Raw genomic sequence first — 57,671 nt, forward strand, 5'->3', positions numbered from 1 at the left:
AACTAACCTAGTAGTATAGATTGAAATTTAATCTATATGAAGTAGTTAGAAGCTCCATCTAAATCTTATTTTTGATTTAGATGGAGAGGTTCACAACTGGAGCTCAATATGTGATCGATGGAGGTATGACAGTCTAATAGATATAAAGGCACTTCTCTAATTAGGGAAGTGTCTTATTGTAGTATATTAACCCGGCATGATCGTCTGTTCTATGGTGAAAATTTGAAAGGTGAATAAAACTATGCGTGCAGTTTGATAAATAATTACAGATAAAGTATAATAAAAAATAAAGTATTTGTTTTGAAAGGAAGATACGGAGATGTCAGAAGTTAAAGTAAGTATCTTAGATGGATATTTAGATGAGCCATCTTGTTTAGGAGTGCCTCCATATATCGCTCCACATATTAGATATACTTATGGAGCATTAAAAGATGCTGGGTTAAAAAATAAAGACATTAATTATTTAACAATTGATCAATTTCGTGATAATGAGGAGCGATTAATTAGTCAATTACATAATTCGGAGTTTGTAATTATAATTGCAGGAACGACAGTACCAGGTAGGTATTTAGGTGGACAACCTATTTCCTTACAAGAAATAGAGGAGATTGCTAAAAGATTAGACCAAGCTCAAGTTATTTTGAGTGGACCAATAATCAACTGCAGTTTGGAAGTGAAGTTTATTGACCAGTTAGCAAAAGAGGTTCCCGGTTTAACTATATATCAAGAATTAACTAATACTAATCTACATAATAAATTAGAGTCATCAGAATTAATAGATAGATGGGCAGTATTAGGCGCAGAAGTGACCAATGAACATCCCAATTTTCCTCATTTAGTCTGTGAATTAGAGACATTTAGAGGTTGTCCTAGGGAGAGCCATTGTTCTTTTTGTAGTGAAGGATTTAAGGAAGTTATATATCAACGGAGTGTCGAGGGGGTCATTAAAGAAGTAAAGAATTTAGCTAAGTTAGGTAATCAATACTTTAGATTAGGTTGTCAGACTGATTTATTACTCTATCAGGCTAAGCAAGTGGGTGATAAGCTAGTTCCTAATCCGACAGCAATTGAAAAACTTTATTCGGGAATTAGAGAGGTAGCTCCTAATTTAAAAGTCTTACATATGGACAACGTTAATCCAGCTACGATTGCTGATTTTACTGATGAAGCTGCTCAGATTTTGGAGACGATTGCTAAATATAATACTGCTGGGGATGTGGCTGCTTTTGGGTTAGAATCAGCTGACCCTAAGGTATTAAAAGCTAATAATATCGGTACTAATAAAAAGAAGACTATGCAAGCAATAAAAATGATGAATGAAGCGAGTGGTTATCGAGAAGACGGAGTACCTAAACTGTTACCAGGAATTAATCTCTTACATGGGTTACAGGGTGAGAGTAAGAAGACTATGGAATTGAACTTTAATTTTTTAAAAAAAATCTTAGATTCAGATCTTTTAGTACGAAGAATTAATATTCGCCAGGTAAACCCTTTAAAAGATTATGAAGCAGTTCATGGATATAGTAAGCATGATTTTAAAGAATATAAAGAGAAAGTTAATGAAGAGATTAATAAACCGATGTTAAAACGATTATTTCCAGTGGAAACTATATTAAAAGAGGTAATTATTGAAGAAGTTAAAGGAAAGCTATCTTTTGGTAGACAGTTAGGAACTTATCCTATCTTAGTAGGAGTTCCTGGTCAGCGGGAGATAGGTGAAATTTTGGATGTGAAGGTTATTGATCATGGATATCGTTCAATAACTGGCTTGCCGTGGCCGTTTAATATTAATCAAGCAGGAGTAGCAGAATTAGAAGCACTGCCGGGAATTGGTAAGAAGCGTGCTATGCGTATCTTTATGAAGAAGGATATTAAGGATTTGGAACATCTTAATGAGATTCTAGATTATAGTTATGATATAGAGAAGTTAAAAGAGTTAGTAGTCTTTGATTAATTATACTTAGTGTTTAATTATTTATTATAACACAGGAGGTAAATAAAATGGCAATTGTAGAAGTGACGGTAGTTCCTTTAGGAACCGGTGATACTAGTCTTAGTCGATATGTAGCTGAATGTCAGAAGGTTTTAAGAAATGAAGATGCAATTGAATATCAGTTAACACCGATGGGAACTATTATTGAAGGGGAATTAGATGTGATTTTTGAAGTGATTAAAAAATTACATGAAGTCCCATTTCAAAATGGTGCTATGCGAGTTTCTACTTCAATTAAGATTGATGACCGGAGAGATAAAGAAGCTAGTATGGGACAGAAATTAGCATCGGTTGACCATAAATTAGATTAGGTAGAGTCATATTCTGCTTTTCTTGCTTAAATTAAGCAGTTGTGGTACAATATTATACTGGATTACTAAAAGAATAGACATATTTTGAAGAAATCTCTTTCATAATAAAATTAAAATGATTACTAATTAAGAAAAGAGGATGATGCTATGAAAGAAGTATATTTAGATAATAGTGCAACTACTAAACCCAGAAAAGAAGTTGTGGAGGCGATGATGGAGCCTTTAACTAATAATTATGGCAACCCTTCATCACTTCATCAAAAGGGCATAGACGCAGAAAAACTGCTTAAGGAAGCAAGAAGAAAAGTGGCAAAGGTTATTAGAGCTAATGAAGAAGAGATTATTTTTACTTCTGGAGGAACGGAATCTAATAATCTAGCTATCAAAGGAACGGTCGATACATTAAAGAGATATGGTAACCATCTGATTACTACTAAGGTTGAACATTCTTCTGTCTTACATCCATTTCAGGATTTAGAGCAAGAAGGTTGGAAGGTTACTTATCTTGATGTAGATGAAAATGGTATCTTAGATTTAGACCATTTACGTGAAGAGATCTCTGAAGATACAATTTTAGTTAGTATTATGTACGTCAATAGTGAAGTAGGAGCGATTCAACCGATTGATGAGGTTGAAAAGATAGTTAGAGAGTATAAGGATAGTAAACTTTATTTACATGTAGATGCCGTTCAGGCTTTAGATAAGATAGAAATTGATCTATCTAACTCTATAATTGATTTACTTTCTATGAGTGGCCACAAAATTCATGGTCCTAAAGGGAGCGGTGGATTATATGTAGCAAAAGATACGAGATTAAAGTCACTAATAACTGGTGGTGGACAAGAGAACGGTTATCGTGCTGGAACAGAGAATGTACCTGGTTTCGTAGGTTTTGGTGAAGCAGTTAAATTAGCTACTGAGGATGTGGAGAAAAATGTGGCACAGATGCAGGAATTAAAGACGCGATTAGCTGATGGTGTTATCTCTAGTTTAGATGAAGTTCAGATTAATGGCCCTGAACTAAAGAATGGTGCCCCTCATATTTTAAACCTTTCATTCCGGGGTTTAAAAGGTGAAGTCTTAGTTCATGCTTTAGAAGAAGAGAATATTTATGTTTCTACTGGTTCAGCCTGTTCTTCAAAAGATTCTGCACCAAGTCATGTTTTAACAGCTATGGGAGTAGACGAAGATGCTATGGAAGGGACATTACGATTTAGTTTATCTACTTTTAATAATGAAGAAGAAATAGATTACACTATTGAAAAGTTAATAAAAAGCGTACCACAGTTACGTAAAATTAGTGGTTAAGTTGTGATTAATAGAAGGTCAGTAGTTGAGTTATGACTAAGGGAGGAACTGTTGGGAGGGAGAATTAATGAAAGATTTAATTTTAGTTCGCTATGGGGAGATTGGAACTAAAGGTGGCAATCGTCACCTTTTTGAAGATAAGTTAATAAGCAATATTGAACAGAGTTTAACAGAGATAGCTAAAGCAGATGTTTATAAGACAGATGGGCGGATCTTCGTTGAAACAGAAATGAATGATGTAGATGTAGTGACTGATAGACTACAGAAAGTTTTTGGGATAGTTGGCGTCTGCCCAGCGAAAGAGACTGCCTTAGATTTTGAGGAGATTAAGGAAGCGGGTTTAGAATTAGTAGAAAAGGAGTTATCTGATAAAGCTAAAACATTTAAAGTCGAAACTAGACGCATTAATAAAGGCTTTGAGTATGACTCTATGGAAATTAATCGTGAATTAGGTGCTCATGTCTTGCGTAACACTGAAGATTTAACAGTAGATGTGCATAATCCAGACTTTAAATTAAATGTAGAGATTAGATATAGACAGGCTTATGTCTATGCAAATGATCTACCGGGGGTAGGTGGATTGCCGGTAGGTAGTAGTGACAAAGCAGGCTTGTTACTTTCGGGAGGAATAGATAGTCCTGTAGCCGGTTGGATGGCTATGAAACGAGGGGTAGAACTGATTCCTATTTATTTTCATAGTCCTCCGTTTACTAGCGAACGAGCTAAGGAGAAAGTGATCGATCTTTGTCGTGTGTTAGCTAGCTATGCTGGTGGGAGTATTAATTTGAGAGTAGTACCATTTACTGAAATCCAAACGGCGATTAAGGATGAATGCCCTAAAAAGTTGTTAACAATCATTATGCGACGGTTAATGATGAAGATTGCAGAAGAGATTACTGAAAATGAAGATGGTAAGGCTTTAATCACTGGAGAAAGTATTGGTCAGGTAGCTAGTCAGACTTTAGATAGTATGTACGTAACCAATGCTATGACTAAGATGCCTGTCTTTAGACCACTGATCGGTTTAGATAAGAATGAAATAAAGAGAAGAGCAAAGGATATAGGTACTTATGAAATATCAATCCAACCGTATGATGATTGTTGTACACTTTTTGTTCCAGATAATCCAGAAACTAAACCTAAATTAAGGTTTGTTGAGTATGCTGAGGAAGATTTAGCAGTTGAAGAATTAGTATCAGAAGCAATTACACAGACAGAGATTATTAAAATCGAAAATGATTAAGTAAGAAGGTGGAGCTAATAGCTCCACCTTTTTAAATATCTATTTATTTGCTGGCTTGAAAGTGACACATTGGGTTTCACCAGATGTATTAGAAGTCACCTGTTCACTGAAAGACCCAACTTCCATTCCTGCTTTTGTATTAGTATTAGCTGAAAAGTTAGTATCACTAACACTAATTTTATCTGCTTCGCAGACATTACCACTTCCATAATAAGCGCAGTTGCTAACATTACATGCTATTTTAGACATTATGCCTTCACCTCCTTATTCCCCGGGAATATAACTTTATAATTCCCAGTTGCAAAATTTATATTCATCAAATGGTTTTTGAAACATAGTATATAAGTGGGAATATTTAATTAGTTAAAATTAATTTACAGAATAAGGAGGAATACTGAGTCTTTTATTTAATAATATAAAAGGCTTTAAATTATCAACAAACAATAAGGAGTGATAATTAAAGTGGAATCATCAGAAAATATCGATGAATCATGGGATTGTACTCCCGAAGAATGGAACGATTGGCAATGGCAATTAGAAAACAGTATTACTAATGTTGAAGAGTTACAGGAACACTTTGACCTTTCAGACCAACAAGCTCAAGAGATTGAGGAAGCAACTAATATCTTTCCTATGTCAATAACCCCTTATTATGCTTCGCTAATTGATTTTGATTCTGAATACTGTCCAATTCGTCTGCAATCAATACCACAGAAATCAGAACTAGAAGAATCTGCTTATGAAATGAGTGACCCTCTACATGAAGAAGAAGATTCACCAGTACCAGGTTTAACACATCGCTATCCTGACCGAGTATTATTATTAGTAACCAATAAGTGTTCGATGTTTTGTCGACACTGCACTCGCAAAAGAAAAGTAGGGGACAGCCAGCAAAAGGTTGATTTAGAACAGATTAAAACTGGGATTGAATATATTAAGGATAATCCTCAAATTAGAGATGTACTCTTATCTGGTGGAGACCCATTATTATTAGATTTAGATGTATTAGAAGAAATTATTGTTGAGTTAAAAGAAATCTCTCATGTAGATGTAGTAAGAATAGGTAGTAGAGTTCCAGTCGTTTTACCACAAAGAATAGATGATGAATTAATTAGTATGCTAAAAAAGTATTCTCCTATTTGGATTAACACCCATTTTAATCATAAAAAAGAGTTAACAACGACTGCTAAAAAAGCTTTAGATAGATTAGCAGATAATGGTTTCCCATTAGGGAATCAGACTGTTTTATTAAGGAATGTTAATGATTGTCCATTAGTAATGAAAGAATTGATGCATGAGCTAGTTAAGAATAGAATTAGACCATATTACTTATATCAATGTGACCTTTCACGAGGAATTGAGCATTTCCGTACTTCGATTTCAGCAGGAATCGAAATTATGGAGTCATTAATTGGTCATACTTCTGGATTTGCAGTACCACGTTATGTAGTCGATGCACCAGGAGGAGGCGGTAAGATTCCAGTTACTCCTAACTATGTAGTTTCTTCATCAAGACAGAAGACAGTGCTTAGAAATTATGAAGGAAATATTGTAGTTTACACTGAACCAGAAATTAAGAGTGATGAATGTCCAGAAGAGTGTAATGTTTGTACGGAGATTGAAGAGAAAGCTGATAATGGCGAAACAGTAGAACCCCAGGGAGTGCAGAAGTTACTTTCTGAGGAGAATGACGAGATAAGTTTGTAGAAGTTAAGACTGAGATAGCTACTGCATCTAGTTTAATAACTTTTTAGTGGGCTTTACTGACACTGATTACTCATTAACAGAATAGGAGGGATTGTCATATGTCAATTTCTCAATTGAAATCTGAAACTAAGTATAAGAAGACAAAGATTATTCGGGGACGTGATTATGAAGCTAAAGCTAAATATTCTGATTTAAATCAACGTATTGTAGTTGAGTCATACAGTGGCACTGGTTTAAATAATTTAGGAAATCGTTTGAAAGGAGAAGCTAAATCAAACGAATATGGTAAGATTTGGGTTAAAGTTAGGTTTAGTGACCATCAACAGTTTTCTAATATTGGATTTATAGCTGAAGGATTAATTGAAGATTACTATTTAGATGAAGCTGCAATTATTATGGCTTTCTATCCTGATTCGGAGCGAAGTCGCCAACAGAATAGAGAGAAGAAAGATCAGATTGTAGCAGACTTGCTGCAAGAAGAAAGTGATCAAGGTCTAGTAGAGTTAGATGATGATTGTGAATTTAAAATAGCAGAGCCTAGCGATATAACAGCAATGACAGAGCTATATAAAGAAGTCTTTACTTCCTATCCAACTCCTATCTTTAAGAAGGAGTATATTGAAGAGAGTATGAATTCTGATGTTATTTATGGTTTGCTTTATGATGGGGAAGACTTAGTAGCTGCTGCGTCTGCGGAGACTAATCCTGAATTTAAGAATGCAGAGATGACTGATTTTGCTACTTTACCTAGCGCACGAGGCAACGGATATGCTAGTTATATTTTAAATAAGCTAGAATCTGAATTGAAAGCTAGAAGATATCATTCTCTTTATAGTATTGCTCGCTCAACTTCTTACGGGATGAATAAGGTATTTAAAGAAGCAGAATATGAGTATAATGGCCGTTTAATACAGAACTGTCATATCGCTGGTGGTTTTGAGGATATGAACCTTTGGTGTAAGGTATTAAATAATAATTAAGATATAATGATTAAGATACTCCTGATCTATTTTATAGGTTAGGAGTATCTTTGTTAAAGAGAATAATTGGGGAAACATCTCCAATAAATATTTCCTGGAAAATAATTGAAAACAATTTAAAAGTTTAATTAAAATATAAAAAGAAGCCAACAATGATCTGCGCTCCGGCTACTGCAGACCCTCAGGAACCCACAGCAATCTTTCGACTACTATAGATCCGTTCCGAGCCTACAATAACCTTTGCTCGAAGATGATAGAACCAATCTCGAAACCAAGAGCAGTCTCTCGACCACAAAACAGGATCCCTCCAGATCCTATCATCTTCTTAGGTCGACCAGCATAGATCCCTGACGAACCCGGAACAATAACCTCTTCGGCTAAATTGCAGGCCCTTTCAGAACCTATACTGATCTTCGCTCTAACCATTATAGACCGAAAATAAATTCGGCCTATAATAATCTTTGCTCGACCAACCTAAATCCCAAATAGAATTTGGAACCTAAATCAATCTTACCTCGACCATTGCTGACCTCTTACACTAATTATCATATCCTTTTCAGTAGTTTTTATACATGAAAATTTAATTTTCACATATTATCAGCACTTGTATTATTATCTTCGTCAATAACAATAATTCCTTCCTTATCTATATTAGAGGAATAATTGGCTGATGGAGAACCAGAATTATCATTAATAATATAGTAGGCATTATTATTTTTGGGTTCAAATTTTAAAAAAATTTCACTCATATTTAATTACCTCCTTCAAATAATTTTATATATGATTAGAACACAAAAAGGTCATATTGACCAAAAAATGTATTCTGCCGCGAAAGGTAACCTTTTTGTGGTTGTACCATATGCTATTATCTAAAAGATGAAACCCATTTTTGTTGAATAATATTGACCTCTGGTTCTTGCATCATTTCATCCTGTTGTACCTTTCCCTTAAACATAAATGAATCTAATGAATTCTGACTCTCAATGTAACCGCCACAAACTTCAAATTCATTACTATGTCTATTTGTATAATCTAAAGGTTGGAATGGTTTCTTTAATTCTAAGTCCTTTTCATATATTTCATAGAGACGCCAAAGTAAGCCTTCTAATTCTGGTTCAGCTAGCTTAACTGGTAATTTAACATCTGATGCTTCTTTACGAGAGATCATGTAATTGTGAGCATAAAGTTTTTCTGTCAAATAATTTATAATATTTTCTACTACTACTTCATCTTCACCTAAAGAGTGTAAAGATAATAATTTTTTGGCTGTGGATCTAATTAGTAAGTAGTTACGACGTACATTTCCTAAAGCTAAAGGGTGTACCTTATTTACTAAATATGAGAATACTTTAATTAGATTCTCTTCACTCTTTAAATTAAATTTCTGCTGAGCTAAATCAAAGTAAGAGCTAACATCCTCAACACTGATAGGAATTTTTGCTTCAGGGTTATTCGGATCTTGTGGATTAAAAGCATTAGCTACAGTAGGGTCAATAGGACCTAACTCCCCCATTTTGCCCATCACAATCTCATTAGCTCCAAGACAGATTAATGTCCCGGCACTATAAGCCCTAAATGGTACTAAAACAGAGAAAAAATTACAATATTCACGGATTAAATTTACTAACCGCCAAGGTGTTAGTACATCTCCTCCGCGGGTATAGATAAATAAATCGACTTTTTCTTTAGGTTCTAACCTTTCTAAATGCTGATAAATAATCTTAATTGCATCGGGTGCAATCCTAGTGCTTATATTCTTTCTATCCCCTGTAAAATAACAGATGACATTTGAATTCCGTCTGTTACTTATTTCATTTATAATCTCTAACCTATTATCTCTACCCACCAAACTCCTCCTTTATTATCTTTTAATTAACTGAATTCATAACAAAATTTCGAGCATAATTATTAATATTATTTAATTTGTAGTTTTTATTATTCATTTAAATTAAAAATTAATTAAAACTTCTAATAATTAATTATTAAAATCTAAATAATATATTAGAAAGCATTTATTAAGGAGGAGATTTTGTGGATAATAATTTTCATGTACAAAATGCCCAAGGAAGTTCTTCTACTGGAAGTTCAAAATATAATAACCAAACATACTTTACACCGCAAGTAGATGTTGTAGAAGATAGTTCTACAATCCATTATATTTATGAACTTCCAGGAGTTAATCCGAAAGAGATGAACGTTGAGCTTTCAGATGAAAGTGTTTATGTTGAAGGGAATATAGGTTCAATTAATCAACAACCGATTAAATTTTTGCACCAAGAGCGCAGGAAAGGTTCCTTTTTCCGTAAACTTAAGCTGCCTGTAAATGTTGATATTGATGCTGCAAAAGCTGATTTTTCACATGGTTTACTAAAAGTTTCTTTTCCTAAAACCAGAAATTACTAGTATTATTTATCTTACAAAAGTCCATTATAAGGTTGGATAAAGAACATAAACTGGTAAAAATTATAGGAGGTTGATGAGAATTTTACAGACACAACAGAGCCCATTTTTAGCGAGAAGTTCGTTTAGTATTCCGCAACAACAAGCATTTACAAATCAAGCACTACAGAGTGGGGTAATGAATACTGGTTATATCCCTCAGCAGCAAGCATTTGCTGGTCAAGGTTTACAGAGTGGAATGATTAATACTGGTTATGCTCCAATTTCTCAAGCTTGGTCTTATCGTCTTCAGCCTGTTTCTAATGCTGCAGCTTCTAATGCAATGAGTACAGGTATATCACAACAACAAATGGGAGGACAGCAGTATACTCAGACTACTGCTACGCCTATGACTTCTACTGCAATGATGCAGCAACAGTCTACAGGAATTGTTGATCCTAGCATCGATATTTCAGAAACTAAGAATGATTTAATTGTTGCTTGCAATATTCCGAATGCAAATCTTAATAATATGAATTTAACTGCAACTGAAAATTCCTTATCGATTTCTGCACAAGCATTTGTTGGTAATCAAGTAAGTAGTGTTCATAGAACAATACCTTTATCAACAACAGTAAGAGCAGAAGCAGTTGATGCTAACTATTCTAATGGTATTTTACAAGTGAGAATGCCAAAGAAAGAAGCAGGTACTAGAAAGCAATTGCAAGTAAACGTTACTGAGTAATTATTAACAGTTAATTGAGTTTTAAAAACCGGTTTATGTTCACTAATAAAATAATAATTAATGAAAACCTCTAATCTCAAGATTAGAGGTTTTCATTTATCTTGCAATTAATAATAAAGAATGTTATATTAATATATAGTTATGCTAATTTTATAGTAAACTAACAATTTTAGCTATATAAGGTGCATAATTAATTGCTGGTGCCAGAAATTCTGTATTAATTATGTTTGAAATTTAATTATGAAATTAGCTTATACAAGAATAGGATTAGTCTAAACAAAACTTATTAAAATCTTAATAATTTATTGTGAATTGGGAAATTTTATTATTAAAGAGGATTATTAAATGTTATCTAGAATTATTTAGTGCAAGGTTGTTAATTGAAAGGATTAAGAAGAGGTGGAGTAATAATGATTAGAAGCATGACCGGTTATGGAAGAGCACAATTAGAAGATGATACTGAACAATTAATAGTGGAGGTTAAGTCTGTTAATTATAAGTATCGAAAGATTTATTTACATATGTCAGAACAATTATCAGGATTAGAGCCTAAGATTAATGAAATTTTAAAAGGCGAGGTAAGTCGAGGACGAATCGATTACTCTTTAAGAATCAAGAGTGATGATGATCAGGATGTGAAGGTTCGAGCTAATAAAAAAGCAGTTAAAGAGTATATTGATTCTTTACAAAAACTTCAGGATGAATTTGGTTTAACAGGAGAAATAGATATTAATTTACTAACTCAATTCTCTGATGTATTAAGTGTAGAAGAAGTAGAGAAGGATATCGAAGAACTATGGCCGAAGGTGAAGGAAGTTACTAAGAAGGCTTTAGGTAATTTAATGGAGATGAGAAGTAAAGAAGGGGAACAGCTTTTTTCTGATTTTATACATAGATTAGAGAGAATTGAACACCTTATTAGTAAAGTAGAAACTAGAGTTCCAGAGATAGTAGAGGAATATCAGTCTAAATTAGAGAATAGAGTCAATGACTTATTAAATAATGTAGAAATAGAAGAAGATAGATTAGCCAGTGAGGTAGCTATAATTGCTGACAAAAGTAACGTTACTGAGGAGATAGTTAGGGTTAAGAGTCACTTAGAGCAGTTTAGAGAGACTTTAGGTGAAGACATAGCAGAACCGGTAGGAAGAAAATTAGACTTTATTGCTCAGGAGATGCATAGAGAAATTAATACTATTGGTTCTAAGGTAAGTGACTCAGAAACTAGTAATTATATTATAGATTTAAAGAGTGAAGTAGATAAAATTAGAGAACAGGTGCAAAATATAGAGTAAAAATATAATAAGTATTTTATTTATAGGTATATAAGGGGGACATTAAAGATGAAAGTAGAACTAATTAATATCGGATTTGGGAATATTGTGGCTGCAAATCGGATTATAGCGATTGTGAGTCCAGAATCTGCACCAATTAAGAGAATAATTCAAGAAGCAAGAGATAGAGGTATGTTAATTGATGCTACATATGGCCGAAGAACAAGAGCAGTAGTAATAACCGATAGTGACCATATTATCTTATCAGCAGTTCAGCCAGAAACAGTCTCGCAGCGATTAGGTGATGATGAATAAAGGGAGCAAAAGGAGAGGAAGCTAATGTCGGAAAAAGGAAAATTGATTATATTATCAGGCCCTTCGGCTGTAGGAAAGGGAACAGTAATTGAAGCACTAATGGCTGAGTACCAAGATATAGCTTATTCTATTTCTGCAACTACTCGCAAACCTCGTTCTGGTGAAAAGGATGGGGTTGATTACTTTTTTCTTTCAGAAAAAGAGTTTAAGCAGAAGATAAAAGAAGATGAATTTATAGAATGGGCTGAGGTTCATGGTAATTATTATGGTACTCCTAAGGACTATGTAGAAGATACTATGGCCAAAGGTCAAGATGTAATCTTAGAAATAGATATTCAAGGAGCTGCTCAAGTTAAAGACAAATATGCAGAAGAAGTATTTATCTTTTTGGCACCTCCTTCTTTGAAAGAATTAGAATCACGAATTCATAAACGAGGAACTGATAGCAAAGAAGCAATCGAAGTTAGAATGGAAAATGCAACGGAAGAGATGGAGAAAGCAGAGAACTATGATTATATGATAGTAAATGATAAAGTAGAAAAGGCTGTAGAGCAATTAAAGGCAATCATTATTGCTGAAAGGTGTAAGATAGACTAAAAATTTAAGGGGGAATGATAAAATGTTAGCATATCCACCAATGGATAAATTATTAGAAAAGACGGGAGACGAGTATACTTTAGTTATTCAAGCTGCTAGACGTGGACGAAAGTTAAATCAAGGTGAAGAGCCAGTAGTAGAATGTAAGACATCAAAGCCAGTTTCAAATGCTTTAGAAGAAATCTTAGCTGGCAAATTACAATATATCCCTGTAGAAAAACAAAAAGAGTAATGGAGCGTTAATATGAAGAATAATAATCTGTTAAGCAGCTTAAAAAAGAAGAATATTTTATTAGGGGTTACCGGAGGTATTGCTGCTTATAAATCATTAGAAATAGTTAGTAGGTTAAAGAAGGCAGGTGCTGAGGTAGATGTAATTATGACTGAGGCTGCCACGAAGTTTGTACAACCGCTTAGCTTCCGCTCTTTAAGTCATAATCCGGTAGTGATTGATATGTTTTCTGAACCTAAACAATGGGATGTTAAACATATTGCCTTGGCAGAAAAAGCTGATCTTTTTCTAGTTGCACCTGCAACCGCTAATATTATTGGTAAGATTACTAATGGAATAGCTGATGATATGTTATCAACAACGATAATGGCTACGACTGCGCCAAAAGTCTTAGCACCAGCTATGAATCATAATATGTATATGAATTCGGTAGTACAGCGTAATCTAAATGACTTAAATGAATTAGGTTATAAAATAATCGAAGCAGATTCTGGATATTTAGCCTGTGGAGTAGAAGGTAAAGGAAGGTTACCTGACCCAGAGGTAATAGTAAATTATATAGCTGAAGAATTAAGGGAAGAGCCAAAAGATGATTTAGTAGGAAAGAATATATTAGTAACTGCTGGAGGAACACAAGAGCCATTAGATCCAGTTCGTTACTTAGGAAATTATTCATCAGGGAAGATGGGCTATGCCATTGCTAGACAAGCAGTTAATCGAGGAGCTAATGTCACATTAATTAGTGCCCCTACCAATTTAAAGGCTCCCACTGAGGTTAAAGTGGTTTCGGTAAAAACAGCAAAAGAGATGTATGAAGCAGTAATGGAGATTCAGAGTGAACAGGATATCATTATAAAAGCAGCTGCAGTAGCCGATTATCGTCCAGAAATTAAAGCTAAGAATAAATTAAAGAAAGATGGTTCTGATTTGCAGATTAAGTTAAAGCGTAATCCGGATATTTTAGCTGAATTAGGAGAAGTAAAAGAAGATAAGGTTTTAGTAGGCTTTGCTGCTGAATCAGAAGAGTTAGTAGCTAATGCTAAAAAAAAGCTAGAGAATAAGAATTTAGATTTAATTATTGCTAATGATATCACGGCAGAAGACGCCGGTTTTGGTACAGACACTAACCGGGTGATTATGATTAGTAAAGATGAAGAGCTAGAAATCCCTAAGACTTCTAAAGATAAAGTGGCACAGAAATTATTAGATAAGGTAAGTAAACTTTTAAAGATCAGTTAAAAAAGTGATGTATTTGAAAAAGGAGTGAAGCGCAGAATGGATATCAAAGTAGAAAGCTTTCAGTTAGACCATACAAAAGTTAATGCTCCGTATGTAAGAAAAGCAGGTAAGATTGAGACTCCAAAAGGAGATATTATCCAAAAGTATGATTTGAGATTACTACAACCTAATGAAGGGGCAGTATCTACCGCAGCCTTACATTCTTTAGAACATCTATTAGCTGGTTATATGCGCGAAAGGATTGAGAATATAGTTGATATTTCGCCGATGGGATGTAGAACTGGATTCTATCTTATTGTAGTAGGGGAGCCTGCAGTTGATGAAGTTAAAGCAGCATTAATTGATTCATTAAAAGTTATATTAGAGACCGATGAAGTAGAAGCAACTACAGCTAAAGAATGTGGCAACTATCGTGATCATTCATTATTTGGTGCTAAAGAATATTCTAAGGAAGTCCTAGCTAACTTTAAAAACAAGTAATTATGATTGACTTTTAATAAAAAATTAGTTATAATTTGTAGTGTAGAGGTTAGGTAGTCTAACATAAGCTAGGATTAGTAGGAAATATTAGTAGGATTAGTAGTTAGATTTAGTAAGTAGTACGTTAATTAAAAAAGGGTAGTTAGGTTTTTACGGTGGGAGATAACTTATATATGCTATCTAAACTTATTATGCTTATTAGGATATTTATACATTAAAAGTATTAGAGTGTTAAATATTCCTAGTAAAGTATTCATAAGGGATAGTATATAATGTAGTTTGCCTATGGATAACTAAGGCACTCCGACTAGGAGTGTCTTTTTTTATTTTAAATTATGAACTTTAAAAGAGGAGTGAGTAGTTAACGATGAACTTAACAAAGAAGAATTTAATTGTAGGACTGTTAGTATTGACTTTGATTTTAACAGTAGTAGGTTGTAGTCAGAAAGCTAGTAATAATGCTGATGGTAAATTGAAAATAGGAGTTGTTCAGATTGTAGAACATCCGGCATTAGATGCTGCGCGGAAAGGTTTTGTTGATTACTTAAATGAAAACGATTATAAAGAAGGTAAAGATGTAGTTTATGACTATCAAAATGCTCAAGGAGATATGTCTAATGCACAAACGATAGCTCAACAGTTTAAGAATGATCAAGTAGATATGATTCTAGCAATAGCAACGCCAACTGCTCAGGCAGCAGCAAATGTTACTTCTGAGATTCCAATTTTAATTACAGCAGTTACTGACCCAAAAGCGGCAGGTTTAGTTAAAGATTTAAAAACGCCAGGAACTAATGTAACAGGAACTAGTGATTTAACTCCAGTTCGGAAGCAGTTAGAACTATTAAAGAAGATTAGCCCAGACGTTAAGGATGTAGGGATTTTATATAATGCAGGAGAAACCAATTCGGTAGTGCAAGCGAAACTTGCTAAGAAAGTAGCTAAGGACTTAGGATTGAACTTAGTAGAAGCAACAGTTAGCACGACTAGCGGGGTTTTGCAGGCAGCCCAGTCATTAGTAGGTAGAGTAGATGCATTCTATGTACCAACAGATAATACGGTAGCATCTTCTATTCAAGCAGTAGCTAAGGTTGCTTACGACGAAGACTTACCTTTAATTGTTGGTGAGAAAGGGATGGTTGAAGGTGGAGCTTTAGCTACTAGAGGAATCGATTATTATAAGTTAGGAAGACAGACAGGAAAGATGGCGACTAAAGTACTTAAAGGTGCTAATCCAGCTAAAATGCCGATTGAGTACTTAGAAAATACTGAATTAATTATTAACCAGGATGCAGCTAAAGAGATGAATATAGATCTACCACAAAAATTAGTAGATGAGGCGGCAGAAATTTTAAAAGTTAATTAAGTTTTATCAGTAAAGAATGGAGTGTTATATATGGCTTTGGATGTAATATTTAGTTCAATGGAACAAGGGTTAGTTTATGGGATTATGGCTTTAGGTGTTTACCTAACTTTTAGAATTTTAGACTTTCCCGACTTAACTGTAGATGGCAGTTTTCCTTTGGGAGCTGCAGTTACGGCTAAATTAATTGTTAGTGGTGTTGACCCAGTTTTAGCAACTCTGGTAGCTATAGTTATCGGAGCTTTAGCAGGAGTAATTACTGGTCTTTTGAATACTAAACTAAAAATCACTGGTCTTTTGTCAGGTATTTTAACAATGACTGCTCTTTATTCTATTAATTTACGGATTATGGGGCGGGCTAATATTCCTTTGCTTAATCAAGAGACGATATTGACAAAGCTAAAAGCAATAGGTCTTAATGGTGAATGGCAGGCTGGTATCTTCTTTTTAGTACTAATCTTAGCCTTAAAGTTTTTAGTTGACTGGTTCTTGCATACAGAATTAGGTTTAGCTTTAAGAGCGACTGGTGACAATAAACAGATGATTAGAAGTTTAGGAGTTAATACTGATTTTATGATTATTTTAGGTTTAGCTTTATCAAATTCGTTAGTAGCTTTATCTGGTTCCTTAGTAGCTCAATATCAAGGATTTGCCGATGTTGGGATGGGAATTGGAATGATTATTATCGGTTTAGCGTCAGTTATTATTGGGGAAGTAGTCTTTAGTGACCGAATTATTACTTTAGCTACTATAAGTGTAATTGGGGGTTCTTTGCTTTATCGATTAGCAATTACTGCTGCTCTAAGACTAGGTTTTGCTCCCACAGATTTAAAGATTGTAACGGCACTTTTAGTAGTGATTGCCTTAGGAGCACCGACTTTAAAGAAAGAGTTAGATTTCAGTTTTTTATCTAAAAGTAGCACGTAATTGAGGAGTGAAGTATAATGTTAAGATTAAAAGGTGTAAGGAAAGTATTTAATCAAGGAACAATTAATGAGAATATTGCATTAAAAGGATTAGATTTAGAATTAGCTACTGGGGATTTTGTGACGATTATTGGCAGCAATGGCGCAGGAAAGTCTACACTTTTAAACTCAATTGCAGGCAGTTTTGGTATAGATGCAGGTAAGATTGTAATAGACGAATTAGATGTGACGGGTAAGCCAGACTATAAGCGAGCCGGCTTAATTGGACGTGTCTTTCAAGACCCGTTACAGGGGACTGCTGCTTCTATGACAATCGAAGAGAATTTAGCCATGGCAGCTGTTAGAGGGAAAAAGCGTGGATTAAAGATAGGAGTCAATAAAGAGCGGCGAGCTGAATTTAAGGAGTATTTAAGTCTGCTAGGACTTGGTTTAGAAGATAGATTAACTGATAAAGTTGGTCTATTATCTGGGGGACAACGTCAGTCTTTAACTTTATTGATGGCTACGATTGCTAAACCCAAAGTCTTATTATTAGATGAGCATACAGCAGCTTTAGACCCTAAAACTGCTGAGCAGGTAATTCAGTTGACTAAGAAGATAGTAGTCAAGAATAATTTAACGGTACTGATGGTAACTCATGATTTAAACCAAGCATTAAATATGGGGAACCGCACGATTATGATGGATAGTGGTGAGATAGTACTTGATATTAAGAATCCGGCTAGAAAGCATATGACTGTAGATGATTTATTAGATAAATTTGCACAGAAAAAAGGAAAAGAGTTAATGAACGATCGGATATTGTTAGCTCAATAAAGTTATATTATTTAATGAAACAGAAGAATATCTCTATTAAGGAAGCTACTTAGCTTCCTTTTTTTTGATTAATTATTTCTAATAATGATAGAATAAGTATAAAGAAGATTATAAGCAAGAAGGTGAAGTAATATGTCTAATAATAATAAAAGTGGCGGGTATGTTCCGATTTACTTTACTCAAGATGAATATGATGCTAAGATAGTAAAATCTTGCTTAGAAGCAGGAGGATTTAAGGCTAGGATTCATCTCGATGCTCGAGTAGGCTATGGGATTATTATTGATCCTTTAGATAATATTAAAGTTTTAGTACCAGTTAATGAAGCGGAAGCTGCAGTAGAGTTTTTGACAGAATCTGAATTAGAAGTCGATTGAGGAGTAGAGATGAAAAAATTAAGATTAAAGGTGAAATTAAGGTTGATTTGGCAAAATATTAATTGACAAGTATTCGTGAATATGTTAATATGTTATTGTGTTTATAAGTACATATGGCATTACATCAAGAGAGGTGGAGGGACAGGCCCTATGAAACCCGGCAACCAGCATGAAAGCGTATGGTGCTAAGTCCTGCAAGGAAGATAACTTGAGGGATGTAGTAATTGTTAGAACATCTCTCCGCTAAGGAGAGAATTTTTTTATTTTAAGAGGTGATAATATGTCTAATAATCGTTATTTATTTACTTCAGAATCAGTAACTGAAGGTCATCCAGATAAAGTTGCTGATCAGATTTCAGATGCAGTTTTAGATGCTATTTTTAGCCAAGATCCAAATTCTAGAGTTGCATGTGAAACATTAGTAACTACGGGGATGATTTTGGTTTCAGGAGAGATATCGACTGATTGTTATGTTGATATTCCAAAGGTTGCTCGGGAAAAAGTTAAAGAGATTGGGTATACGCGAGCAAAGTATGGCTTTGATGCTGAGACTTGTGCAGTTTTAACTTCTATTGATGAACAGTCTCCTGATATTGCTATGGGAGTAGATGAGGCTTTAGAAGCAAAAGAAGGTGAAACAGAAGAAGATGAAGAATTAGGTGCTGGTGATCAAGGGTTAATGTTTGGCTATGCTAGTAATGAAACAAAGGAATTAATGCCTTTGCCGATTACTTTAGCTCATAAGTTGGCACAGAGACTAGCTGAAGTACGTAAGGATGACACATTACCTTACTTACGCCCTGATGGCAAGACTCAGGTTACTGTTGAGTATGAAGATGATAAACCAGTAAGGGTAGATACTGTGGTAGTCTCTACTCAGCATAGAGCGGATGTCTCTTTAGAACAGATTGAACGTGACATTATAGCTAAGGTAATCAAACCAATTGTATCAGAGGATATGTTAGATAAAGAGACTAGATACTTAGTAAATCCAACTGGTCGTTTTGTAATTGGAGGACCAAAAGGTGATGTTGGTTTAACTGGAAGAAAGATTATTGTTGACACTTATGGTGGAACTGCTCGCCATGGAGGAGGAGCTTTTTCCGGCAAAGATCCAACTAAGGTAGATAGGTCAGCAGCTTATGCAAGTCGTTATGTGGCTAAAAATGTAGTAGCAGCCGGTTTAGCAGATAAGTGCGAGGTACAATTGGCTTATGCGATTGGTGTTGCTTCACCAGTATCAATTATGGTAGATACTTTTGGCACAGCTAAGGTTGAAGAAGAAGTTGTTGAAGAACTAATTCGCAAGCATTTTGATTTGCGTCCAGCGAAGATTATTGAAGAATTAGAGTTAAGACAGCCAATTTATCAGCAAGTTGCAGCTTACGGTCATTTTGGACGTGATGAAATAGATTTACCATGGGAACGAACTGACAAAGCTGAGGTTCTGCGTGCCGAGGGACTAGACAATTAACTTTCAAACTAGAAAGCATAGTATAACGTAGGTTCACAGCCAGCTTTGGTTTTTAAGCTGGATGAGGACTAGACAATTAAACTTTCAAACTAGAAAGCATAGTATAACAATAAAAAATTGAGAATAAAAAGCTAGGCATAATATTATGCCTAGCTTTTTGTCATAGTAATTGGCAGTTGACAATTCTTTAATTATACTTGATCAATATTAGGTTTATCAACATATAAATCTTTTTTAAAGGAATATTGGTGTGGGTCTTGAATAATAATATTGGTGAGAATTAATGGTTTAAATAGAAGGTGGGCAATAATATGCAATTTAAATATGCGAAAGTAGTTGTGGATGTACCAGTTAGTGATGTAGATAAACCATTTACATATCTAGTGCCAATGGAGTTGAGGGACCAAATAGAGATTGGCTACGAAGTGGAAGTACCTTTCGGGCATCGTAATTTAACTGGTTATGTAGTGGGTATAAAAGAAGAATTAGACATAGAAATAGATAATTTAAAAGAAATAGTAAAGCTTAAAAGTTCTTTGCCGTTATTTAATAATGAGATACTAGCTTTAGCTAAATGGATATCGGAATATTATCAATCTCATTTAATTACTGTTTTGAAAGCGGTAATTCCGTCAGGACATAGGAATGAGAAGGAGAAACGAATAGTAAGGTTGAGTCATTCATTAGATAAAGTAGAAGAAAAACTAGAAAAACTTAATAATAGAGCTTACAAACAGAAAGAAGTTTTACGTTATTTACTAGAGAATCAGCATCAGAATTTAAATACAACAGCTTTAGCAAAAGCAGTAGACACTAGCTCAGGAACCATAAGGAGATTACATGAGAAAGGATTAATTACATATGAAAGAATGACAGTTAAACGGACTCCGTATTCAGAAGTTGATTTTGAGTCTACAGAACATTTAGAGTTGACCTCTGAACAACAGATTGCTTTAGATAAGATAGAAGGCCTATTAAAGGAATCTAATGCTAATACTATGTTATTAAAAGGAGTAACTGGTAGTGGTAAGACAGAAATTTACCTACAAGCTATTGATAAAACTTTACATTCTGGACAAGAGGCAATAGTTTTAGTGCCGGAGATATCATTAACTCCACAGACTGTAGAACGATTTAAAAGTAGATTTGGGTCTAAAGTAGCAATTTATCATAGTCGGCTTTCTGAAGGGGAGAGATATGATGAATGGTTAAGGATGAAAAAAGGGAAAGCTAGTATAGTAGTGGGAGCTAGATCAGCTATCTTTGCACCATTTAATAATCTAGGTTTAATAATTATTGATGAAGAACATGAGACTTCTTATAAACAAAGTACCCATCCTAAGTACCAAACTCGTGATGTTGCTAATAAAAGAGCAGAATTAAATGATGCACTAACTGTTTTAGGAACAGCAACTCCATCCTTAGAGAGTTACTATCAAGTTCAAGTTGGTAATTATAAGTTTGCTAATTTAGATAAACGAGTTGATGATAAGCCATTACCGCCGGTTGAAGTTATTGATATGCGGGAGGAGTTAAAAGTAGGGAATAAAAGTATGTTTAGTAATAAGTTAGCGGAAGCAATTGAGGATAGATTAGTTAAGAATGAACAGATAATCATATTCTTAAATCGTCGTGGCTTTTCTACTTTTGTTCTTTGTCGTGAATGTGGATTTGTTTTGGAATGTCCTAATTGTGATGTTTCATTAACATACCATGCTGACCAAACATTACTTCGCTGTCATTATTGTGACTATCAACGTGAAGTTCCTGACATATGTCCTGAATGTGAAAGTCGTTATATTAAGTATTTTGGTGTAGGGACGCAAAAAGTAGAAAAAGCAATTAGAGATGAATTTCCTACGGCACGTCTTTTGCGAATGGATGTCGATACTACTACTCGTAAAGGTGCTCACCAAAGAATGATAGATAGATTCAAAAATGAAGAAGTAGATATTCTACTAGGGACACAAATGATTGCTAAAGGTCATGACTTTCCTAAGGTTACGTTGGTAGGAGTAATTACTGCTGATACAGCTTTGAATTTTCCTGATTTTAGAGCAGCAGAGCATACATTTCAATTATTAACGCAGGTTGCTGGTAGAACTGGACGAGGGGAGGTTACTGGAGAAGTAATTATTCAAACTTATACTCCTGAACATTACAGTATTCAGCTAGCAAAAGAACATGATTATGAGGCGTTTTATGAGCTAGAAATAAATTTTAGAAGAGAATTAAGGTATCCTCCACTTTCTCATTTAATTAATTTAATTATTAAAGGTGAAGAAGAGGTGGCAGTTAGTAAGATAGCTAATCAATTAGGAGTGGTTTTAGAACAAAAGATTAAAGAGGATAATTTTAAAATAGATGTTTTAGGGCCAGTACCGGCACCTTTATCTAAGTTAAGAGGAGAATATAGGTGGCAAATTATTTTAAAAGGTGATAATATTAAACAAATGAGAAGGGTAAATCAACGCAGTATAGAAATAATAAATGATAATAGTAATTTAGGAAGTGTGACAATTAACGTTGATGTTGACCCTATAGGAATGTTATAATAAGTAAATAATATAATTTTGAAGAGGATAGTTAAGGAGGAATAGAAATGGCTGTTTTACCAATTAGAAAGGTTGGCGACCCAGTATTAAGAACGGATACTAAGCCTGTAAAAGAGATTACTGATAAGACAAAGAGATTACTTAAGGATATGGCTGATACTATGTATGATGCTGATGGTGTTGGCTTAGCAGCACCACAGATTGGTGTATCAAAAAAGATGTTTGTCGTTGATATAGGAGAGGGTTTAATATCATTAGTTAATCCTGAAATTATAGAAAGCTCAGGGGAAGATATTGATGAAGAAGGTTGTTTAAGCATACCTGGTGAAGCAGGAGATGTACTACGCGCAGAAAAAATAGTAATCAAAGGTTTAAATCCAGAGGGTGAAGAAGTTAAGATTGAGGCTAATGGCTTATTAGCTAGAGCTTTACAACATGAATTTGATCATTTAAACGGGGTTTTATTTATAGATAAGATGAAGTAGTTATTGTAATTTATAAAAGGAGGATTTAACTTTATGAAAGTTATATTTATGGGCACTCCTGATTTTTCGGTACCAACTCTTGATAGTTTAGTGGAAGCAGATTTTACTAATGTATTAGGAGTTGTTACACAACCGGACCGTCCTAGAGGTAGAGGGCAGAAATTACAGCCTTCGCCAGTAAAGAAGAGAGCATTAGAGAATGATATATCTGTATTTCAACCAGAGGATATTAATAAGGTAGAGTCTATTAATAGATTAAAAGAGTTATCACCGGATGTAATAGTGGTTGTTGCTTATGGTCAAATCTTATCTAAAGAAATTCTAGATATGCCACCATTCGGATGTATAAATGTTCATGCTTCATTACTGCCAAAATATCGGGGTTCTGGTCCATTACATCGAGTTATTATTAATGGAGAAGATAAAACAGGAATTACTACGATGTATATGGGAGAAGGACTAGATACAGGAGACATAATCTTAAAAGAAGAGATTGGCATTACAGAGGATGAAACTGTAGGGACTTTACATAATGAGTTAGCAGAATTAGGAGCTGAAGTTTTGATTAAGACTTTAAATTTAATCAATAAAGATAAAGCACCTAGAACTCCTCAAGATGATCGTAAAGCTACTTATGCCCAAAAGATAGAGAAAGCAGAAGGGCTGATTGATTGGACAGCTAGTGCTGAGGAAATCAAAGATTTGATTAGAGGGATGAATCCTTGGCCGGGGGCATATACTTATCATAAAGGAAAACGGTTAAAAGTTTGGATGAGTGAAATCTATGATTCTAAAACTAAGCCGTCAGTAATTCCAGGTACAGTAGTAGATATAGAAACGGAATCTGGTTTTATAGTGCAGAGTGGAGAGGGACAGTTATTGATTACTGAAGTTCAGCCAGAGAATAAACAACGGATGTCAGCTAATGATTACTTAAGAGGATATGAATTAGAAGAAGGTAATCTATTAGCAACTGACAAAAGTGTGAGTGAATAATGCCATTAAGTAACCAAGATAAACAGGATACGAACAAAAGATTATTTTTGATTTTATTAGGATTAACTTTATCATTAATAGGAGTTGTAGTAGTTGGCATCTGGTATTTAAATTTAGTAGGTCTTAATACTATTAGTCAAGCGATTCTATTAGTTCTTGGTTTAATTATTAGTTTGGCATCTATAATTATAATTATAGGTGTTTTAGGAATTATTATTACTATTAAGAGAGATGAACCTATCCCCTTACTCTTTATTCCGATGCGGATAGTAATTTCTTATCTATTTCCGCTAATTATCTATTTAGGTAAGCTATTAGGTTTTGATAAGTTAGAAGTACAGAATTCATTTATTCAAGTCAGCAATCAATTAGTTAAACCAGAAAATCTAGCAGTAAAACCTAAAGATGTACTTATGTTGCTACCACATTGTATACAGCAGGCTGAATGTCAGTATAAGGTTACAAATAATTTAGATAATTGTCGTCGTTGTGGGAGATGTCAGATAGAAGATATTTTAGAAATAAGAGATCAGTATGGAATTAATGTAGCGGTTGCTACTGGAGGAACTTTAGCTCGTAAAATAATTAAGGAATTAAGGCCTAAGGCTATATTGGCGGTAGCCTGTGAACGAGATTTAACTAGTGGGATTCAGGATATCTATCCAATGCCGGTAATAGGTGTAGTCAATATTAGACCTGAAGGACCATGTATTAATACTTTGGTTGATTTAGAAAAGATTGAAACAGCTTTAAATAAAATTATAAGGAGGGATTAAATATGTTTCCATTCTTTTATGATCCAACTTTTATTATTATAATTCCAGTTTTGATATTTAGTGCTTATGCACAATTTAAAGTTAAATCTACATTTAACAAATATTTAGAGGTTGCAGCTAGTCAGGGCTATACCGGTGCTGAAGTAGCTCGAGATATTTTACGGCGTAAAGGTCTTGATGATGTAACAGTTGAACAGACTAGGGGGAAGTTAAGTGATCACTATGATCCTAAGGCTAAGAAATTAAGACTATCATCAGAAGTTTATCAAGGAAGGTCTTTAGCTTCCTTAGGAGTAGCCGCCCATGAAACTGGGCATGCTATACAAGATGCGGTTGATTATGTGCCATTAAATTTTAGGAATAGCCTATTTCCAGTAGCTAGTTTTGGCTCGCAGTTAGGGCTTCCGTTGGCGGTATTTGGTTTTATCTTCTTTAAGTCACAACTTTTAGTTCAAATAGGAATAGTCGTCTTTAGTGCAGCAGTTTTATTTCAAGTTGTAACTTTACCTGTCGAGTTTAATGCTAGTTCTAGAGCAATTGATTTATTAAAAACCGGAGGTTACGTAACTAATGAAGAAGTGAAGCCTGCCAAGAAAGTTTTAAACGCAGCAGCTTTAACTTATGTAGCAGCGGCATTAGTTTCTGTTGCTCATTTAATAAGATTATTAATTATGTCAAGTATGTTGGATGATGAATAATTATGTTCTTTTTAATAGTATTAATTCTAATGTTCTTTCTGTTTCCTCCTCTTATATTACCGTTTCTTTTTTTTATATTTTTGATGATTCTATTTATTCCTTATAAATTTACTTTTGATTTGTTCTCAAAAGTTATTTGTAAAGACTAGTAATTTACAGGTTTACTGATTGGAGGCTATAAGATATTGCAGAAAAATGCTCGTCAATTAGCTGTAGAAGTTATTTATAGAGTTAATGAAGAAGGAGGATATTCAAACTTAACTCTGAATCAATTAATAAGAAAGTATGATATTACTGACCGTGATAAGGCTTTAGCAACTCAATTAGTTTATGGTAGCTTACGGATGCGTAATAGTTTAGATTGGCTAATTAATCAAGTTGCCAATCGCAAGGTAAAGAAGATGGATGGGTGGACTAGAAATATTTTGCGTTTAGGACTGTATCAGATTCAGTTTTTAGACGGGATTCCTGATGCGGTAGCCTGTAATGAGACGGTTGAGTTAGCTAAAGAATATAAACATCCAGGAGTAGCTAAGTTTGTTAATGGTGTCTTAAGAAATATATTACGCAGATTAGATTCATTACAGATGCCTAGTATTGAGGATGATCCTGTTCAACATATTAGGTATAAGTATTCATTTCCGCAGTGGCTGGTAGAAAGATGGGTTAAAAGGTATGGAGTTAAAGCAACAATAGAAATCTGTCAAGCTTTCAACCAGATTCCAAATACTGTGATTAGGAGGAATCAGTTAAAGGTAAGTAAGCCTGATTTAGTAGACAGTTTAAGTAAGAATGATATTGAAGTAGAGGAGATTAATAATATTCCGCAAGCATTTAAGATTGCTAATTATTCTTCATTATCCGATTTAGATACCTTTCAATCTGGATGCTTTCAAATTCAAGGCTTAGCATCAATACTGACTGGACACATTGTAGCGCCTAAGCCTGGGGAAAGAGTATTAGACCTGTGTAGTGCCCCAGGGGGCAAGACTACTCACCTAGCAGAGTTGATGGATAATCAAGGTAAGATAATAGCCAATGAGTTACATGAACATAAGCTTTCGTTAATTGAAGAGAACTGTAAGCGATTAGGTATTGAGATTGTTAATGTTAAAATTGGTGATGGTCGAAAAGTAGAGTTTGCAGATTCTTTTGACCGAATATTAATTGATGCTCCTTGTTCTGGTTTAGGAATGATTGCTAAAAAACCGGAAATTAAGTGGCAGAAGAAACCTCAGGATATTAAGCAATTAAAGGATATACAATTAGAATTATTAACGGCTGGAAGCGGGTTTTTAAAAGAAGGTGGGGAGTTAGTTTATAGTACCTGTACAATTACTGAGGCAGAAAATATAGAAGTCGTCAAAGAATTTGTGAGTAATAACTCAAACTTTGAATTGGTTAATCTAAAATCACAAGTTAAAGAGTTTGGTATTGATTCAGAATTTATTAATGAAGGTACTATTCAGTTATTACCTACTTGGCAAGAGAATGAAGGTTATTTTGTAGCTAAATTAAGAAGAATAAGCTAGATTGTACTTTAATAGTATATCTTATTTATAAGCGTGGAATAATAGTATCTAACTTAGATAAATTATTATTTTAAGGGACTATATGAATATGAGCAATTAATTATGTAAGAGTCTTAATTATATAAATGCTTTGTGTTAAAGAAAGGAAGATAGAATGAGTAACAAGGTCGATATTACATCTTTAAATTTTGATGAACTAGAAGACTTAGTAACTGATTTAGGTGAAGCTTCTTTTAGAGCTAAGCAGATTGCTAATTGGACTTATAAAAAGGGAGCTATCGATTTTGATGGGATGACTAATTTAAATCAAGAGCTACAAGATAAGTTGAACGAGGTGGCTTATATTAGTCAATTAAAGGAAATAACTAGAGCTGAGTCAAAAGATGGCACTATTAAATTTTTATTTGAATTAATAGATGGGAAACGGATTGAGACTGTTTTGATGCCTTATAAAGACGGCAGAAATAGTGTCTGTGTTTCTACCCAAGTTGGCTGTGGAATGGGATGTAATTTTTTTGCTACTGGCCTACAAGGTTTAGAGAGAAATCTAACTACTGGTGAAATAGTAGGTCAGGTTTTAACGGTACAACGCCTAATTAGTAAAGGTGAATTTGGTACTCCGCCGGTAACTAATATTGTTTTTATGGGAATGGGAGAACCTTTAGCAAATTATGATAATCTATTATCAGCAATAAATCTTTTAAATGATGAAAAAGGATTAAATATTTCTATGCGGAGAATGACTATTTCAACCTGTGGATTAGTTCCAAAGATTGAGAAACTAGCTGATGAGCAGTTACAAGTAGTATTAGCAATCTCTTTACATGCTGCCAATGATAGATTAAGAAGTGATATGATGCCGATTAATGAAGAGTATCCACTATCGGAGTTAGTTGGTGCTTGTCAATATTATATTGAAAAGACGAATCGAAGGGTGACCTTCGAATATGCTTTAATAGATGGGGTTAATAATAAGCCAAAGGATGCTAAATCTTTAGCTAATTTATTATCAGGATTACTATGTCATGTTAATCTAATTCCTATTAATCCTGTTGATGAATTAGAATTAGTTCGTCCTGATAGAAGGGATATTAAGAGGTTTAAAGATGTGCTTTCTAAATCTGGAATTGAAGCTACTGTAAGGGTTGAAAGAGGGAAGGATATAGATGCTGCTTGTGGTCAATTAAGAGCTAAGCAAGATAATTAAGCTTATAATTGTTAAGTGTTAAATGAGGTGAACTGTATGGAGTATGGACTTGAATCTAGTTGTGGTCAAGTTAGAGATTCAAATGAAGATAATTATTTACAATTAATAAGACCTTCCTTTGCTCTATTTGCTGTAGCAGATGGAATGGGAGGCCATAATGCTGGGGAAGTAGCCAGTTCAATAGCTGTTGAGGTTTTAAGAGAATATGACTTTGAATTGGATAATATAGTGCCAAGTGTCTATGAAGTAATTGAATCAATTAATAGAAGAATTTTAGAAGAAGCTAAAACTAATGCTGAGTATCAAGGTATGGGAACTACTTTGACTATGACAATCTTAATTGATGATAAATTGTATATTGGACATGTGGGAGATAGTAGGGCTTACTTATTACGTGACAAAGAGTTTAAACAATTAACCGAGGATCATTCATTAGTGAATCAATTAGTAAAAAGAGGAGAGATTACTCGGCAGGAGGCTAGAAATCATCCGCAAAACAATATATTATTGCAGGCTTTAGGTACAGATACAGAAGTGGATATTGATATACTTGAAATTGATATAAGAGAGAATGACCTTTTTTTATTGTGTACTGATGGCTTAAACTGTATGTTAGAAGACCGGAAGATTAAAAGTGTATTATTAGAATCAGGTGAGTTAGAAGAAAAAGCAGAGAAACTAGTACAATTGGCTAATAAATATGGTGGTCATGATAATATAACGGTGGTTCTCTTTAATAGTTAAGAGTTAAATATAGAGGTGACTTTAATGATTGGTGAATATTTAAATAATCGCTATCAAATAAAAAAGAAGATTGGTGAAGGAGGAATGGCCTTAGTTTATGAAGCTAAGGATAAGCTACTTAATAGAAAAGTAGCTATTAAGGTGTTGCGTTCCCAATTTGCTAATGATACAGAATTTGTGGAGCGTTTCAGACAGGAAGCACAGGCGGTAGCTAGCTTCTCACATCCTAATATTGTTAATATCTTTGATATTGGTAAAGATAACGGGACTCATTATATTGTAATGGAGAATGTAAAAGGAGAAACTTTAAAGGAACGAATTGAACAAGAAGATAGATTAGATGTTGTTATGGCTCTAGAGATTACTAAACAGATTTCTGAGGCTTTGGTGGTAGCTCATCGTAAACAGATCGTTCACTGTGATATCAAGCCAGCTAATATCTTATTAACACCAGAAGGTAGAGCAAAATTGACTGATTTTGGGATTGCTAGAGCTTTAACTTCAGCAACTTTAAAGCAAACAGAGACAGTAATCGGTTCTGCTCACTATTTTTCTCCTGAACAGGCTAAAGGAGATAAGATTGATGACCGTTCTGACATTTATTCATTAGGAGTTGTTTTATATGAAATGGTTACAGGAGAGGTGCCTTTTAAAGGTGAAACACCTGTTTCGGTAGCTTTAAAACATATTAAAGACAAACCTACGTTACCCACTAAAATTAATCCAAATTTATCGTTAGAAGTTGAGTCCATCATTTTAAAAGCTCTTAATAAAGAATCACGGAAGCGTTATAGTAGTATAGTAGAAATGTTAGAAGCGATTAAGATAGTTATTAATAATAAGAATTTTACTAGTCAAGCTCTTAATTCAAATGATAAGATGGATTTAAACCAAAAGACAATAGTAGTTGATAAGAATGACTATCCAACAGATATCCTAGATAAAGAAGAGTTACAAGAAGAGATAGAAAAAGATGAGTCCCAAAAAGAATCAACAATAGAGAACAATAAACAAGATGATGGTATGGTAGAAAAAAGAAATAATGCAAAGAAGAAAAGGACAAAAAAGGCTCCTTTTTTGAAAAGGAATTGGAAGAAAGTAATTGGAGCCTTAATCTTAATTTTAATTATCGGCAGTTCAGTATGGGGTTATTATCAAGTTATGGACTTTTTAAATGTACCTATAGTTAAAGTTCCTGATTTAATAGGTAAAGATTTAAAAAGTGCTCGGGAAGAATTAGCAAAAGAAGGATTAAAGTTAGAAATTTATAATCGTAATTATAATAATCAAATTCCTGAGGGCCATATCATATCACAGTATCCTAAGCAAGGTAAAGAAGTAAAAAGCAATCGGGATATCAGTGTGGTTGTTAGTAAAGGGGCTAGACTTACGGAAGTACCAAAAGTAGTTGAGAAGACTTTAAGAGAAGCAAAAATCTCTTTAGATGAGGCCGATTTAAAATTAGGTAAAGTTACTTTTGTCTTTAATGATCAGATAGAAAAAGGTTTAGTTATTAATCAAGATCCTAGTTCACAAGCGAAAGCTAAGATTAATAGCAAAGTAAATCTAATTGTTAGCAAAGGTAAGAAGGCTAAACCGGTAGTAGTACCAAATTTAGTTGGTTTAAATGAAGAGAATGCTAAACAGAGATTGAGGAATTTAAATCTAATTATTGGCGAAGTAAAATATCAAGAAAGCTTAAATTATTTTAAAGGTCAAGTAATGGCACAAGAACCTAAGGCAAGCACAAAGCTTTCGGCAGGTTCTCCGGTTAACCTAACAATTAGTAGTGGCATTAGAAATCTTTATGGTTCTGAAGTGCATCAATTTAGAGTTAGGATTAATATTAATCCTGGACAGGAAGACCAACGGGTAAAGATTGTTGTTAATGATGATAATGGTAGACGAATCATCTATAATAAATTACATCATCCAGGAGACTTAGTAAATAAGAAAGTAATTAGTGTTGGCTCAACAGTAGTTCAAGTCTTTATTAATAATTCATTAGTTAGAGAACAAAGGTTATAATGGAGGATGATTAATGAAAGAAGGAAGGATAATTAAAGCATACGCTGGATTTTACTATGTTCTGGGGTTTAATGATCACAAACTATATGAAACCTCATTACGTGGACGGTTTAAAAAATCAGATGTAGAATTTTATGTGGGAGATAAAGTAAGGTTTTCAGTTCTTAATGAAGAAGAAAGAGTTGGTGTAGTAGAAGAATTAATACCAAGGACAATAAAGCTAGAAAGACCAGCAGTGGCTAATGTAGAACAGGTTGTATTGGTATTTGCTACTAAACATCCAGAATTAGATTATAAGTTATTGGACCGATTCTTGCTATTAGCAGAGGCATATGATTTAGAAGTACTTTTATCTTTGAACAAAGTAGATTTAATCGGTTTAGAAAGAGCCAAAGACTTAATGGCGCATTATGAAGAAATCGGTTATCGAGTAGCCTATACAAATGCCAAGAGTAAAGAAGGTATAGATGATTTAAAACAGATGTTAGCAGGGAAATTATCTGTATTTGCAGGTCCTTCTGGAGTAGGAAAGTCAACTTTATTAAACTTGTTAAATCCAGAGGCCGATTTAAAAACCGGAGAAATTAGCGAGAAGTTGAAGCGAGGGAAGCATACTACTAGACATGTGGAACTAATTAAGCTTGATAATGATGGTTTAGTAGCTGATACCCCAGGGTTTACTGCTTTAGATATTAATTTTATATCTCCTCGACAGTTACCTTATTTATTTAGGGAGATGTGGGACTATATTCCTAATTGCAAATTTAATAACTGTATTCATCAACATGAGCCTAAATGCAGGGTTAAGGAAGCGGTAGAAGAAGGAGATATTTCTCAATTAAGATATGATAATTATTTGAGTTTTTTAACTGAAGTACAAGGAGGAAATTAGTAATGATTAAGATTGCACCATCAATTTTATCAGCGGATTTTAGTAATTTGGAGGAAGAGATTAAGCGAGTTAGTAATGCAGAGTATCTGCATATAGATGTAATGGATGGTCATTTTGTACCTAATATTACGATGGGGCCGATAGTTGTTGATGCTATTAAGGATAAGACAGATAACTTATTAGATGTTCATTTGATGATCGAAAATCCTGATAATTATATTGAAGGCTTTGCTAATGCGGGTGCAGAGTTGATTACAGTCCATGCTGAAGCTTGTCCTCATTTACATCGTACTGTTCAGAATATTAAAGAACAGGGAGTACAAGCAGGAGTAGCTTTAAATCCGGCTACGCCATTGGCTTTATTAGAAGATATACTTCTGGATATCGATTTAGCATTATTAATGACTGTTAATCCTGGTTTTGGAGGGCAGAAGTTTATTCAGAATATGGTTCCAAAGATTAAAAGGTTACGAAGACAGATTGAAGAAGCAGATTTAGCTTTAGATATTCAGGTTGATGGCGGGATTAAACCCCATAATATAAAGCGAGTAGTAGAGGCAGGAGCTAATGTGATTGTAGCCGGCTCGGCGGTCTTTGGTGCTAATAATCCTGGACAAGCTGTTGAAGAATTAAAAGAGAGTGCAAAATAATAACAGCTATTAAATAAAAAAAGATGGAGAAAAGAAGGATTTATGCGTTAATTATAGAATAATTAGAGTGATAGTTATAATTAAATATTAAATATTTCGGGATTAGGTGCAATTCCTAACCGGCGGTGATGTCTTTTATTGATTAAGTCCGCGAGCCATTAAGTGGTTGATTTGGTGAGAATCCAAAACCGACAGTAGAGTCTGGATGTGAGAGGTATATTTATAGGTGTGTTATGCCTGTGTAATTTTTTTAATTCCCGGAATTATTTCGGGAATTTTTAATTTTTACAGAAGAAATTAGGTATAGATTAAAATAATATAGAAACTTTGCAAGAAATGAGGTGTTAAAGTGAAAGAGCGTGATTATATGGAGTTAGCATTAGAATTAGCAGCAAAAGCTAAAGGACGAACTACACCGAATCCTATGGTAGGAGCGGTAATAGTGAAGGATGGTCAGATAATAGGTCAGGGCTATCATAAGCAAGCTGGAAGTCCCCATGCAGAAGTTAATGCTTTGCAAGATGCTGGAGATATGGCAGAAGGGGCTACAGTTTATGTTACTTTAGAGCCTTGCTCTCATTATGGTAAGACTCCTCCGTGTACTAAGGCTTTGATTGAAGCGGGAGTAGGTAGAGTAGTAACTGCTATGGAAGACCCTAACCCTTTAGTAGCTGGCAGTGGTTTAGAAGAGTTAGCAGCAGCAGGGATAGAAGTGGAAAGTGGATTATTAGAAACGGAAGCCCAAAAATTAAATGAGGCCTTTATTAAGTATATTACTGAGGAGAAACCATTTGTGATTTTAAAGAATGCTATGACTCTTGATGGTAAGATTGCTACTAGAACAGGTGATGCTAAATGGATTAGTAGTCCTGATTCACGACAGTATGTACATCGGTTAAGGGATGAAGTAGATGGTATCTTAGTTGGGATTGGTACTGTATTAGCTGATAATCCAAGATTAACAACAAGGCTACCTAATAAAGAGGGTGAAGACCCAATTAGGATAGTATTAGATAGCAGATTAAGAATTCCTTTGAACTATAACCTTATAACTCAAGAATCTGAAGCGGAAACGATAATAGCTACTACTGAATTAGCAGATAAAGAGAAGATTAAGCAATTAAAAGAGCTAGGTGTTAGAGTTTTAATCTTACCGTCTGAAGATAATAGAGTGGATCTTGATTCATTATTGTTAGAACTGGGTAAATTAGAAATAGTTAGTCTGTTAGTAGAAGGGGGAAGTCAGATTAGTGCTTCTTTCTTATTTTCTGGATTAGTAGATAAGATTCTTTACTTTATTGCACCAAAGATCATTGGTGGTGAAAAAGCAGCTAGTGTAGTAGGTGGGAAAGGTGTTGCTAAGGTAGCAGATGGAATTGTGATTAAAGAACGTCAGATTTCAAATGTTGGAGATGATCTATTAATAACTGGTTATCCTGTCAATAGGAGGTGACTTAGTTTTGTTTACTGGTATTGTTGAAGAGTTAGGAGAAGTAAATTCGATTCAAAGAGGGAGTCAATCGGTTGTTTTGGAAATTAAAGCTACGGAAGTATTAAGTGATGTTCAGGTTGGTGATAGTATTGCTACTAATGGTGTCTGTCTGACTGTTACTAGTTTTAGTGAGGATAGATTTACAGTTGATGTTATGCCTGAGACTATGCGAAAATCGAGCTTAGGTGAATTAAAGATAGGCGATATAGTTAACTTAGAGCGAGCATTACGATTACAGGATAGATTAGGAGGTCACTTAGTTTCTGGACATATAGATAGTATAGGAACAATTAAGAAGAAAGAGAGAGAGGATAATGCTGTTTTAATTACTATTTCTTTACCACAGGAATTAAAAAGACTGTTGGTTCCTAAGGGTTCGATTGCAATTGATGGAATTAGTCTAACTATTGCTGAATTAACTGATGATGCATTTACTGTTTCTTTAATTCCTCACACAGCAGAAGTAACTACTTTAGGCGCAAAAGGAGTAGGAGATATAGTTAATTTAGAAGCAGATTTAATTGGGAAGTATGTAGAACGAATGTTAAACTTTAAAGATGATGATAATAATTCTAAGTCTGAGGTCGATTTTGATTTACTGCAGCAGAATGGATTCTTATAGAAATTCAGATTTAGGTTAAGGTTGAGTTTAATAATAGTTGACAATTGACAGTTGATAGTTAAGACCAGTGAAGCTTGATATAAAGTCTTTGAATTGAAATTAGAAAGTGAAGGAGTTAGCAGATTTTAAGTGATAATACTTTCAACTAATAAAGGAGTGGGAAAGATGGAGTTTGAATTTAATGATATTGATGAAGCAATAGAAGATATCAAAGAAGGTAAGATGGTTATTGTAGTTGATGATGAGGATAGAGAGAATGAAGGTGATATAATTATAGCAGCTGAAAAGGCTACTCCGGAGAATATTAATTTTATGGCTGTTCATGCGCGGGGATTAATCTGTATGCCAATAATTGGTGAGAGGTTAGATGAATTAGAATTGCCACAGATGGTGAGTCGCAATTCTGATTCTCATGAAACAGCTTTTACTGTTTCTATTGACCATAAGAGTACAACAACCGGTATTTCTGCTTATGAAAGGTGCAAGACGATTCTAGAAGTATTGAATGAAGATGCGCAGCCGGAAGATTTTTCGCGACCAGGACATATCTTTCCTTTACGAGCTAAAGAAGGTGGAGTCCTGAGAAGAGCGGGACATACAGAAGCGGCAGTAGATTTAGCTAAGTTAGCTGGGTTATATCCAGCCGGAGTCATCTGTGAGATTATGCATGAAGATGGTACTATGGCTCGGGTGCCGGAATTAATGGATTTTGCTGAAGAGCATGATTTGAAGATAATTACTATTGAAGACTTAATTAAATATCGAGTAAGAAGAGATAAACTGATTAAAAGAGTAGCAGAGGTAGATATGCCTACTAAGTATGGAGAGTTTAAAGCATATGGCTATGAAGCAGAGAATAGTGATGACTGTCATATGGCGTTAGTTAAAGGTGATGTTACTAATAAAGAAGATGTTTTGGTGAGGGTACATTCAGAATGTTTAACTGGTGATGTTTTAGGTTCATTGCGTTGTGATTGTGGAGATCAGTTAGGAAGAGCACTTTCTCAAATAGAAGAAGAGGGAGAAGGTGTCTTATTATATATGCGTCAAGAAGGAAGAGGAATTGGTTTGAGTAATAAATTACGGGCATATGAATTACAAGACCAAGGTAAAGATACAGTAGAAGCCAACGAGTTGTTAGGTTTTGATGCTGATTTACGTGATTATGGAATTGGCGCTCAGATTTTAACTGATTTAGAATTGAGTAGTATTCGTTTAATGACTAATAATCCGCGAAAGATAGTTGGGCTTGAAGGTTATGGTCTTGAAATCAGTAAAAGAGTACCATTAGAGATAGAGCCTAATTGTAATAATGAAAGATATTTAAAGACTAAGAAAGAAAAATTAGGTCATATGTTAGTTAATGGTCATAAGTCTTAAGTTAAATTGATATTTATCTTCAAAATATACTTATTAATATATTTACGAGAGGGGAATTATAATGAACAAAGTATTTGAAGGAAAGTTAGTTGGTAAAGGGCTTAAGTTTGGAATCATAGTTGGGAGATTTAATGAGTTTATTTCAAATAAGTTATTATCTGGAGCTTTAGATGCCTTGAAGCGACATGATGTAGCAGAGGAAGACGTTGAAGTAGCATGGGTTCCTGGTGCTTTTGAAATTCCTCTAATAGCTAAAAAGATGGCTAAGAGTAATAAATATGATGCAGTAATCTGTTTAGGAGCTGTAATTAGAGGTGCAACACCCCATTTTGATTATGTATGTAATGAGGTTTCAAAAGGGATTGGGAAAGTTGGTTTACAAGAAGAGGTTCCGGTTATGTTTGGAGTAATTACTACGGATACTATTGAACAAGCTATAGAAAGAGCAGGTACAAAAGCAGGGAATAAAGGTTGGGAAGCAGCTGTTGGTGCTTTAGAGATGGCTAATTTAATAAAAGATATTGAAGAATAAGTATTAACCCCTAGAGATATGAGTAATTCTCTAGGGGTTATTTTTCATATCCTCTTAAATTAAAGAATATAAATTTAATAACTTTAAGTTAGGAGGAATAGTTTATGTCTAAACTAGAAACAAGGAGTAAACGATTTCAAATTGGTGATTTAGTAGTGAAACTATCAGAAACTAAAGAACTATATTTTCGTGTAGTTGATATAAAGGAAGACATAATTAAAATTAATGCTATTAACTTACCAATAAGTACATATGTGAAGTCTAATCAGATTAGTAAAGCTAATCAGAATAGAGTTAAATAGTTAATAATCACCTAAAAAGTTACAAAAAATTGTGAAATAATTATTTAACTTAGAAAAAGAAGGGATTTTACATATAGAATAGAAAATAATATATATAGCGAGTTATCTAGCATACAGAATATACATTACAGTACAAAAGTACAGCAAAAAACGAGATAAAATTTAAAATTTTTATAATAATCATAAGGGGGCTGACCTGTGAAAAAAACTCTTTTCATTGCTGGTTATGCTAAATTGCCTTCAAACATAACAGCCAATAATTTATATGATGTGTTAGCATGTGCAGTCGAGGTAGAAAAAGAGACAGGGGTAATAGTTGATGCCGATTGTACTTTAGCAACAGAGCTATCTAGAGATTTTATTAAAAGGTTACTTAAAGGTTATGATTTGCTTAATGACTTTGATACTATTATTTCTCAAATAGAAGAAAGATACCATGGAAATGCTAATAAAGCATTAATTACTGCTATAAAAAAGATTAAGGATAAGTATCATTCACATACTAATAATTAAACTATTTATGAAATGAACACAAATTAGAGTGTTAGATTAAATTTATTTTAATTGAATATTATGGAACATCGTGTAAAATTACCAAAAAATATGTGAAATAATTATTTAATTTAGAAAAAGAAGGACTTTTGATTTTAAAGTAGAATAATATATTATAGATAATAAATAATACAGCATATTTAGCATATTTCCTAATATTAAAAACGACAGATTAAAGGATTTTGTTGAATTATGATGTACTAATCATTCCAGGAGGACTAACTATATGAAGAGGACAATTTTCTTTACTAGTTATGCTAAACTACCTTCAAATACTACTGCTAATAATTTATATGATGTATTAGCATGTGTAGTAGAGGTAGAAAAAGAGACAGGAGTAATAGTTGATGCTGATTGCACTTTAGCAACAGAGCTATCTAGGGATTTTGTTAAAAGATTACTTAAGGGGTATAATTTATTAAATGATTTTCCCGAAGTAATTAATGAGATAGAGGAAAGATACTGTGGTAACGCAGATAAAGCGTTAATTACAGCTGTTAAAAAGATTAGTGCTCAATATCAATCTTATATTAGTAATTGAGATTGATATTATTCATAAGATTCAGAAAATTTAAAACAGATTGCCATTTTATCTGTGGTGAAGCGGTTTCCAGCCAATTCACATTCAGCAGATAAAGTCTGGTCAGTGTATCCGATTAAATCTTATTTAATCATAGTAAGGATTACTATGTTAAATAGGAAGGGTATGTTGACCAGTTTTTATTTTGAAATAGGATAAATAATGATAGTCGAATTCTTGCACAATTGTTTAAAAAGTCCGAATGTTGCATCAAATATTATTTACCTATAATTTATTAAAATTTTCTGAATATTATTGTTTTCACAATCTTACAAGTTTTATGTGTTTATATTATAGGGAGGTGATAAATGGTTTGATCGGCAATAATTAAAAGTGGTATAGTTCTGAGTAAGATTATAAAGTTTTGTATAATAGTATTGGGTAGCTATTATAAAATTTTATAATTAAAAATTAAAAGGGGGAGTATTATGAGTAGTATAGCAGATAAGTTAAAGACATTTTGGGATTATTTATGGCATTTAAACAAGCAAACAAAGAGTTTGTTGAAGATGGACACATCAGCAATGATGGCTGCAGTTTCAGAATCAGATGCTGCTGATCAGCAGGAAGCTGAAGAGTTATTAGATAAGCAGTCAAATAATGGCGGAGATGGTGGAGATGATCAGTCGCCATTTGATGTTGATGAAAACTATGGAATGAGACAAAAAGTAGGGCTAGTATTAGGACCATTATTCTTCTTAGTAATTATGATGTTACCAACTCCGGAGGGATTATCACCAGAAGGCCAGGCAGTGGCAGGTGTTGCAGCTTGGATGGCATCTTGGTGGATTAGTGAAGCAATACCGATTCCGGCAACTTCATTGTTACCATTAGTGCTTTTCCCATTTGCAGGAGTTATGGATGATTCGCCAGCGGCAGCACCGTATGCTAATCATTTGATCTTCTTATTTATGGGTGGATTCTTACTTGCTGTTGCTATGCAGAGATGGAACTTACACCGTAGAATTGCATTAAAAATTATTAAAATAGTAGGAACTAATGCAAGCAAAATGATCTTAGGGTTTATGATAGCCACTGGCTTCTTGTCAATGTGGATTTCTAATACTGCAACAACTATGATGATGACTCCTATTGCATTGTCAGTAGTAATGCAGGTAGCAGATTTAGCTAAGCGAAAAGGCATAGATGTTGAGCAAGGTAAGTTTAAGTTTGGTACGGCGTTGATGCTCTGTATTGCTTATTCAGCATCCATTGGAGGAGTAGGAACGATTATTGGTACGCCGCCAAATACAGTGTTTGTTGGTGTAGTTAATGAGATGTATGGTATAGATATTGGTTTTGCGCAATGGATGATGTATGGAGTACCTATTGCAGTGATAGGAATCTTCTTTGCTTGGATTTATGTAACTAAATTTGCGGTTAAGATTGAGTTAGATGAACTTCCAGGTGGTTTAAAGGTTATCGATAAAGAGCTTAAGAAGTTAGGTAGGATGACTGGACCAGAGAAGAAAGTGTTGGTAGTCTTTACTTTGGTTGCTTTATCTTGGATCAGTAGAAAGTTTGTTATTAGTAAGTTCTTCCCGTTTGTTCATGATAGTACTCTTGCTATCTTAGGAGCAGTAGTACTATTCTTGATTCCGGTTGACTTAAAGAAAGGTAAGTTCTTACTAGATTGGACTACTGCCGTTAAGATTCCTTGGGGAATTATCTTACTATTCGGTGGAGGTCTATCATTAGCTTCTGGATTTAAGTCTAGTGGTTTAGCTGAATGGATTGGAGGACAGTTAGGTGGTTTAGAAGGAATGCCGATGTTCTGGATTATGTTCGCAGTAGTAACGATGACTATCTTCTTAACTGAGGTTACATCCAATACCGCATCAACTACGATGTTAATGCCGATTATGGCGGCTATGGCTTCAGCAATGAGTGTACATCCTTACGGGATGATGGTTACTGCAGAGACAGCAGCTTCATTTGCATTTATGTTACCAGTAGCAACACCGCCAAACGCTGTTGTATTTGGTAGTGGATATGTAACAATCCCGCAAATGGCTAAGACTGGTTTGGGGCTTAATATATTCGGGATAATTATAATTTCATTACTTGCTTATTTCTGGTTACCAATAACTTGGGGCATTAACCTCTTACAAGTACCAGGTTGGATGTAATAATTAAATAAAAATTCAAAAAAGTAATAATATTAGAAGGAGTTTCTAAATAAATCTATAAATAAGTGTTTAGAAACAAAAATTATAATAAAGATCGCCGCTAAGTTTTTTGCGGGTGATAAGTCACTTTATCTGTGAGAGAATCCGATGAATTAATCGAATTCTTATTTAACAGATGAAATCTGGCTACCGTGCTAAACTCCTAATTAGGGATTAGTGTGGTAGCCTCTTTAAATATATATAGGGGGAGGTGGAGTGATGGAAGAGGAAAAGAGATTAACCCGAAGAAAATTTCTGAAAGGCACACTACTTTCTGGGGCTTCATTAATTTTAGGTGGCTTATTTAACTATGATAACACTGTTTTGGCTAGCACTGTAAAGAAAGGTAAGTTAAATTCTAAACCGAGGCAAGTAATTACAGGAAATTCAGGAATGAGTTATCCTTTTGACTTAGACGTTGATAACCAGGGAAAAATTTATATTTCAGACACAGCTAATTATGAAATTAAAGTATTTAATAATCAGGGCAGGAAAGAAATTGCTTTTGGTAGATTTGGGATTGAAAAGGGAGAATTAAATTATCCTAAAGGTATTGCAGTGGGAGATAATGAAATATTTGTAGTTGAAGCTAATAATAGTAGAGTGCAAAGATTTAATAAGAGTGGCAAGGCAAAAGCAGTTATTGGTGGACTAGGGCCACAAGATGGAGCTTTTTATTATCCTCAGGGAGCAGATTTTGAGGTAGGAACAGGTTACCTTTATGTAGCTGATACTAGAAATCATCGAATTCAGGTCTTTAATAGAAAAGGAAAGCTAATTAATATCTTTGGTAAATTAGGAGATAAGAAAGAAGAATTTAAGCTACCAAGTGATATAACAGTAATTAAAGATAGAATTTATATTGCTGACCGAGGACATCATTTGATTAAAGTCTTTAATAAAGATGGTAAGTATTTAAGTGAATTTGGTGGTAATGGTAGTCAATTAGGTCAATTTAGTTATCCAGAAGGTATAGCTGCTAAAGGAAATAAATTATATGTAGCTGATACTAGAAATCATCGAATCCAAATTTTAAATCTAGAAGGAAAGGTGATTGATAGCTTAGGTAGTAAAGGGCAAGCTCCTGGAAAGTTTAATGACCCGAAAGGAGTTGCAGTTGATAATTCTGGGAAGGTTTATGTAGCTGATACTAAGAATAATCGGATTCAAGTCTTTAGTTAATTAAATTAATTTTTTAATCTTTGAGAGGAGGGTTTTTTAGTGAGAGAAGTAGAGGTAAGTGAAATTACGAAGGAAATTGCAGAGTTATGTCAAGAAGCAAATTTTGAACTTGGTGAAGATGTGATTAATGCTTTTAAAGATGGATTAGAAAATGATGAATCACCTACTGCGAAAGCAATTTTAGAGCAATTATTAGAAAATGCTAAGATTGCAAGAGAAGATAGAGTACCTATGTGTCAGGATACTGGATTTACAGTAATATTTGTTGAATTAGGTCAAGAAGTTAAGTTAGTTGGTGGGGATTTAGAAGAAGCCATTAATGAGGGAGTTAGACAAGGGTATAAAGAGGGTTATTTAAGAAAGTCAATCGTTAGTCATCCACTAAAGCGTGAGAATACAGGCGACAATACTCCAGCGGTAATTCATACTAAGATTGTACCAGGAGATAAAATCAAGATAACTGTGGCTCCTAAAGGTGGCGGAAGTGAGAATATGAGTGAAGTTAGAATGATGAAGCCGGCTGATGGAGTAGAGGGAGTCAAAGATTTTGTCATTGAAAGAGTAAAGGAATCAGGTCCTAATCCTTGTCCACCAATTGTAGTAGGAGTAGGAATCGGTGGTACCTTTGAAAAATGTGCTTATTTAGCTAAGAAAGCATTGTTAAGACCAATTGGTGATGAAAGTCCACATGAGGATATTGCTCAATTAGAAAAAGAACTTTTAGAAGAAGTTAATAAGCTTGGAATTGGGCCACAAGGTTTAGGTGGAAGAACTACTGTTTTAGATGTTAATGTTGAGATTTATGGGGCACATATTGCGTCATTACCAGTAGCGGTTAATATTAATTGTCATGCGGCTCGACATAAAGAAACTATAATATAACTTTGGAGGTGAATATATAATGGCAGAGATTAAGTTAACTACTCCACTTACGGAAGAGAAGGTTAGAGAATTAGAAGTTGGTGATAAGGTTCTATTATCAGGTACAATTTATACTGGTCGAGATGCAGCACATGAAAGGTTAGTCAATTTATTAGAAGAAGGTGAAGACTTACCGATAGATGTTGACGGGCAGGTGATCTACTATGTAGGCCCAGCTCCAGCTAAGCCAGGTAAGCCGATCGGATCTGCTGGTCCAACAACTAGCTACCGTATGGACCCATATACACCAGCGTTATTAAATGAAGGATTAAGAGGAATGATCGGTAAAGGATCTCGGTCACAGGAAGTTAAAGATGTTATGGAAGAAGAAGGTGCAGTCTATTTTGCTGCCGTAGGCGGTGCAGCAGCTTTAATTGCTAAATGTATTAAGAAGGCTGAGGTAGTAGCTTATGAAGATTTAGGTACAGAAGCAATTAGAAAATTAGAAATTGAAGACTTACCATTAATCGTAGTGAATGATGCTGCTAATAACGACTTATATGAAATAGGAGCAGAAGAGTATAGTGAAGTTTAATCAGTGAACGCTGAGGAGATGAGAGTAATGTTTAAGCTTAATTTAATGACAATTACTACTGCCACTTTAATTCTCATCTTTTTAATTGGCGAGATAAAGAAACGACAGAATAAATATATAGGAGAGATAGTTGATATTGACCGGGATATGTTAGGAATTGCAGATGCTTGTTTAGTTAATATCCCGGTTAAAGTAGTACTAACTTCAGGAAGAGTTGTTGAAACAAAGATAAGTGGTTGTATGTTATGTTGTGACCATTCTTTTGAAGTAGGAGATAGAGTGGAGCTTTTAAAACAAGGAAATAATTATTTGATTAAGACTAAAGACTTTAAAAATTGTTGTGATTAAAGAAAATAAAGTGAGGTGAGAGGAACTTGGAATATGTAGGGTTTATAACCTTGGGAATCTTTATCTTAGCAGTTGTTGGAACCCTTTTTAAGAAGATTCCCTTACCATTACAGACGGTAATGATTTTAGTGACGATAGTGAATGTAATAATTGGTGGTGTTGCTCATCTCACTCTCCATGAAGGTGGAGGGTTAGCAGCAGCAAAACTTTTGCCGGCTAAAGTTATGGGTGGGATAATAATTCATCCCTTAACAGCTTTATTGGCAGGCTTATTGATAGCAGGAGCATTATCAGCTTCAGGCGGATTTGATGCAATTAAAGTTATTATTAGTAAGTTGCGCAAATCACCAATCGGAATGGCTGGAACGGTAGCAATAATTGTTCAGTTGCCGTTAATGAGTGCATTGCCTTGTGGTCGAATTTTAGCAGCAGCATTACTACCGGTTATATTCTCATTTGGCCCAGAAGAGATGGGGGTTTTAAATAAACGCCAGTTAATTATTTTAACAGGAGCATATGCTCGAAATGCCTTTGGATCATGTGGACCATCTCCGTTAGGTGGTGTTGGTGCCATAGGTGAAGGATTTTTAGGAAAGATTGGTTACTTAAGAGCACCCCAGGCGTTCTCTTTATTAATTGGAACAGCATTAGTTGCATTATTCTTGAAATTCTTAACGACTAAGTTATACCCAGATGATGTAAAGGTTAAAGATGAGAGTAATACTGCGAGTAGGGATATTAAAGTAACAGCACCTGTAAAAGGGTATATCTCTTTAGGAATCTTTGTTGTGACATTGGTTGTAGCATTATTTGAGGTGCTAGGTAAGGTTCCAGTTCAGACTCCGTTGGTATTAGGAGCAATCTTAATTATGATTGTGGCTAAATTGAACTTAGAAGATTTAATGTCAGGGATTATTTTGATGCCAGCAACAGCTATGGTTTCTGGGTTTTTAGCAGCAGGGAGTTTAGCTGCAACAGGAGGTTTTGATGCTTTAGGTTTAATCTTTAACGGAGTTGCAGGTACTTGGTTAGGAACAGCAGGTATGATAGCAATTTTAGTTCAGGTACAGACAATTTTACCATTGTCTTGTAGTCGAATTTTAACTGCAGCTTTTGTGCCAGTATTATATCTATTAGGACCAGCTGGAACCGGTTTATTAACAGCTACACAGTTAGCAATAGTTATGTCAGCCTATATCATTAATGCTACTACTTCTTGTGGACCATCACCATTAGGCGGTGGCGGTATGATGGCTGAAGGTGCTATTAGAGCAGAGACTGGTTATTTAAGACCAGCTTTCTCCTTTGCAAGTTTAGCTTTTATGCCTATACTAGCAGCAGTAGTTATGAAAGTGATGAAGTTTAATACTTTTCATGAGGCGACGACTAGCTTAGGTGCGTCATTAAATGTTATTCTGATTACAGTAGTATTATTAGCTGTTAATATAGTCTTATTTAAGATTTTAGCTAATATGGTAACAAGCGGTCAGGTAACACCTCGAATTCTCTACTTTATTCTTTTCAGTATAGGTGGAGCGATTTCGGGAGGGATGTTAGCTTACTTAATTGATATGACTAGTATAATTCAGATAGTACAAGGTGCTATTGGTGGTGTAATCGCTGGTAATTTAATGGTACTTATGACACCACGCGGTCAAGAGTATAGCTTAGAATATGAAGACTCTGTAGAAATGAAAGCTTAAAGAGATAGGAGGGAAGGATAAATGTATAATATATTTACTTTCTTAGTTGGCGGAGCTATCTCTGGAGCAGTAACTGCTTACGCTATGGATATGAGTTCTTCAAAGGAGTTAGTTCAAGGAGCGATTGGGGGTATGATTGCTGCGTTAACGATTGTTTTGTTATTGCCGCAATAGAGGTTAAGATTAAGGTTAAGGCTGAGGAATTAAGTAGTTGACAGTTGATAGTTTACAGTTGACAGTTAAAGTCTTAAAGGCACTTTGATTGGCACTGATTGTCTAGCCTAAAAAACAAGGCTGGTCATAAGCCTATGATAACTAATAACTATTGCTTTAGTTTGAAATTTTTTATTAGGTTTTACTGACACAGACTACAGACACAGACTACAGACACAGACTACAGACACAGACTACAGACACTGACCACTGAAGGGGGTGAGTTAATGGCTGACCAGGATAAGCCATTGGTTAACCAGGAAGCATTAGAGGCAGAGAAACCAAAAAGAAATCGTCAAGATGATGAACAGCCATTAGTATTACCAGGAATTCATCGTTATCAGTTCTTTACTAACTTAAAAGATAGAATGTTAACAAAGAACTTAAACCGATTGGCTATGGCAGGAATTGCTACTGCTACAGGTGGATTAGTAGCTAAACCGATTATGAATGGTGTAGGAGAAACGATATACTGTTTGGAAGATAGAGCTTGTTATGCTACTTTAGAACATTGTGCAGTAGGGATTAAGTATCAAGCAGAACTAACTGTAGCAACTAGAGTAGCTGATTATGAAAGATTTATTAGAAATGGTGGTCTAAAATGTATTGGTTGTGGTAATTGTGTTCCATTCTGTACTTTACGGTTAGATCTACCACATGTTTATAAAAGGATGCAAGAGATGACTATGGAGGCTTTAAAGGAAAATAAAGTTCCTAAACAAGTAATAGCTTATGCTTTAAAAGAAGGTTTAATTGGAGCAGAGTATATTGAAACAGTTAGTAATTGGTATCAAGGTAAGAGTTAAGGGAGGGGGGATAAGGAAGTGGAAAGATACTTAACACGACCGGTGAGATTAACGATATTTACTTCTTTATTAGCATTAGTATTTCCAGCAGCTAGACTATTATTAGTTGGATTACTGATTGGTATCGCTTTGTGGAAAGGCATAAAAGAGTTGAAAGCGGGTAATCAAAATAAGAGTTACGCTTATCTCTCAATTGTGATAATCTTTCTTCTATTAACTGGGTATACCTTTTATAGTGCCCATCAAGTTAGAACGGCTTTACAGAATGTAGAATTAGATATCAGTCAAGTTAAAGATGGACAATATCAGGGTCAAGGTGAAGGAAAACGCGGGCTAATCAAAGTTGCTGTTGAAGTAAATGAGGGAGAAGTAACAGAAATAAAGATTTTAGAAGAGAGTGAAACACCATCAATTGGTGGTGTAGCTATGAATAAGTTAAAGAACCAAATTTTAAAGAAACAGGCTGTAGAGGTAGATAGTATTAGTGGTGCTACTTTAAGTAGTAATGGATTTAAAGCAGCAGTGAGTAAAGCACTATGGGAAGGAATGCCTAAGAAGCCAGAAGTGAGCGGTTTAGCTAAGGTGATGTACTTCTTATTAGAGAATAATTTAAATAAGGTGACTTTTAATTCTCTAGCGATACTCTTCATTATCTTAATGATGGTAGATTATACAATACATGCCATTTTGGCAAAAGATACTGGGCAGTCATTGAATTGTATGAACTGTCAGACCTGTGTTGGAGCTTGTCCGGTAAAGATAGCAGATGGAGACCCATTCCCAATGACTATGGTATTAGAAGCACGTTTAGGTAACTATGAACGAGTGGAAGAGTTAGCGCCTTACTGTGTTGGTTGCTCAAAGTGCTCTGGGAAGTGTCCAGCCGGTATTTCAGCTCCTAGTGTAGCCGGAAGTTCAATTAAGCTTCTAAATAAGAAACGACAAGAAGAAGCTGCCAAAGAAAGAGATGTTGTTAAAGACCGAGATATAATTCAAGATGAATCGATAGATCAAACTGTTGTAACTACTGACCAAGGCGTTAGTGTAGAAGGGTAGGTGAAACTTATGGAGCTAGATTTAAAAAAGGTAGTTTTGGCTTCCGGAATTCTACTTATTGTTTTAGCTTTAGGATTAGGTTTTAAGAATTATTCAGAATCTCCAGCTTTCTGTAAGAGTTGTCATGTTATGGAACCAGCTTATCAAAGTTGGGGTAATTCTCCACACAATAAAGTTAAATGTGTAGAATGTCATGCTGATCCTGGCTTTAAAGGGTTTTTAGAGGCAAAGTTAAATGGAGTTAGACAGGCGGCAGTTTACTTTACGAATCCGCCAGAACCAGGTTCTGCTAATTTAAAGGCTGATGTAGAGAATGACCGTTGCATTGAGTGTCACCGAGCAATAGATGGTCTTAATGTAATAGCTAAAGAAAGTTTACCTGATAGTCTAAAAAAATTAGGATTAAGAGTAAATCATGAAGGACATATGGAAGAAGGAGTAAAGTGTTCGACATGTCATAAGCAAGCAATTCATAATAAAGGAAATAAAGAAACGTTAATGCCAGATATGGACTTATGTTTCAGTTGTCATAACAATACCTTCTATAACGGTAAAAAGTTAAAGAAAGATTGTACCGTATGCCATTCAATGTAACGAGTAAAATGGACACCTTATAAATAATAATTATTAAGGTGTTAATTTGAAAGGGATGGTGAAGTTTGTGGAAATTGATGTAAAGAAGTTAATTGTTGGTGGGAGTATTTTGGTCTTGGTTTTAGTATTAAGTTTAGTCTTTAAAGGTTATTCAGAAACTCCAGGTTTTTGTCGGAGTTGTCATCTAATGGAGGAAGGATATCAGGCTTGGAAAAACTCATCGCATTATGAAGTTAAATGTGTAGAATGTCATACTAATCCTGGTTTTAAAGGATATTTAGAAGCAAAGATAGCAGGATTGAGGCAAGCATCAATATACTTTACAAACTCACCAGAGCCTCCAGGGACAGAAGTGTTTCATGCGGAGGTAGGAAACGAACGTTGCATTGAATGTCATAACGCTATTAATCAAATTAATGGGGTAGCTAAGAAGGATTTGCCAGATAGGTTAAAAGAAATAGGTTTAGTAATGGGGCATCGAACACACATAGAAGCGAAAGTAAAATGTGCAACTTGTCATAAGTCAGATGCTCATGATTTTGGAGAAGATAAATTAGAAGGTAAGAGTCAGACTTATAAACTCAGTGACATTAAAGATTTGGATGAATGTCCTAAGGAAGATGAAGTAATCTGTTTTAATTGTCATAATGGGACTTTTTATAATGGAAAGAAACCTAGTCAAGATTGTAGTACATGTCATGAACTGTAAAAGGAGGGATTTAAATAATGGGGACTAGACAGAGGAATACTCTATCCCAAGCTAATATTGAACAGATCAAAGGGGTTTTAAATCAAGTATTAGATGAAAAGAGTCCACCAGTACCTAGATGTCGTTTATTATCTACAGGTTTTGAACCATATCATGGGCTTTATGTAGAGGAAGCTTTAGATGGAACTAAGACCTGCTTAGGTTGTGGATTATGTATAGATTCATGCGCAATTTTAAGAAGAGAGCCGGAGCGAAGAGAGAGAACTGGTCAGCGAACCTCTTTAGCTTTAGAAAGCTTAGTAGGCGATGATTGTGAGAGATGCTTTTCGTGTGCTTTATCTTGTCCGCAGGTTGATACGGTGATTAAAGATTATATTGTGGATGATAAAGTAGAAGAGGAGATTCCACAGTTACAAAGTTTAAAAGAGAACGACAATTATTATATGGCGATTTCTGCCTTAGTATTTGGAGTCTTTTTAGGAATGTTCTTTATGACATAAGATAAGGTTAAGGCTGAGATTAGAGCTAAATGACTTAGATTATTATAATTATTAATAATATCTGATAAATTATAGGAGGGATATAAATGTCAGCGGAATTAATCCCAGTTTATATTATGGGTAAGAAACATTATGTACCGGAAACTGCTACTATTTTGAATGCTTTTGAGTATGCTGGATACCAGGTGATTAGAGGTTGTGGATGTCGAGGTGGTTTCTGTGGTGCTTGTGCTACATTCTATAGATTTAAAGACGACTATAAATTACATGTAGGGTTGGCTTGTCAGAAGGTAGTTGAACCAAATATGTATTTGACACAGCTACCATTCTTCCCAGCTAACAAGTCGTTATACGATATGGATGCTTTAGAGGCTACAGCTCAGCAGATTATTGAATTATATCCAGAGATGATGAAGTGTATGGGCTGTAATACTTGTGCTAAAGTCTGTCCACAGGAGTTAGAGCCGATGGAATATGTAGCAGCAGCAATGAGAGGAGATATTAAAGCAGCAGCTGAGAAATCGTTTGACTGTATTATGTGTGGCTTGTGTGCTTCTCGTTGTCCAGGTGAACTAGTACAGTATAATATTGGAATGTTAGCTAGAAGATTATATAGTCGATATATAGCACCGAATGCACAACATTTAGCAAGTAGAGTTTTAGAAATTAAAGACGGTAAATTCAATGATGACTTAGAAGAGTTAAAGAGTATGCCTAAAGAGAAGTTGCAGAAAGTATACGAAGAGCGGGATATTGAAGAGTAAAAATACTAACTTTAGGAGGGATTTAGAATGGGTTATTTACCATATATGAAAGAGTCGATTAAAAGAGTTGAAGCTACTAGACAACAGAGGGTAAATGAGACTTATCCACGCGCAAGTGCTGAGGAGAAGAAGGATGTATTAGAGAATTTTCATCCTGATTATGCGGATGCTGGGTTTAAAGAAATGAAGTTTGGGCCTAATAAAGGTGAGAGAATGCCAAATAGGTTTGCGGATGTGCTGGAAGCTAAAAGTGTTATTAATCCTGATGAGATAGATTTAGATAATCCGGATTTAGAAACTGATGTATTAGTAATTGGCGGTGGTGGAGCTGGATCAGCTGCAGCTCTATTAGCACAAGAAAATGGTGCTGATGTGTTAATGACAACTAAGCTCCGTCATGGTGATGCTAATACGATGATGGCCCAAGGTGGAATTCAAGCTGCTGATAAAGAGAAGGATTCACCGGCAAGACATTACTTAGATGTAATTGGTGGTGGTCACTTTGATAATATTCCAGAGTTAGTAGAAGCACTAGTGCATGACGCACCGTTAGTAATTAAGTGGTTAGAAGAGTTAGGAGTTATGTTCGATAAGGATGAAGACGGAAGAATGCAGACTCGACATGGTGGAGGTACTTCGCGTAAGCGAATGCATTCAGCTAAAGACTACAGTGGCGCAGCGATTATGAGAACACTCCGTGATGAGGTGCGTAATAAAGGAATCGAAGTAATTGAGTTTGCACCAGCTGTAGAATTAATTTTAGATGATAAAGGTCAATGTGCAGGAGCTGTACTTTATCATCTAGAAACTAAGAAGTATTCAGTTGTAAAGGCTAAGACTACTATTTTAGCTACTGGTGGAATTGGCCGTCTTCATATTGGCGGTTTTGCTACTACTAATCATTATGGAGCAACTGCTGATGGGTTAGTAATGGCTTATCGAGCTGGAGCAGAATTAGCTTTTATGGATTCTCTGCAGTACCATCCAACTGGATCTGTATTCCCTGAACAGACAGTAGGTCTTTTGATTACAGAGAAGGTAAGAGGTTTAGGAGCCCAAGAGATAAATGATGAAGGAGAAGAGTTCGTTAATCCGTTAGAAACTAGAGATGTTAGTGCAGCATCAATCATTAGAGAATGTGAAGGGCGAGGAAAAGGAATTGAAACGCCTTCAGGTCTACAAGGTGTTTGGTTAGATTCTCCACTTATTGATCTTAAGCATGGTGAAGGAACTATAGAAAAAGAGTTACCAGCTATGGTTAGACAGTTTAGAAGGTTCGGTATCGATATTACTAAGGAACCAATGTTAGTTTATCCAACACTTCATTATCAAAATGGCGGTATTTTAATTAATGAAGAAGGCGAAACTGGTATTGAAAACTTATTTGTAGCTGGAGAAGCTGCCGGTGGAATCCATGGTAGAAACCGATTGATGGGTAACTCTTTACTTGATATAGTAGTATTTGGTCGACGGGCTGGTAGAAATGCAGCAGCTAAAGTTGGTAAGGTGAAGCAGGGTGAGTTAAACTTGAATCACGTTAGAAAGTATCACCATGAATTAGAAGAAGCCGGAATTAAAACAGACCGCGTTTCTCCACAGATCTTACCAGACTATACTCCTGAAGAGACTAAGAAGAAAACAGGGTTAGTTAAGACTGCGTTTTAAATAATATACTGTAAACTAATAAGAACGGGGGAGATTAATAATGTCATCAATGAAGGAAAAAGCTTTAAAGATGCATCGTGAAAATGTAGGAAAGTTAAGTGTGGAAAGTAAGGTTAAGGTTGAAGATAGAGAAGACCTTAGTATTGCGTATACACCAGGGGTAGCTGAACCATGTAAAGAGATTGATAAAGATGTTGATAAAGTATATGATTATACAGCTAAGAGTAATCTAGTGGCGGTTGTTTCTGATGGAAGTGCTGTTTTAGGATTAGGTAATATTGGAGCAGAGGCTTCTATGCCTGTAATGGAAGGAAAAGCGGTACTTTTTAAAGAGTTTGCTAATGTAGATGCTTTTCCAATCTGTGTTAGCACTCAAAATGTGGATGAAATTGTAGAAACAGTTAAGAGATTAGAGCCTACTTTTGGTGGTGTTAACTTAGAAGACATTGCAGCTCCTAGATGTATGGAGATTGAAGCTAAGTTAAAAGAAGAGACTAATATACCAATCTTTCATGATGACCAGCATGGAACGGCTATTGTAGTTACTTCGGGTTTAATTAATGCTTTGAAATATGTAGGTAAAGAGATGGAAGATATAACTGTAGTAGTTAATGGTGCTGGCTCAGCAGGGATTGCGATTGCTAAGTTATTGCTAGATGCTGGTGTTGATGATGTGATTATGAGTGATATCTTTGGTATCTTACATCCTGATGAGAAAGAGATGAATTCAATTCAAGCTGAAATGGCTGAAATAACAAATAAGAATAATAAAAAAGGTGACTTAGCCGTAGCTATGGAAGACGCTGATGTCTTTATCGGTGTATCTGCTCCTGACATTGTTTCTAAAGAGATGGTAGCTAGTATGGCGGATGATCCGATCTTATTTGCAATGGCTAATCCGGTTCCAGAAATTCATCCGGATGACGCTAGAGAGGCAGGAGCCAAGGTAGTAGGTACTGGGCGCTCTGATTTTGCTAATCAGGTTAATAATGTTTTGGCATTTCCAGGTGTATTTAGAGGAGCTTTAGATGTTAGAGCTACAGATATTAATGAAGAGATGAAAGTAGCTGCCGCTTATGCTATTGCTAATCTAATTGAAGAAGATGAATTAGCAGCTGATTATGTGATTCCAGATCCGTTTGATGAACGAGTTGTTCCAGAGATTGCTAAGGCGGTAGCTAAGGCAGCTATTGAGAGTGGAGTAGCGCAATTAGATATTACTCCTGAAGAAGTAGCTACCAAGGCAAAAGAGATGCTTAAAAAATAGAGTTAGCCCCTCTTATTAATAAATAATTAAGGGTTCGGATATTATCCGAACCCTTAATTTATATTAAATAAGATTTAGTATGCTCTTTGTACTTTACCTGCTTTTAGACATTTAGTACAAACTTTAATTCGCTTAGTACTACCGTCTACGATAGCCTTTACTTTCTGAAGGTTAGGCTTTTGAGTACGTTTAGAACGTCCAGTTACATTACGTCCTACTCCACCTTCTTTTTTAGCTTTACCTCTTCTGGTTACAGCATTTGATTTATTAGATCCTTTTCCACAAATTTCACAATATCTTGCCATATCTAAACACCCCCTTAAATGAAAGCAAATATTAACTTTAAGTAAATAATCAAACTCACTTAATTATTTTAACACAAATTAATACTAAATGGCAAGACTAAATTAACCATTTTTTCTCTCAGGGAAGGATTTTTTTGCAATTTGTTGAATAATAATTTAAGTAGGAGGGATAGAAGATGGGTATAAATAAGGATATGTCTATTTTAGAAGTTTTGAAGAAGTACCCCGAAGCAAGAAAAGTTTTTATTGATCATGGTCTCGCCTGCAGTAACTGTTTAGGAGCAGTTTCGGAAAAGATTGAAGATGTAGCACAAAGTCATGAGATTGATATAGAGGAATTAGTTACGGATTTAAATAAAATTATAGAATAAGGAGGAATTAATAATGAACCAAGAGTTAAGAAATGAATTAGGTATGATTACAATTTCTCAGGAAGTAATTTCAATAATTGCGGGGTTAGCTACTATGGAATGTTATGGTTTAGTGGGGATGGCTTCGCAGCGAGTGCAGGATGGTATATCTGATCTTTTGGGGAAGGAGAATCTAAATAAAGGGGTAGAGGTTAATATTCAAGATGGAAGAGTAATTGTTGATTTATATATAATAGTAGAGTATGGAATCAATATTTCTGAAGTTTCTAATAATATAATCGATAAGGTTAAATATACTTTGGAAGAGTATACAGGGACTGAAGTGGGTGAAATTAATATAAATGTGCAAGGAGTGAGAGTGGGTGAAGTTGGTTAATAGTAAAGGATGTACTAATAAATATAATAATGAAATTAGCCAAAATATATATGAATTAGATGTATCTATGTGTAAAGAAGCTTTTATTTTTGCTTTAAATTATTTTGCTAATTATAAAGAAGAGATTGATGCATTAAATGTCTTTCCAGTACCAGATGGAGATACAGGAACTAATATGTATCTAACCTTCTCTACAGCTATAGATGAAATTAAAGATTTAGAGACTGATTCGATAGCTATATTATTAGAAGAGATCGCTAATGGTGCTTTAATGGGAGCTAGAGGCAATTCTGGTGTTATCCTTTCTCAACTATTAAGAGGTGTAGCAGAAGTAGCTAATGACCAAAAAAAGATTGGGACAAAAGAGATAGCTGTTGGATTGAAGAATGCAGCTAAGAAGGCCTATCAAGGGGTTATGAAGCCGATAGAAGGGACTATCTTGACTGTAGCTAGAGAGGTTGGGGAAACGGCAGTTACTTTAGCTAAAGAGGAAGAAGATATTATTGAGTTTTTACGTTTAGTTAGTGAGCAGGCATCTACAACTGTTAAGAAGACTCCAGAGTTATTAGAAGTATTAGAGGAAGCAGGGGTTGTTGATGCTGGGGGAAAAGGTTATGCTGTTATCTTGAGAGGTCTTTATAAATATTTTGTTTGCGATGGGGAAGTTGTAGTAGATGAGTCGGAATTGGATTTAGTTTCTATTGAAGATAAGCATAATGAAGGAGAAAGAGATGAGTTATTATATAAATATTGTACTGAATTTTTGATTAATAATACTAATATCAGTGATAAAGAAATTAAGGGCGTACTAAAGGATTATGGTGATTCACTTTTAGTAGTGGCTAATGACCGAGTGACTAAAGTACATGTTCATACTAATAATCCTGGTCTAGTTTTGGAAGCTGGGTTGAAGTTTGGGGAATTAAATAAGATTAAGATTGATAATATGGAAGTAGGAACTTCTTCTAAAAGTCATGGAAAGAGTGATGAGTTAACGATTAAAGAAGAACTTAAAGATAGAATAGGAGTAATAGCTGTTGCATCTGGCCAAGGTATTATAGAAATTTTAGAGAGCTTAGGAGTCGATCTTATTATAGAAGGCGGTCAGTCTATGAATCCTAGTACTCAAGATTTACTATCAGCTATTAAAAAAGTTAATGCTAATAAGATAATAATTTTACCTAATAATAAGAATGTTATTTCTGCAGCAAAACAGGTTATTGAATTAAGTGATAGAGAAGTGATTGTTTTACCGACTACATCTATTCCCCAAGGGATTGTAGCAATGATGGGCTTTAATCCAAGAGGCGAAATAGTTGATGTTAAAGAAATGATGGAAGAAGAGATTAGACAGGTTAAGACAGGTCAGGTTACTTATGCGGTTCGTGATGCAATAGTAAATGGAATTGAAATTAAACAGAATAATATATTAGGGCTAGCAGAGGGCGATATTAAGGTTGTTACTGATGATAAAAAAGAAGCGATTTTAGAGTTATTAGAAGAGATGGTTACTGATAACGATTTATTAATTACTATCTACTATGGTGAAGAAGTTGATAAAGAAGAAGTTGAGGGTTTAAAAGAGTGTGTAGAAGCTAAATTTGTAGATGTAGATATAGAAATTTATGCTGGAGACCAACCAATATATTATTATTTAATCTCTGTCGAATAAAATTATAGTAAAGTAGGAGGAAATATAATGGCATCAATTAAGATTGTTACTGATAGCACTGCTGATTTGTCATTAGAGTTAATAAAAGAATTAGGAATAGAGATGATACCCTTAACTGTTAATTTTAATAATGAATTCTTTGCTGATAAGATAGATATTTCTCCTAATGAATTCTTTACAAGATTAGAGAAAGTAGATGAATTGCCTAAAACTTCTCAACCAGCAATAGGTAAATTTAAAGAAAAGTATTTTGAATTAGCGAGTGAGTGCGAGACAATTATTTCACTTCATTTGGCTGGAAAATTGAGTGGCACCTATAGGGCAGCAAGATTAGCAGCAGATATGGTAGAAAAAGAAGCAGATATTAATATTGAAGTTATAAATTCTAAAAGTGTTTCTTTAGGTTTAGGATTTTTAGTTCTTTATGCTGTACAAGCTAATAATAATGGCTTGGCTTTACAAGAGATAATTGAGGGAATTAAAGAAAGAATAGAGGCATCAATGGTATTATTTACAGTTGATACTTTAGATTATTTAGAGAAAGGTGGAAGAATCGGTAAAGCCAGTGCTTTTGTAGGTAGCTTATTGAATATCAAACCAATCCTAAAGGTAAATGAAGAAGGAGAAGTCGACCTTCATTCTAAAGCAAGAGGTAAACGGAGGCTTTTTCGCAAACTTAAGAGTCAAGTTGAAAAAGAATTAGCAGTAAGAGAAGGTTCTTTTAATCCGAGATTAGGTTTGGTACACGGGAATGCACTAAGAGATGTAGAAAAGTTGAAAGAAGAATTAAGTGGCTTAGCAGAATGGGATGAGATAGTAGTATCTGAGATTAGTCCAGTAATCGGAACTCATGTTGGGCCGGGTGCTTTAGGTGTTATAGTAGTATGAAGATTTGGTAATAATAAATAATATATTATTGTTTATGTTATTTGGCTGAGGTGGAATTAATGAAGCAAAAGAAAGAAGTTTTAAGCAAATTATTGAAGCCTTTAAAGACGGAAAAGAAGTTAGGTTACAATAATTCTTCTGTCTTTGGAGGTTTTGATGCTTATATTCTAAAATGGCTTAATGAATTAGCTAATATGACAGATAAAAAAGAAAGTTTAGAAGCAATAGATGAGCTAAGGACTATCTTTACTGATTATGCTGAAGTTAGACCACAAATTAGAGAAAAGAAGCTATTAAATAGTAAACAATTATTTAATCAATTGGTTAATTTAATTAAAGAGGGAGATGCTAAGAAAAAAAGAGTACCTAAAAAAGAGTTAAAGAACGAAAGAGAAAAGAAGCAAAAAATTGAGGGTAAAGTTAATAAAGATAAAAGAGGAAGTAAGAGGACTAAGGAGACTATTATAGATACTGATGATGCAAAAACCACTGATACTAGCTTGCCCGAAATCTGGCAAAAATCAGTTCGTTATGTAAAAGGAGTGGGTAAAAAGAGGGCTAAACAGTTGGCTCGATTAGGTATTCATACTATTTATGATATGTTATTCTATTTTCCTCGTGACTATCGGGATTGGAGTACTAATTCTAAAATAAGAGAGTTAAACTCAGGGAGTCAGGTAACCGTTCAGGGTCAAGTTATTAATATTGAAGAGATTCGTCCACGTAAGGGATTAGTAATTACTAAGATAGTAATTAATGATGGGACAGGAAGTTTAGCTGGAGTTTGGTTTAATCAACCATATATTAAACAGAAATTTTCTCGAGGTATACCAGTAGCTTTTAGTGGTAAGGTTAAAAGAGAGTACGGGCAGTTACAGATGAGTAATCCTAATTATGAATTAATAAATAAAAGCAATAATTTATATGTTGGTAGGGTATTGCCTATTTATCCAACGACTGAGGGGCTTAGTCAAAACTTTTTAAGAAAGATAGTTAAGAGAATTCTTGATAAATATTTGAGTGAATTTCCAGAGTTTATTTCCAAGAAATTAAGAGAGCAACATAATTTCTTAGAAATTAAGCAGGCATTAAAGAAGATTCATTTTCCTGATAAGATTGAAGAAGCTAAAATGGCTCGAAAAAGATTGGCTTTTGACGAATTATTTATTTTGCAATTGGGTATAGTTTTAAGAAAGGTAGATTCATTAACTGAGGAAGAAGGAGTAGTACATAATGGAGATGAAAGTTTAATTGATGATTATCTAGTTGATTTACCATTTGAACTGACTTCAGCTCAGGCTAAAGTATGGGATGAGATTAAAGAAGATATGAAAGAACCGATACCTATGAATCGTTTAATTCAGGGGGACGTAGGCTCTGGAAAGACGGTAGTTGCTACTTTAGCACTTTTAAAAGCGGTCAGAAGTGGTTATCAAGGAGCAATGATGGCTCCAACAGAGATTTTAGCTGAACAACACTATTTAAGTCTGAAAGAATCTTTAAGCTGTTATGGCATAGAAGTAGCTCTGTTAGTCGGGAGTTTGACTAAACAAGAGAGAGAGACGGTATTAGAAAAGTTAGTAGAAGGGGATATTGATATCGTAATCGGGACTCATGCCTTAATTCAAGAAGGGATTAATTTTGCTAATTTAGGTTTAGTTATTACTGATGAACAACATAGATTTGGGGTAAGGCAGCGAGCAACATTTAAAGAAAAAGGTGAGAATCCTGATGTTTTGGTAATGACGGCTACGCCTATCCCGCGTACTTTGGCTCTAACTCTATATGGAGATTTAGATCTATCAGTTATTGATGAATTACCTCCAGGGAGGAAACCGGTAGTTACGG

62 protein-coding genes and 2 riboswitches (1 of these 64 running past the window's edge) are annotated in these 57,671 nt (G+C 34.6%); of the genes, 57 read left to right on the forward strand and 5 right to left on the reverse strand.

The window, feature by feature from the left end:
- Positions 1–319: 319 nt before the first annotated feature.
- The 4 genes from BM077_RS08700 to thiI all read left to right on the forward strand — a co-directional run bounded on the left by BM077_RS08700 (position 320) and on the right by thiI (position 4,855).
- Positions 320–1,954: a radical SAM protein gene (locus BM077_RS08700; RefSeq protein WP_089749579.1), complete on the forward strand. Its 1,635-nt coding sequence runs from the start codon at positions 320–322 to the stop codon at positions 1,952–1,954.
- A gap of 47 nt (positions 1,955–2,001) precedes the next feature.
- Complete coding sequence (locus BM077_RS08705) at positions 2,002–2,304, forward strand: MTH1187 family thiamine-binding protein (protein ID WP_089749577.1); 303 nt, start codon at positions 2,002–2,004, stop codon at positions 2,302–2,304.
- 147 nt (positions 2,305–2,451) lie between these two features.
- A complete protein-coding gene (locus BM077_RS08710) occupies positions 2,452–3,612 on the forward strand; it encodes a cysteine desulfurase family protein (RefSeq protein ID WP_089749575.1) in 1,161 nt (386 codons plus the stop codon).
- Positions 3,613–3,679: 67 nt separating this feature from the next.
- Positions 3,680–4,855 (forward strand): tRNA uracil 4-sulfurtransferase ThiI, encoded by a 1,176-nt coding sequence (gene thiI / locus BM077_RS08715; RefSeq protein WP_090003508.1) that lies wholly within the window; start codon positions 3,680–3,682, stop codon positions 4,853–4,855.
- Between the two features lie 39 nt (positions 4,856–4,894).
- On the opposite strand, the gene BM077_RS08720 is transcribed toward thiI, so the two are convergent.
- A complete protein-coding gene (locus BM077_RS08720) occupies positions 4,895–5,104 on the reverse strand; it encodes a DUF1540 domain-containing protein (RefSeq protein ID WP_089749570.1) in 210 nt (69 codons plus the stop codon).
- Positions 5,105–5,317: 213 nt separating this feature from the next.
- On the opposite strand from BM077_RS08720, the gene ablA reads away from it, so the two are divergent.
- Together ablA and ablB are read left to right on the forward strand one after the other, a co-directional pair.
- Positions 5,318–6,562, forward strand: a complete 1,245-nt coding sequence (gene ablA, locus BM077_RS08725) for a lysine 2,3-aminomutase (RefSeq protein ID WP_089749568.1) — start codon at positions 5,318–5,320, stop codon at positions 6,560–6,562.
- Between the two features lie 98 nt (positions 6,563–6,660).
- Positions 6,661–7,542, forward strand: coding sequence for a putative beta-lysine N-acetyltransferase (ablB, locus tag BM077_RS08730; RefSeq protein ID WP_089749565.1), 882 nt, complete (start codon positions 6,661–6,663; stop codon positions 7,540–7,542).
- A gap of 228 nt (positions 7,543–7,770) precedes the next feature.
- Here the strand turns inward: ablB and BM077_RS08735 are convergent, their stop codons facing one another.
- The 3 genes from BM077_RS08735 to BM077_RS08740 form a co-directional block, all read right to left on the reverse strand.
- A complete protein-coding gene (locus BM077_RS08735) occupies positions 7,771–7,968 on the reverse strand; it encodes a hypothetical protein (protein WP_089749563.1) in 198 nt (65 codons plus the stop codon).
- 161 nt (positions 7,969–8,129) lie between these two features.
- A complete protein-coding gene (locus BM077_RS13740; protein WP_176941681.1) occupies positions 8,130–8,291 on the reverse strand; it encodes a hypothetical protein in 162 nt (53 codons plus the stop codon).
- 116 nt (positions 8,292–8,407) lie between these two features.
- Entirely contained in the window at positions 8,408–9,388 is a 981-nt protein-coding gene (locus BM077_RS08740; RefSeq protein ID WP_089749561.1) for an SDH family Clp fold serine proteinase, read from the reverse strand.
- A 185-nt stretch (positions 9,389–9,573) separates the two neighbouring features.
- On the opposite strand from BM077_RS08740, the gene BM077_RS08745 reads away from it, so the two are divergent.
- The 46 genes from BM077_RS08745 (at position 9,574) to BM077_RS08965 (ending at position 52,211) form a co-directional block, all read left to right on the forward strand.
- Complete coding sequence (locus BM077_RS08745; RefSeq protein ID WP_089749559.1) at positions 9,574–9,945, forward strand: Hsp20/alpha crystallin family protein; 372 nt, start codon at positions 9,574–9,576, stop codon at positions 9,943–9,945.
- Between the two features lie 73 nt (positions 9,946–10,018).
- The gene (locus BM077_RS08750; protein ID WP_089749557.1) at positions 10,019–10,666 is read left to right on the forward strand and encodes an Hsp20/alpha crystallin family protein; all 648 of its coding nucleotides are present in this window, start codon (positions 10,019–10,021) and stop codon (positions 10,664–10,666) included.
- A gap of 410 nt (positions 10,667–11,076) precedes the next feature.
- Entirely contained in the window at positions 11,077–11,961 is an 885-nt protein-coding gene (locus BM077_RS08755) for a YicC/YloC family endoribonuclease (RefSeq protein ID WP_089749554.1), read from the forward strand.
- Positions 11,962–12,009: 48 nt separating this feature from the next.
- Entirely contained in the window at positions 12,010–12,255 is a 246-nt protein-coding gene (remA, locus tag BM077_RS08760; protein ID WP_089749552.1) for an extracellular matrix/biofilm regulator RemA, read from the forward strand.
- 24 nt (positions 12,256–12,279) lie between these two features.
- Positions 12,280–12,852 carry a guanylate kinase gene (gmk, locus tag BM077_RS08765; RefSeq protein WP_089749551.1) on the forward strand — a complete coding sequence of 191 codons (573 nt, stop codon included), beginning with the start codon at positions 12,280–12,282 and terminating at the stop codon, positions 12,850–12,852.
- A 22-nt stretch (positions 12,853–12,874) separates the two neighbouring features.
- Positions 12,875–13,084, forward strand: coding sequence for a DNA-directed RNA polymerase subunit omega (gene rpoZ, locus BM077_RS08770; RefSeq protein WP_089749549.1), 210 nt, complete (start codon positions 12,875–12,877; stop codon positions 13,082–13,084).
- 12 nt (positions 13,085–13,096) lie between these two features.
- Entirely contained in the window at positions 13,097–14,323 is a 1,227-nt protein-coding gene (coaBC, locus tag BM077_RS08775) for a bifunctional phosphopantothenoylcysteine decarboxylase/phosphopantothenate--cysteine ligase CoaBC (RefSeq protein WP_089749547.1), read from the forward strand.
- Between the two features lie 36 nt (positions 14,324–14,359).
- Positions 14,360–14,803: an S-ribosylhomocysteine lyase gene (locus tag BM077_RS08780; RefSeq protein ID WP_090003507.1), complete on the forward strand. Its 444-nt coding sequence runs from the start codon at positions 14,360–14,362 to the stop codon at positions 14,801–14,803.
- A 367-nt stretch (positions 14,804–15,170) separates the two neighbouring features.
- Entirely contained in the window at positions 15,171–16,169 is a 999-nt protein-coding gene (locus tag BM077_RS08785; protein ID WP_089749544.1) for an ABC transporter substrate-binding protein, read from the forward strand.
- A gap of 30 nt (positions 16,170–16,199) precedes the next feature.
- Positions 16,200–17,093 (forward strand): ABC transporter permease, encoded by an 894-nt coding sequence (locus tag BM077_RS08790; protein WP_089749542.1) that lies wholly within the window; start codon positions 16,200–16,202, stop codon positions 17,091–17,093.
- Between the two features lie 17 nt (positions 17,094–17,110).
- Positions 17,111–17,908: an ABC transporter ATP-binding protein gene (locus BM077_RS08795; RefSeq protein WP_089749541.1), complete on the forward strand. Its 798-nt coding sequence runs from the start codon at positions 17,111–17,113 to the stop codon at positions 17,906–17,908.
- Positions 17,909–18,040: 132 nt separating this feature from the next.
- Positions 18,041–18,283 (forward strand): hypothetical protein, encoded by a 243-nt coding sequence (locus BM077_RS08800; protein WP_089749539.1) that lies wholly within the window; start codon positions 18,041–18,043, stop codon positions 18,281–18,283.
- 118 nt (positions 18,284–18,401) lie between these two features.
- Positions 18,402–18,505: riboswitch (SAM riboswitch) on the forward strand.
- 58 nt (positions 18,506–18,563) lie between these two features.
- A complete protein-coding gene (gene metK / locus BM077_RS08805; protein ID WP_089749538.1) occupies positions 18,564–19,757 on the forward strand; it encodes a methionine adenosyltransferase in 1,194 nt (397 codons plus the stop codon).
- A gap of 311 nt (positions 19,758–20,068) precedes the next feature.
- On the forward strand, positions 20,069–22,312 hold the full coding sequence (priA, locus tag BM077_RS08810; RefSeq protein WP_089749535.1) for a primosomal protein N': 2,244 nt from the start codon (positions 20,069–20,071) through the stop codon (positions 22,310–22,312).
- A gap of 47 nt (positions 22,313–22,359) precedes the next feature.
- A complete protein-coding gene (gene def / locus BM077_RS08815) occupies positions 22,360–22,797 on the forward strand; it encodes a peptide deformylase (RefSeq protein ID WP_089749532.1) in 438 nt (145 codons plus the stop codon).
- A gap of 33 nt (positions 22,798–22,830) precedes the next feature.
- The gene (fmt, locus tag BM077_RS08820; protein ID WP_089749531.1) at positions 22,831–23,793 is read left to right on the forward strand and encodes a methionyl-tRNA formyltransferase; all 963 of its coding nucleotides are present in this window, start codon (positions 22,831–22,833) and stop codon (positions 23,791–23,793) included.
- Entirely contained in the window at positions 23,793–24,569 is a 777-nt protein-coding gene (locus BM077_RS08825; protein ID WP_089749529.1) for a DUF116 domain-containing protein, read from the forward strand. The genes fmt and BM077_RS08825 overlap by 1 nt, the downstream gene beginning before the upstream one ends.
- 2 nt (positions 24,570–24,571) lie before the next feature.
- Complete coding sequence (locus BM077_RS08830) at positions 24,572–25,267, forward strand: zinc metallopeptidase (protein WP_089749527.1); 696 nt, start codon at positions 24,572–24,574, stop codon at positions 25,265–25,267.
- A 185-nt stretch (positions 25,268–25,452) separates the two neighbouring features.
- Complete coding sequence (gene rsmB, locus BM077_RS08835) at positions 25,453–26,799, forward strand: 16S rRNA (cytosine(967)-C(5))-methyltransferase RsmB (protein ID WP_089749525.1); 1,347 nt, start codon at positions 25,453–25,455, stop codon at positions 26,797–26,799.
- A 154-nt stretch (positions 26,800–26,953) separates the two neighbouring features.
- The gene (gene rlmN, locus BM077_RS08840) at positions 26,954–28,006 is read left to right on the forward strand and encodes a dual-specificity RNA methyltransferase RlmN (RefSeq protein WP_090095222.1); all 1,053 of its coding nucleotides are present in this window, start codon (positions 26,954–26,956) and stop codon (positions 28,004–28,006) included.
- Positions 28,007–28,042: 36 nt separating this feature from the next.
- The gene (locus tag BM077_RS08845; protein ID WP_089749521.1) at positions 28,043–28,750 is read left to right on the forward strand and encodes a Stp1/IreP family PP2C-type Ser/Thr phosphatase; all 708 of its coding nucleotides are present in this window, start codon (positions 28,043–28,045) and stop codon (positions 28,748–28,750) included.
- Between the two features lie 24 nt (positions 28,751–28,774).
- On the forward strand, positions 28,775–30,778 hold the full coding sequence (pknB, locus tag BM077_RS08850; RefSeq protein ID WP_089749518.1) for a Stk1 family PASTA domain-containing Ser/Thr kinase: 2,004 nt from the start codon (positions 28,775–28,777) through the stop codon (positions 30,776–30,778).
- A gap of 13 nt (positions 30,779–30,791) precedes the next feature.
- A complete protein-coding gene (rsgA, locus tag BM077_RS08855; protein WP_089749515.1) occupies positions 30,792–31,670 on the forward strand; it encodes a ribosome small subunit-dependent GTPase A in 879 nt (292 codons plus the stop codon).
- A gap of 2 nt (positions 31,671–31,672) precedes the next feature.
- Positions 31,673–32,320 carry a ribulose-phosphate 3-epimerase gene (rpe, locus tag BM077_RS08860; RefSeq protein ID WP_089749513.1) on the forward strand — a complete coding sequence of 216 codons (648 nt, stop codon included), beginning with the start codon at positions 31,673–31,675 and terminating at the stop codon, positions 32,318–32,320.
- Between the two features lie 88 nt (positions 32,321–32,408).
- Positions 32,409–32,541: riboswitch (FMN riboswitch) on the forward strand.
- Positions 32,542–32,669: 128 nt separating this feature from the next.
- Positions 32,670–33,773 (forward strand): bifunctional diaminohydroxyphosphoribosylaminopyrimidine deaminase/5-amino-6-(5-phosphoribosylamino)uracil reductase RibD, encoded by a 1,104-nt coding sequence (gene ribD, locus BM077_RS08865; protein ID WP_255361606.1) that lies wholly within the window; start codon positions 32,670–32,672, stop codon positions 33,771–33,773.
- 7 nt (positions 33,774–33,780) lie between these two features.
- The gene (locus BM077_RS08870) at positions 33,781–34,434 is read left to right on the forward strand and encodes a riboflavin synthase (RefSeq protein WP_089749511.1); all 654 of its coding nucleotides are present in this window, start codon (positions 33,781–33,783) and stop codon (positions 34,432–34,434) included.
- A gap of 165 nt (positions 34,435–34,599) precedes the next feature.
- Positions 34,600–35,814 carry a bifunctional 3,4-dihydroxy-2-butanone-4-phosphate synthase/GTP cyclohydrolase II gene (locus BM077_RS08875; RefSeq protein WP_089749509.1) on the forward strand — a complete coding sequence of 405 codons (1,215 nt, stop codon included), beginning with the start codon at positions 34,600–34,602 and terminating at the stop codon, positions 35,812–35,814.
- Positions 35,815–35,875: 61 nt separating this feature from the next.
- Complete coding sequence (gene ribH, locus BM077_RS08880; RefSeq protein ID WP_089749507.1) at positions 35,876–36,346, forward strand: 6,7-dimethyl-8-ribityllumazine synthase; 471 nt, start codon at positions 35,876–35,878, stop codon at positions 36,344–36,346.
- 104 nt (positions 36,347–36,450) lie between these two features.
- Complete coding sequence (locus BM077_RS08885; protein ID WP_089749504.1) at positions 36,451–36,648, forward strand: hypothetical protein; 198 nt, start codon at positions 36,451–36,453, stop codon at positions 36,646–36,648.
- A 198-nt stretch (positions 36,649–36,846) separates the two neighbouring features.
- Positions 36,847–37,161, forward strand: a complete 315-nt coding sequence (locus tag BM077_RS08890; RefSeq protein ID WP_089749503.1) for a DUF3870 domain-containing protein — start codon at positions 36,847–36,849, stop codon at positions 37,159–37,161.
- A gap of 265 nt (positions 37,162–37,426) precedes the next feature.
- Positions 37,427–37,741, forward strand: a complete 315-nt coding sequence (locus BM077_RS08895; RefSeq protein WP_089749500.1) for a DUF3870 domain-containing protein — start codon at positions 37,427–37,429, stop codon at positions 37,739–37,741.
- Positions 37,742–38,208: 467 nt separating this feature from the next.
- A complete protein-coding gene (locus BM077_RS08900) occupies positions 38,209–39,909 on the forward strand; it encodes an SLC13 family permease (protein WP_090095225.1) in 1,701 nt (566 codons plus the stop codon).
- Positions 39,910–40,167: 258 nt separating this feature from the next.
- Complete coding sequence (locus tag BM077_RS08905) at positions 40,168–41,130, forward strand: NHL repeat-containing protein (protein WP_089749496.1); 963 nt, start codon at positions 40,168–40,170, stop codon at positions 41,128–41,130.
- Between the two features lie 39 nt (positions 41,131–41,169).
- The gene (locus tag BM077_RS08910) at positions 41,170–42,012 is read left to right on the forward strand and encodes a fumarate hydratase (RefSeq protein WP_089749493.1); all 843 of its coding nucleotides are present in this window, start codon (positions 41,170–41,172) and stop codon (positions 42,010–42,012) included.
- 19 nt (positions 42,013–42,031) lie between these two features.
- Positions 42,032–42,586, forward strand: coding sequence for a Fe-S-containing hydro-lyase (locus BM077_RS08915; protein ID WP_089749491.1), 555 nt, complete (start codon positions 42,032–42,034; stop codon positions 42,584–42,586).
- 27 nt (positions 42,587–42,613) lie between these two features.
- Positions 42,614–42,934 carry a hypothetical protein gene (locus BM077_RS08920; protein ID WP_089749488.1) on the forward strand — a complete coding sequence of 107 codons (321 nt, stop codon included), beginning with the start codon at positions 42,614–42,616 and terminating at the stop codon, positions 42,932–42,934.
- A gap of 26 nt (positions 42,935–42,960) precedes the next feature.
- Positions 42,961–44,637 (forward strand): hypothetical protein, encoded by a 1,677-nt coding sequence (locus BM077_RS08925; RefSeq protein WP_090003506.1) that lies wholly within the window; start codon positions 42,961–42,963, stop codon positions 44,635–44,637.
- 21 nt (positions 44,638–44,658) lie between these two features.
- Complete coding sequence (locus BM077_RS13745; protein ID WP_176941680.1) at positions 44,659–44,811, forward strand: hypothetical protein; 153 nt, start codon at positions 44,659–44,661, stop codon at positions 44,809–44,811.
- Positions 44,812–45,077: 266 nt separating this feature from the next.
- A complete protein-coding gene (locus BM077_RS08930; RefSeq protein WP_089749484.1) occupies positions 45,078–45,656 on the forward strand; it encodes a hypothetical protein in 579 nt (192 codons plus the stop codon).
- Between the two features lie 18 nt (positions 45,657–45,674).
- Complete coding sequence (locus tag BM077_RS08935; protein ID WP_089749482.1) at positions 45,675–46,712, forward strand: FMN-binding protein; 1,038 nt, start codon at positions 45,675–45,677, stop codon at positions 46,710–46,712.
- 9 nt (positions 46,713–46,721) lie between these two features.
- Positions 46,722–47,306: a cytochrome c3 family protein gene (locus BM077_RS08940; RefSeq protein ID WP_089749480.1), complete on the forward strand. Its 585-nt coding sequence runs from the start codon at positions 46,722–46,724 to the stop codon at positions 47,304–47,306.
- Positions 47,307–47,361: 55 nt separating this feature from the next.
- On the forward strand, positions 47,362–48,015 hold the full coding sequence (locus BM077_RS08945) for a NapC/NirT family cytochrome c (protein WP_143018620.1): 654 nt from the start codon (positions 47,362–47,364) through the stop codon (positions 48,013–48,015).
- Positions 48,016–48,032: 17 nt separating this feature from the next.
- Positions 48,033–48,515 carry a 4Fe-4S dicluster domain-containing protein gene (locus BM077_RS08950; protein WP_089749477.1) on the forward strand — a complete coding sequence of 161 codons (483 nt, stop codon included), beginning with the start codon at positions 48,033–48,035 and terminating at the stop codon, positions 48,513–48,515.
- Between the two features lie 86 nt (positions 48,516–48,601).
- Positions 48,602–49,279 carry a 4Fe-4S dicluster domain-containing protein gene (locus BM077_RS08955; protein ID WP_089749475.1) on the forward strand — a complete coding sequence of 226 codons (678 nt, stop codon included), beginning with the start codon at positions 48,602–48,604 and terminating at the stop codon, positions 49,277–49,279.
- A 27-nt stretch (positions 49,280–49,306) separates the two neighbouring features.
- Positions 49,307–50,944 carry an FAD-binding protein gene (locus BM077_RS08960; RefSeq protein WP_089749473.1) on the forward strand — a complete coding sequence of 546 codons (1,638 nt, stop codon included), beginning with the start codon at positions 49,307–49,309 and terminating at the stop codon, positions 50,942–50,944.
- Positions 50,945–50,984: 40 nt separating this feature from the next.
- Positions 50,985–52,211, forward strand: a complete 1,227-nt coding sequence (locus BM077_RS08965) for an NAD(P)-dependent malic enzyme (protein ID WP_089749471.1) — start codon at positions 50,985–50,987, stop codon at positions 52,209–52,211.
- Between the two features lie 74 nt (positions 52,212–52,285).
- On the opposite strand, the gene rpmB is transcribed toward BM077_RS08965, so the two are convergent.
- Positions 52,286–52,516 (reverse strand): 50S ribosomal protein L28, encoded by a 231-nt coding sequence (rpmB, locus tag BM077_RS08970; RefSeq protein WP_090095228.1) that lies wholly within the window; start codon positions 52,514–52,516, stop codon positions 52,286–52,288.
- A 176-nt stretch (positions 52,517–52,692) separates the two neighbouring features.
- Between rpmB and BM077_RS08975 the strand changes: the two genes are divergently transcribed.
- The 5 genes in view from BM077_RS08975 to recG are tightly spaced (at most 59 nt apart) and all read left to right on the forward strand, a layout consistent with a single transcriptional unit that may run on beyond the window.
- Entirely contained in the window at positions 52,693–52,887 is a 195-nt protein-coding gene (locus BM077_RS08975) for a DUF1858 domain-containing protein (protein WP_089749467.1), read from the forward strand.
- A 13-nt stretch (positions 52,888–52,900) separates the two neighbouring features.
- Positions 52,901–53,263 (forward strand): Asp23/Gls24 family envelope stress response protein, encoded by a 363-nt coding sequence (locus tag BM077_RS08980; RefSeq protein WP_089749465.1) that lies wholly within the window; start codon positions 52,901–52,903, stop codon positions 53,261–53,263.
- Positions 53,250–54,935, forward strand: coding sequence for a DAK2 domain-containing protein (locus BM077_RS08985; protein ID WP_089749463.1), 1,686 nt, complete (start codon positions 53,250–53,252; stop codon positions 54,933–54,935). The genes BM077_RS08980 and BM077_RS08985 overlap by 14 nt, the downstream gene beginning before the upstream one ends.
- A gap of 27 nt (positions 54,936–54,962) precedes the next feature.
- Positions 54,963–55,823 (forward strand): DegV family protein, encoded by an 861-nt coding sequence (locus BM077_RS08990; RefSeq protein WP_089749461.1) that lies wholly within the window; start codon positions 54,963–54,965, stop codon positions 55,821–55,823.
- Between the two features lie 59 nt (positions 55,824–55,882).
- Positions 55,883–57,671 carry the 5' portion of an ATP-dependent DNA helicase RecG gene (recG, locus tag BM077_RS08995; RefSeq protein ID WP_089749459.1) on the forward strand. 722 nt of this gene lie beyond the right edge of the window, so the window shows 1,789 of its 2,511 coding nt (coding positions 1–1,789); it begins with the start codon at positions 55,883–55,885; its stop codon lies beyond the right edge, outside the window.

Origin of the sequence: Candidatus Frackibacter sp. WG13 (assembly GCF_900114655.1) — a bacterium.
Lineage (GTDB): Bacteria > Bacillota > Halanaerobiia > Halobacteroidales > Acetohalobiaceae > Frackibacter.

Coding starts and splice junctions, on each gene's coding strand:
- BM077_RS08700 (WP_089749579.1), top strand. CDS start 320: ATGTCAGAAGTTAAAGTAAGTATCTTAGATGGATATTTAGATGAGCCA.
- BM077_RS08705 (WP_089749577.1), top strand. CDS start 2,002: ATGGCAATTGTAGAAGTGACGGTAGTTCCTTTAGGAACCGGTGATACT.
- BM077_RS08710 (WP_089749575.1), top strand. CDS start 2,452: ATGAAAGAAGTATATTTAGATAATAGTGCAACTACTAAACCCAGAAAA.
- thiI (WP_090003508.1), top strand. CDS start 3,680: ATGAAAGATTTAATTTTAGTTCGCTATGGGGAGATTGGAACTAAAGGT.
- BM077_RS08720 (WP_089749570.1), bottom strand. CDS start 5,104: ATGTCTAAAATAGCATGTAATGTTAGCAACTGCGCTTATTATGGAAGT.
- ablB (WP_089749565.1), top strand. CDS start 6,661: ATGTCAATTTCTCAATTGAAATCTGAAACTAAGTATAAGAAGACAAAG.
- BM077_RS08735 (WP_089749563.1), bottom strand. CDS start 7,968: ATGGTTAGAGCGAAGATCAGTATAGGTTCTGAAAGGGCCTGCAATTTA.
- BM077_RS13740 (WP_176941681.1), bottom strand. CDS start 8,291: ATGAGTGAAATTTTTTTAAAATTTGAACCCAAAAATAATAATGCCTAC.
- BM077_RS08750 (WP_089749557.1), top strand. CDS start 10,019: ATGAGAATTTTACAGACACAACAGAGCCCATTTTTAGCGAGAAGTTCG.
- BM077_RS08755 (WP_089749554.1), top strand. CDS start 11,077: ATGATTAGAAGCATGACCGGTTATGGAAGAGCACAATTAGAAGATGAT.
- remA (WP_089749552.1), top strand. CDS start 12,010: ATGAAAGTAGAACTAATTAATATCGGATTTGGGAATATTGTGGCTGCA.
- gmk (WP_089749551.1), top strand. CDS start 12,280: ATGTCGGAAAAAGGAAAATTGATTATATTATCAGGCCCTTCGGCTGTA.
- rpoZ (WP_089749549.1), top strand. CDS start 12,875: ATGTTAGCATATCCACCAATGGATAAATTATTAGAAAAGACGGGAGAC.
- coaBC (WP_089749547.1), top strand. CDS start 13,097: ATGAAGAATAATAATCTGTTAAGCAGCTTAAAAAAGAAGAATATTTTA.
- BM077_RS08780 (WP_090003507.1), top strand. CDS start 14,360: ATGGATATCAAAGTAGAAAGCTTTCAGTTAGACCATACAAAAGTTAAT.
- BM077_RS08785 (WP_089749544.1), top strand. CDS start 15,171: ATGAACTTAACAAAGAAGAATTTAATTGTAGGACTGTTAGTATTGACT.
- BM077_RS08790 (WP_089749542.1), top strand. CDS start 16,200: ATGGCTTTGGATGTAATATTTAGTTCAATGGAACAAGGGTTAGTTTAT.
- BM077_RS08795 (WP_089749541.1), top strand. CDS start 17,111: ATGTTAAGATTAAAAGGTGTAAGGAAAGTATTTAATCAAGGAACAATT.
- BM077_RS08800 (WP_089749539.1), top strand. CDS start 18,041: ATGTCTAATAATAATAAAAGTGGCGGGTATGTTCCGATTTACTTTACT.
- metK (WP_089749538.1), top strand. CDS start 18,564: ATGTCTAATAATCGTTATTTATTTACTTCAGAATCAGTAACTGAAGGT.
- priA (WP_089749535.1), top strand. CDS start 20,069: ATGCAATTTAAATATGCGAAAGTAGTTGTGGATGTACCAGTTAGTGAT.
- def (WP_089749532.1), top strand. CDS start 22,360: ATGGCTGTTTTACCAATTAGAAAGGTTGGCGACCCAGTATTAAGAACG.
- fmt (WP_089749531.1), top strand. CDS start 22,831: ATGAAAGTTATATTTATGGGCACTCCTGATTTTTCGGTACCAACTCTT.
- BM077_RS08825 (WP_089749529.1), top strand. CDS start 23,793: ATGCCATTAAGTAACCAAGATAAACAGGATACGAACAAAAGATTATTT.
- BM077_RS08830 (WP_089749527.1), top strand. CDS start 24,572: ATGTTTCCATTCTTTTATGATCCAACTTTTATTATTATAATTCCAGTT.
- rlmN (WP_090095222.1), top strand. CDS start 26,954: ATGAGTAACAAGGTCGATATTACATCTTTAAATTTTGATGAACTAGAA.
- BM077_RS08845 (WP_089749521.1), top strand. CDS start 28,043: ATGGAGTATGGACTTGAATCTAGTTGTGGTCAAGTTAGAGATTCAAAT.
- pknB (WP_089749518.1), top strand. CDS start 28,775: ATGATTGGTGAATATTTAAATAATCGCTATCAAATAAAAAAGAAGATT.
- rsgA (WP_089749515.1), top strand. CDS start 30,792: ATGAAAGAAGGAAGGATAATTAAAGCATACGCTGGATTTTACTATGTT.
- rpe (WP_089749513.1), top strand. CDS start 31,673: ATGATTAAGATTGCACCATCAATTTTATCAGCGGATTTTAGTAATTTG.
- BM077_RS08875 (WP_089749509.1), top strand. CDS start 34,600: ATGGAGTTTGAATTTAATGATATTGATGAAGCAATAGAAGATATCAAA.
- ribH (WP_089749507.1), top strand. CDS start 35,876: ATGAACAAAGTATTTGAAGGAAAGTTAGTTGGTAAAGGGCTTAAGTTT.
- BM077_RS08885 (WP_089749504.1), top strand. CDS start 36,451: ATGTCTAAACTAGAAACAAGGAGTAAACGATTTCAAATTGGTGATTTA.
- BM077_RS08895 (WP_089749500.1), top strand. CDS start 37,427: ATGAAGAGGACAATTTTCTTTACTAGTTATGCTAAACTACCTTCAAAT.
- BM077_RS08900 (WP_090095225.1), top strand. CDS start 38,209: ATGAGTAGTATAGCAGATAAGTTAAAGACATTTTGGGATTATTTATGG.
- BM077_RS08905 (WP_089749496.1), top strand. CDS start 40,168: ATGGAAGAGGAAAAGAGATTAACCCGAAGAAAATTTCTGAAAGGCACA.
- BM077_RS08915 (WP_089749491.1), top strand. CDS start 42,032: ATGGCAGAGATTAAGTTAACTACTCCACTTACGGAAGAGAAGGTTAGA.
- BM077_RS08920 (WP_089749488.1), top strand. CDS start 42,614: ATGTTTAAGCTTAATTTAATGACAATTACTACTGCCACTTTAATTCTC.
- BM077_RS13745 (WP_176941680.1), top strand. CDS start 44,659: ATGTATAATATATTTACTTTCTTAGTTGGCGGAGCTATCTCTGGAGCA.
- BM077_RS08930 (WP_089749484.1), top strand. CDS start 45,078: ATGGCTGACCAGGATAAGCCATTGGTTAACCAGGAAGCATTAGAGGCA.
- BM077_RS08940 (WP_089749480.1), top strand. CDS start 46,722: ATGGAGCTAGATTTAAAAAAGGTAGTTTTGGCTTCCGGAATTCTACTT.
- BM077_RS08945 (WP_143018620.1), top strand. CDS start 47,362: ATGGTGAAGTTTGTGGAAATTGATGTAAAGAAGTTAATTGTTGGTGGG.
- BM077_RS08950 (WP_089749477.1), top strand. CDS start 48,033: ATGGGGACTAGACAGAGGAATACTCTATCCCAAGCTAATATTGAACAG.
- BM077_RS08955 (WP_089749475.1), top strand. CDS start 48,602: ATGTCAGCGGAATTAATCCCAGTTTATATTATGGGTAAGAAACATTAT.
- BM077_RS08960 (WP_089749473.1), top strand. CDS start 49,307: ATGGGTTATTTACCATATATGAAAGAGTCGATTAAAAGAGTTGAAGCT.
- BM077_RS08965 (WP_089749471.1), top strand. CDS start 50,985: ATGTCATCAATGAAGGAAAAAGCTTTAAAGATGCATCGTGAAAATGTA.
- rpmB (WP_090095228.1), bottom strand. CDS start 52,516: ATGGCAAGATATTGTGAAATTTGTGGAAAAGGATCTAATAAATCAAAT.
- BM077_RS08975 (WP_089749467.1), top strand. CDS start 52,693: ATGGGTATAAATAAGGATATGTCTATTTTAGAAGTTTTGAAGAAGTAC.
- BM077_RS08980 (WP_089749465.1), top strand. CDS start 52,901: ATGAACCAAGAGTTAAGAAATGAATTAGGTATGATTACAATTTCTCAG.
- BM077_RS08990 (WP_089749461.1), top strand. CDS start 54,963: ATGGCATCAATTAAGATTGTTACTGATAGCACTGCTGATTTGTCATTA.